49 protein-coding genes (2 of these 49 cut by a window edge) are annotated in these 57,671 nt (G+C 65.7%); 23 read left to right on the top strand and 26 right to left on the bottom strand.

The annotated features are described in order from the left end of the window. Positions 1 to 386 carry the 5' portion of an LLM class F420-dependent oxidoreductase gene (locus tag NZU74_09315; protein ID MCS6881520.1) on the bottom strand. The gene continues 382 nt to the left of window position 1, outside the view, so 386 of the gene's 768 nt are visible here — the first part of the coding sequence; it begins with the start codon at positions 384 to 386; its stop codon lies beyond the left edge, outside the window. Between the two features lie 124 nt (positions 387 to 510). On the opposite strand from NZU74_09315, the gene NZU74_09310 reads away from it, so the two are divergent. Together NZU74_09310 and NZU74_09305 are read left to right on the top strand one after the other, a co-directional pair. Continuing rightward, entirely contained in the window at positions 511 to 1,425 is a 915-nt protein-coding gene (locus NZU74_09310; protein ID MCS6881519.1) for an MBL fold metallo-hydrolase, read from the top strand. Further along, entirely contained in the window at positions 1,422 to 2,264 is an 843-nt protein-coding gene (locus NZU74_09305) for an MBL fold metallo-hydrolase (GenBank protein MCS6881518.1), read from the top strand. The genes NZU74_09310 and NZU74_09305 overlap by 4 nt, the downstream gene beginning before the upstream one ends. 112 nt (positions 2,265 to 2,376) lie before the next feature. Here the strand turns inward: NZU74_09305 and rsgA are convergent, their stop codons facing one another. Beyond that, positions 2,377 to 3,558 (bottom strand): ribosome small subunit-dependent GTPase A, encoded by a 1,182-nt coding sequence (gene rsgA / locus NZU74_09300; GenBank protein ID MCS6881517.1) that lies wholly within the window; start codon positions 3,556 to 3,558, stop codon positions 2,377 to 2,379. A gap of 752 nt (positions 3,559 to 4,310) precedes the next feature. On the opposite strand from rsgA, the gene NZU74_09295 reads away from it, so the two are divergent. From NZU74_09295 to NZU74_09255, 9 genes are all read left to right on the top strand, one after another. Next, positions 4,311 to 7,454 carry a TAT-variant-translocated molybdopterin oxidoreductase gene (locus NZU74_09295; GenBank protein MCS6881516.1) on the top strand — a complete coding sequence of 1,048 codons (3,144 nt, stop codon included), beginning with the start codon at positions 4,311 to 4,313 and terminating at the stop codon, positions 7,452 to 7,454. A 105-nt stretch (positions 7,455 to 7,559) separates the two neighbouring features. Then, positions 7,560 to 8,156: a cytochrome c gene (locus NZU74_09290; protein ID MCS6881515.1), complete on the top strand. Its 597-nt coding sequence runs from the start codon at positions 7,560 to 7,562 to the stop codon at positions 8,154 to 8,156. 97 nt (positions 8,157 to 8,253) lie between these two features. Then, a complete protein-coding gene (locus NZU74_09285; GenBank protein MCS6881514.1) occupies positions 8,254 to 8,916 on the top strand; it encodes a cytochrome c family protein in 663 nt (220 codons plus the stop codon). A gap of 133 nt (positions 8,917 to 9,049) precedes the next feature. Further along, positions 9,050 to 9,454, top strand: coding sequence for a hypothetical protein (locus NZU74_09280; protein ID MCS6881513.1), 405 nt, complete (start codon positions 9,050 to 9,052; stop codon positions 9,452 to 9,454). Between the two features lie 101 nt (positions 9,455 to 9,555). After that, entirely contained in the window at positions 9,556 to 10,395 is an 840-nt protein-coding gene (locus tag NZU74_09275; GenBank protein MCS6881512.1) for an SCO family protein, read from the top strand. Between the two features lie 49 nt (positions 10,396 to 10,444). After that, positions 10,445 to 11,806: a cytochrome c oxidase subunit II gene (gene coxB, locus NZU74_09270; GenBank protein ID MCS6881511.1), complete on the top strand. Its 1,362-nt coding sequence runs from the start codon at positions 10,445 to 10,447 to the stop codon at positions 11,804 to 11,806. 4 nt (positions 11,807 to 11,810) lie between these two features. Next, on the top strand, positions 11,811 to 13,469 hold the full coding sequence (gene ctaD, locus NZU74_09265; protein MCS6881510.1) for a cytochrome c oxidase subunit I: 1,659 nt from the start codon (positions 11,811 to 11,813) through the stop codon (positions 13,467 to 13,469). A 35-nt stretch (positions 13,470 to 13,504) separates the two neighbouring features. Continuing rightward, positions 13,505 to 14,329, top strand: a complete 825-nt coding sequence (locus NZU74_09260; protein ID MCS6881509.1) for a cytochrome c oxidase subunit 3 — start codon at positions 13,505 to 13,507, stop codon at positions 14,327 to 14,329. Continuing rightward, positions 14,329 to 14,712: a cytochrome C oxidase subunit IV family protein gene (locus NZU74_09255; GenBank protein ID MCS6881508.1), complete on the top strand. Its 384-nt coding sequence runs from the start codon at positions 14,329 to 14,331 to the stop codon at positions 14,710 to 14,712. Before NZU74_09260 ends, NZU74_09255 begins: the two co-directional genes overlap by 1 nt. 55 nt (positions 14,713 to 14,767) lie before the next feature. On the opposite strand, the gene NZU74_09250 is transcribed toward NZU74_09255, so the two are convergent. The 3 genes from NZU74_09250 to NZU74_09240 all read right to left on the bottom strand — a co-directional run bounded on the left by NZU74_09250 (position 14,768) and on the right by NZU74_09240 (position 17,445). Then, on the bottom strand, positions 14,768 to 15,448 hold the full coding sequence (locus NZU74_09250; GenBank protein ID MCS6881507.1) for an HAD family hydrolase: 681 nt from the start codon (positions 15,446 to 15,448) through the stop codon (positions 14,768 to 14,770). Between the two features lie 145 nt (positions 15,449 to 15,593). Continuing rightward, entirely contained in the window at positions 15,594 to 16,298 is a 705-nt protein-coding gene (locus NZU74_09245) for an ABC transporter ATP-binding protein (protein MCS6881506.1), read from the bottom strand. A gap of 22 nt (positions 16,299 to 16,320) precedes the next feature. Further along, complete coding sequence (locus NZU74_09240) at positions 16,321 to 17,445, bottom strand: DUF4367 domain-containing protein (GenBank protein ID MCS6881505.1); 1,125 nt, start codon at positions 17,443 to 17,445, stop codon at positions 16,321 to 16,323. A gap of 304 nt (positions 17,446 to 17,749) precedes the next feature. Between NZU74_09240 and NZU74_09235 the strand changes: the two genes are divergently transcribed. The 3 genes from NZU74_09235 (at position 17,750) to pth (ending at position 20,710) form a co-directional block, all read left to right on the top strand. Further along, entirely contained in the window at positions 17,750 to 18,769 is a 1,020-nt protein-coding gene (locus NZU74_09235) for a GNAT family N-acetyltransferase (protein ID MCS6881504.1), read from the top strand. A gap of 68 nt (positions 18,770 to 18,837) precedes the next feature. Beyond that, positions 18,838 to 19,932: a C45 family peptidase gene (locus NZU74_09230; protein MCS6881503.1), complete on the top strand. Its 1,095-nt coding sequence runs from the start codon at positions 18,838 to 18,840 to the stop codon at positions 19,930 to 19,932. A gap of 211 nt (positions 19,933 to 20,143) precedes the next feature. Further along, a complete protein-coding gene (pth, locus tag NZU74_09225) occupies positions 20,144 to 20,710 on the top strand; it encodes an aminoacyl-tRNA hydrolase (GenBank protein ID MCS6881502.1) in 567 nt (188 codons plus the stop codon). 82 nt (positions 20,711 to 20,792) lie between these two features. Here pth and NZU74_09220 read toward each other — a convergent pair whose 3' ends face one another. Then, on the bottom strand, positions 20,793 to 21,899 hold the full coding sequence (locus tag NZU74_09220; protein MCS6881501.1) for an AI-2E family transporter: 1,107 nt from the start codon (positions 21,897 to 21,899) through the stop codon (positions 20,793 to 20,795). 442 nt (positions 21,900 to 22,341) lie between these two features. Between NZU74_09220 and NZU74_09215 the strand changes: the two genes are divergently transcribed. Both NZU74_09215 and NZU74_09210 read left to right on the top strand, forming a co-directional pair. Beyond that, on the top strand, positions 22,342 to 23,292 hold the full coding sequence (locus NZU74_09215; protein ID MCS6881500.1) for a hypothetical protein: 951 nt from the start codon (positions 22,342 to 22,344) through the stop codon (positions 23,290 to 23,292). 613 nt (positions 23,293 to 23,905) lie between these two features. Beyond that, complete coding sequence (locus tag NZU74_09210) at positions 23,906 to 24,859, top strand: hypothetical protein (GenBank protein MCS6881499.1); 954 nt, start codon at positions 23,906 to 23,908, stop codon at positions 24,857 to 24,859. Here the strand turns inward: NZU74_09210 and NZU74_09205 are convergent. Continuing rightward, on the bottom strand, positions 24,844 to 25,602 hold the full coding sequence (locus NZU74_09205; protein MCS6881498.1) for an SDR family oxidoreductase: 759 nt from the start codon (positions 25,600 to 25,602) through the stop codon (positions 24,844 to 24,846). The two genes, NZU74_09210 and NZU74_09205, sit on opposite strands and share 16 nt — an antisense overlap. A 101-nt stretch (positions 25,603 to 25,703) precedes the next feature. After that, positions 25,704 to 26,072: a YbgC/FadM family acyl-CoA thioesterase gene (locus NZU74_09200; GenBank protein MCS6881497.1), complete on the bottom strand. Its 369-nt coding sequence runs from the start codon at positions 26,070 to 26,072 to the stop codon at positions 25,704 to 25,706. 325 nt (positions 26,073 to 26,397) lie between these two features. On the opposite strand from NZU74_09200, the gene NZU74_09195 reads away from it, so the two are divergent. From NZU74_09195 to NZU74_09185, 3 genes are all read left to right on the top strand, one after another. Beyond that, the gene (locus tag NZU74_09195) at positions 26,398 to 26,745 is read left to right on the top strand and encodes a hypothetical protein (protein MCS6881496.1); all 348 of its coding nucleotides are present in this window, start codon (positions 26,398 to 26,400) and stop codon (positions 26,743 to 26,745) included. A 65-nt stretch (positions 26,746 to 26,810) separates the two neighbouring features. Beyond that, positions 26,811 to 27,284: a hypothetical protein gene (locus NZU74_09190; protein MCS6881495.1), complete on the top strand. Its 474-nt coding sequence runs from the start codon at positions 26,811 to 26,813 to the stop codon at positions 27,282 to 27,284. Further along, positions 27,281 to 29,386 (top strand): glycosyltransferase family 39 protein, encoded by a 2,106-nt coding sequence (locus NZU74_09185; protein MCS6881494.1) that lies wholly within the window; start codon positions 27,281 to 27,283, stop codon positions 29,384 to 29,386. The genes NZU74_09190 and NZU74_09185 overlap by 4 nt, the downstream gene beginning before the upstream one ends. Before the next feature lie 68 nt (positions 29,387 to 29,454). Here the strand turns inward: NZU74_09185 and NZU74_09180 are convergent, their stop codons facing one another. The 3 genes from NZU74_09180 to NZU74_09170 all read right to left on the bottom strand — a co-directional run bounded on the left by NZU74_09180 (position 29,455) and on the right by NZU74_09170 (position 33,084). Beyond that, positions 29,455 to 30,978 carry a long-chain fatty acid--CoA ligase gene (locus NZU74_09180; protein ID MCS6881493.1) on the bottom strand — a complete coding sequence of 508 codons (1,524 nt, stop codon included), beginning with the start codon at positions 30,976 to 30,978 and terminating at the stop codon, positions 29,455 to 29,457. A 175-nt stretch (positions 30,979 to 31,153) separates the two neighbouring features. Then, positions 31,154 to 32,248, bottom strand: coding sequence for a histidinol-phosphate transaminase (gene hisC / locus NZU74_09175; GenBank protein ID MCS6881492.1), 1,095 nt, complete (start codon positions 32,246 to 32,248; stop codon positions 31,154 to 31,156). A gap of 404 nt (positions 32,249 to 32,652) precedes the next feature. Next, positions 32,653 to 33,084 carry a hypothetical protein gene (locus NZU74_09170; GenBank protein MCS6881491.1) on the bottom strand — a complete coding sequence of 144 codons (432 nt, stop codon included), beginning with the start codon at positions 33,082 to 33,084 and terminating at the stop codon, positions 32,653 to 32,655. Positions 33,085 to 33,495: 411 nt separating this feature from the next. On the opposite strand from NZU74_09170, the gene NZU74_09165 reads away from it, so the two are divergent. Further along, positions 33,496 to 35,466, top strand: coding sequence for an amidohydrolase (locus NZU74_09165; GenBank protein MCS6881490.1), 1,971 nt, complete (start codon positions 33,496 to 33,498; stop codon positions 35,464 to 35,466). 639 nt (positions 35,467 to 36,105) lie between these two features. Here NZU74_09165 and coaE read toward each other — a convergent pair. From coaE to NZU74_09130, 7 genes are all read right to left on the bottom strand, one after another. After that, complete coding sequence (gene coaE, locus NZU74_09160; GenBank protein MCS6881489.1) at positions 36,106 to 36,744, bottom strand: dephospho-CoA kinase; 639 nt, start codon at positions 36,742 to 36,744, stop codon at positions 36,106 to 36,108. Positions 36,745 to 36,882: 138 nt separating this feature from the next. Further along, on the bottom strand, positions 36,883 to 37,662 hold the full coding sequence (locus NZU74_09155; GenBank protein ID MCS6881488.1) for an enoyl-CoA hydratase-related protein: 780 nt from the start codon (positions 37,660 to 37,662) through the stop codon (positions 36,883 to 36,885). Between the two features lie 90 nt (positions 37,663 to 37,752). Beyond that, positions 37,753 to 38,751, bottom strand: coding sequence for a dipeptide ABC transporter ATP-binding protein (locus NZU74_09150; GenBank protein MCS6881487.1), 999 nt, complete (start codon positions 38,749 to 38,751; stop codon positions 37,753 to 37,755). After that, on the bottom strand, positions 38,748 to 39,716 hold the full coding sequence (locus NZU74_09145) for an ABC transporter ATP-binding protein (GenBank protein ID MCS6881486.1): 969 nt from the start codon (positions 39,714 to 39,716) through the stop codon (positions 38,748 to 38,750). Before NZU74_09145 ends, NZU74_09150 begins: the two co-directional genes overlap by 4 nt. A gap of 356 nt (positions 39,717 to 40,072) precedes the next feature. Next, entirely contained in the window at positions 40,073 to 41,071 is a 999-nt protein-coding gene (locus tag NZU74_09140; GenBank protein MCS6881485.1) for an ABC transporter permease, read from the bottom strand. Positions 41,072 to 41,084: 13 nt separating this feature from the next. Then, a complete protein-coding gene (locus tag NZU74_09135) occupies positions 41,085 to 42,287 on the bottom strand; it encodes an ABC transporter permease (GenBank protein MCS6881484.1) in 1,203 nt (400 codons plus the stop codon). Between the two features lie 229 nt (positions 42,288 to 42,516). Then, positions 42,517 to 44,472, bottom strand: a complete 1,956-nt coding sequence (locus tag NZU74_09130; protein ID MCS6881483.1) for an ABC transporter substrate-binding protein — start codon at positions 44,470 to 44,472, stop codon at positions 42,517 to 42,519. A gap of 363 nt (positions 44,473 to 44,835) precedes the next feature. Here NZU74_09130 and NZU74_09125 point away from each other — a divergent pair, with 363 nt between their 5' ends. Further along, positions 44,836 to 46,170, top strand: a complete 1,335-nt coding sequence (locus tag NZU74_09125; GenBank protein ID MCS6881482.1) for a M20/M25/M40 family metallo-hydrolase — start codon at positions 44,836 to 44,838, stop codon at positions 46,168 to 46,170. A 280-nt stretch (positions 46,171 to 46,450) separates the two neighbouring features. Here the strand turns inward: NZU74_09125 and NZU74_09120 are convergent, their stop codons facing one another. From NZU74_09120 to NZU74_09110, 3 genes are all read right to left on the bottom strand, one after another. Further along, positions 46,451 to 47,023 (bottom strand): hypothetical protein, encoded by a 573-nt coding sequence (locus NZU74_09120; GenBank protein ID MCS6881481.1) that lies wholly within the window; start codon positions 47,021 to 47,023, stop codon positions 46,451 to 46,453. 37 nt (positions 47,024 to 47,060) lie between these two features. Then, positions 47,061 to 47,858: a Uma2 family endonuclease gene (locus NZU74_09115; protein MCS6881480.1), complete on the bottom strand. Its 798-nt coding sequence runs from the start codon at positions 47,856 to 47,858 to the stop codon at positions 47,061 to 47,063. A 71-nt stretch (positions 47,859 to 47,929) separates the two neighbouring features. Beyond that, complete coding sequence (locus tag NZU74_09110; GenBank protein MCS6881479.1) at positions 47,930 to 48,601, bottom strand: PH domain-containing protein; 672 nt, start codon at positions 48,599 to 48,601, stop codon at positions 47,930 to 47,932. 189 nt (positions 48,602 to 48,790) lie between these two features. Between NZU74_09110 and NZU74_09105 the strand changes: the two genes are divergently transcribed. Together NZU74_09105 and NZU74_09100 are read left to right on the top strand one after the other, a co-directional pair. Next, positions 48,791 to 49,651 carry an alpha/beta hydrolase gene (locus tag NZU74_09105; protein ID MCS6881478.1) on the top strand — a complete coding sequence of 287 codons (861 nt, stop codon included), beginning with the start codon at positions 48,791 to 48,793 and terminating at the stop codon, positions 49,649 to 49,651. A gap of 224 nt (positions 49,652 to 49,875) precedes the next feature. After that, positions 49,876 to 52,263, top strand: coding sequence for an ATP-binding protein (locus tag NZU74_09100; GenBank protein ID MCS6881477.1), 2,388 nt, complete (start codon positions 49,876 to 49,878; stop codon positions 52,261 to 52,263). A 92-nt stretch (positions 52,264 to 52,355) separates the two neighbouring features. Here NZU74_09100 and NZU74_09095 read toward each other — a convergent pair whose 3' ends face one another. The 5 genes from NZU74_09095 to NZU74_09075 form a co-directional block, all read right to left on the bottom strand. After that, positions 52,356 to 52,568, bottom strand: coding sequence for a hypothetical protein (locus NZU74_09095; GenBank protein MCS6881476.1), 213 nt, complete (start codon positions 52,566 to 52,568; stop codon positions 52,356 to 52,358). A gap of 246 nt (positions 52,569 to 52,814) precedes the next feature. Then, the gene (locus tag NZU74_09090) at positions 52,815 to 54,770 is read right to left on the bottom strand and encodes a DUF2079 domain-containing protein (GenBank protein MCS6881475.1); all 1,956 of its coding nucleotides are present in this window, start codon (positions 54,768 to 54,770) and stop codon (positions 52,815 to 52,817) included. 208 nt (positions 54,771 to 54,978) lie between these two features. Further along, a complete protein-coding gene (locus NZU74_09085) occupies positions 54,979 to 55,890 on the bottom strand; it encodes a class I SAM-dependent methyltransferase (protein MCS6881474.1) in 912 nt (303 codons plus the stop codon). After that, the gene (locus tag NZU74_09080; protein MCS6881473.1) at positions 55,859 to 56,863 is read right to left on the bottom strand and encodes a flippase-like domain-containing protein; all 1,005 of its coding nucleotides are present in this window, start codon (positions 56,861 to 56,863) and stop codon (positions 55,859 to 55,861) included. Before NZU74_09080 ends, NZU74_09085 begins: the two co-directional genes overlap by 32 nt. Before the next feature lie 3 nt (positions 56,864 to 56,866). Continuing rightward, a protein-coding gene (locus NZU74_09075) for a glycosyltransferase family 4 protein (GenBank protein MCS6881472.1) crosses the window boundary here: on the bottom strand, positions 56,867 to 57,671 show its 3' portion. It continues 443 nt past the right edge of the window; 805 of the gene's 1,248 nt are visible here — the last part of the coding sequence; its start codon lies off the right edge, out of view — the gene reads right to left on this strand; it ends in the stop codon at positions 56,867 to 56,869.

The raw sequence follows: 57,671 nt of genomic DNA, 5'->3' as shown, positions 1-57,671 counted from the left end.
CGCAGGCGCTCGGCGGCGGCGCCGAACGGGTAGCCGTACTCGCGGTAATCCCGTTCGAACCACCCCGCGCCCATCCCCAGGATGAGCCGCCCGCCGGAGATGTGATCCACTGTCTTGGCCATATTCGAGAGCAGGGCCGGATTGCGGTAACTGTTGCAGGTCACCAGGCAGCCGACCTCGACGCGCGAGGTGATCATCGCCATGGCCGTCAGCAAGGTCCAGGCCTCGAAGTGGTTGCCCTGGGGATTACCGTAGAGCGGAAAGAAGTGATCCCAGTTCCAGACGGTGTCAACCCCCAGCGCCTCGGCGTGGCGCACGGCGGCGGCAAACGACTCCCACGTAGTATGCTGCGGGTGGAATTGCACCCCGATGCGAATGCGCGGCATGCCGGTTCCTTTCCAGACTGTCATCTTGCGATGGTATCATACCAGATAGGCGTATGAGCAGCAGTGAGGTTGTGCGCCGTGCGCTTAACGAGGGTTGTATCGCGTTCACCGGAGCAGTCCAACCATGTTCGCGCGAATCTGGGGCACCCGCGGCTCGTATCCCGTGGCCCGGGCCGATGTGTTGCGCTACGGGGGCAACACCACCTGCGTGGAGGTGCGCGCCGAAAACCGCTGCATTATTCTCGACGCTGGCACGGGGATGCGCCTGCTGGGCGAGGCGCTAATGCGGGAACCAGACGCGCCACACCAACTGGACCTGTTGATTACCCACACCCACTGGGATCACATCATTGGCTTTCCGTTCTTCGCCCCCATCTACGCCGCGGGCTGGCAGTTGAACATCTACGGGCTGAACCGCACCCAGGTCACACTGCGGACCACCATCGCCAATGCCCTTGGCGATCCGCTCTTTCCGGTCGGTCTGGAGGATCTGCGCGCCGAGTTGCGCTTCCACGAGATCCACGTGGGCGGCGCGTTCGAGCTTGGCCCCGTGCAGGTGCGCACCGCCCAGGCCAATCACCCTTATCGCGCCCTGGCCTACCGTCTTGAGAGCGATGGGGAGGCGCTGGTGTTCGTTCCCGACACCGGCCCCTTCCACACCGTGCTGTTCGGCGACGAACGCATTGAGTGGACCGGCGCGCCCGGCGCGACCAGCAGGGCCGAGGCGCGCGTCCTGGCCGAGATGCGCGCGCGCGTGATCGAACTGGCGCAGGGGGCTGACTGGCTGCTCTACGACGCGCAGTTTACTGACCAGGAGTATGCCCGTTTTCCCCACTGGGGGCACGGCACCGCCGGCCAGGCTCGCGAGATCGCCGAGGCGGCGGGGGTGCGGGAGTTGCTGCTTTTCCACCACGACCCGTCTCGGAGCGACGCGGAACTTGACGCGATTGTCGCCGCGCAGCAGGCGGCGGCCCGGCCCGGCCTGGCCATAAGCGCGGCGGCGGAAGGGCGCCGGTTGTCGAAAGGGGGAGACCGGTGAAGGCGCAATTCTGGGGCGTGCGCGGCTATGTGCCCACGCCCGGCGCGGCCTTCCTGCGCTACGGCGGCAATACCTGCTGTGTGTCGGTGCGCGGCGCCGGCGGCGAGTTGCTGGCCCTCGACAGCGGCACCGGGTTTTGCCAGCTGGGCGCCGCGCTGCTGGACGCCGGCTTCCGCTACGGGCGCGGCGAGTTGACCGTACTCATCACCCACACCTACTGGGATCATTTCCTTGGACTGCCTTTTCCGGGGATCGTGCACATTCCTGGCAACCGCCTGCGGATCTACGGCCCCGACAGCGCCCGTGGATCGCTGGAAATGATCTATGACAACATGCTTGCCCCGGTCTACTCCCCGGTCTTCGGCCTGGCGCATATCGCCGCCACTCATACCTTCCATCCCGTCTCAGCCGAGCCGTTTCAGGTCGGCGAGTTGACGGTGCGGGCGATGCCGCTGTCGCAACGCGCCTGCTCGCCAATCTGGGCCTACCGGGTGGAGGAGAGCGGGCGGGCGCTGGTCTACATCACCGACGCCCGTTACGCCGACGATGCCATCTGGCGCGAGGCGGCGCACTTCGCGCGCGACGCCGAGGTGCTCATCCACAGCGCGCCCTACCTGCGCGGCGAGATCGCGTGCGATCCCGGTCACAGCCGGGTGGAAGACGCCATCGAACTGGCGCTGGAAGCGGGGGTCCGGCGGCTATATCTCTACCACCATGCGCCGACCCGCACCGACGATGAACTGGACGCGCTGGTGACGCGCTGCCGTGGCGAACTGGCCGTAGGGGGGCGACGACTCGAACTCGAAGCCGCCCGTGAGGGAGTAGTGGTGGAGGTGTAAGGTTATTTCGGATCTGGGATTTGGGATTTGGGATTGCCGTGCTCTCAATGCGACCTGGTGATGATGCGCATGCACTCCATTCAACCGGAACCGGTATAACTAAGGAACGGCGCTACGCTTCCTCGCGCAGGCGCACATAGCTCTCGTAGCGTTCCGGGCTGATGGCGCCTGCTGCAACGGCGGCGCGCACCGCGCAGTCAGGCTCGTGCACGTGGGTGCACCCGGCGAAGAAACAGTTCCCCAGGAAGGGCCGCATCTCGCGGAAGCACCAGTCCAGATCCTCCGGGGACAACTGCCACAGACCGATCTCGCGGATGCCGGGCGTGTCGGCGACGTAGCCGCCGCCGGGAGAGGCGAGGGGGATCAGTTCGGCGACGGTAGTGGTGTGGCGCCCCTTGTTCAACTGGGCGCTTACCGCCCCGGTCGCCAGGTTCAGGCCTGGCTGTACGGCATTCAACAGGCTCGATTTGCCCACTCCCGACTTGCCGGTGACGACGCTGATCTTTCCGTCGAGGAGCGCGCGCACTTCGTCAATGCCCACGCCGCTCACAATCGAGGCGTAGATCACCGGATAGCCAATACGGGCATAGGGGGCAAACAGCGCGCGCGCCCGCTCCAGGCCCACCAGATCGACTTTGGTGGCGACGATCACCGCCTCCAACCCGCTGTGCTCGCAGATCACCAGATAGCGGTCGAGCATGCGCGGGGTGAAAGGCGGCGCATCGCAGGCAAAGACGAGCAGCACCTGGTCCACATTGGCGACCAGCACATCTTCCTTGTAAGCGCCACGGGGGCCTGCAGCACGCCGGGCCAGGCGAGTGCGCCGCGGCAGGACCGCCTCGATGGCCCCCCGCCCCGGAGCAACCAGGCTGATCTCCACCTGATCGCCGATGACCACGATATCGGTCTGCTGGCGCTCCTTCTTCAAGCGGCCCCGCAGGGTGCACTCCACCAGGCCCGTCTCGGTCTGCACGCGGAAGAAGCCGCTCTGGGCGCGGAGCACGATGCCGACCAGGCGTCCGGGGCGGTCGGGCACGGGCGGAGCGCTAACATCCTGCGTTACCACATTCGCCTCGCCCGCGGCTATGCCGGAAATTATCGGACCGTCGCTCCGCCGCTTCGCCTGAGCGGCCTGTGGAGGCGTGGCGATGTGGAGGCGTGGCAACGTAGAGCCGACAGTCGAGCTGATCGGAAACATGGCTGAGAAACTGAAGCGGCTGTGGGCGCTGGTTAGCTGCCCACAGCCGTATGCTCGCGCATCTGGAGCGCTGATTGGCTCCTGAACATGCACCATGTGGGCAAGCCGACTCCTCGGGTGAGAGCGTGGGCGACGCTGCCGGATCGGGCTGCAAAGCGCCCGCCGGCAAGACCGACGCCGGTACTGTTCATAACGGCAAAGGATAGCACGCTGCCAGGGCATTGTCAACCGCAGGCCGCTTGGAGGGTGTAACGAAAAGCTCTGCACTTGCCGCAGCCCACCGGCCCGCCGGGAGCCTGGAAGGCTCCGGCTAGCCTTGCGAAGGCTGCCTCCGTAGCCTGCTGAAGCCGGCGCAGGCCGGCTTCGCAGGACGTTCGCCCGCGGCTTCAGCCGCCGGGCGAAGGGGAACGTGCAGAACTTTTCGTCACACCCCCGCTCAGACTTTCGCCCGAAGCAGTTGTTCAGGCTTACCCCGGCGCACGCAGCGGAGCGTGGGGGCCGGGCTTATTCCAACCCTCCGCGCTCTCTGTGGCGAGTACGGGTCTGGGTAGCTGTGAACCCTATCCGGCCATCCCGACTTGCAGCCTCCCGCGCCGGTGTGCTACAATCGCCTTGCAAAAGAAAGCATCCTGACGCAACCGCGCGCTCCCCTCGCTCCGCGTCCGCCCGACCACGCTGCTGTTGCACTTCTATTCCTCACAGGTAGATCAATCAGGCTTAACGGGTATCTTTTCCGCTGTCACCAGAGGTCACAGGGCTGGTATAATCCGGGAGAGCAAGCTCGTTCCAGAAATCACAAACTACCGCGCCGATGCCCGCTGTTGCCCTGTCTAGTCTGGCTGCCGTCGATGAGTGACAACACCCTTCACGCGACCGAGCAAGAGATCCGCGCCGTCCGTGCTCGTTTGCAAGCCGTCCGTGGCAAGCAGTTCTGGCGTTCGCTTGACGAACTGGCCGATACGCCCGCATTTCAGGAGTTGCTGCGCCGCGAGTTTCCCGCCGGGGCCGCCGAACTGTCAGCCGATCCCGTCACTCGGCGCACTTTCCTCAAGCTGATGGGCGCGTCGCTGGCGCTGGCGGGCCTCTCCGGGTGCACTTTCGCCATCAAACAGCCTCAGGAACTGGTGGCCCCCTTCGCCCGCGCGCCGCACAATCAGGAACCAGGCATTCCCCTCTACTATGCGACGGCCACCAGCTTCGAGGGCTTTGGCCTTGGCGTGGCGGTCAAGAATTACGACGGGCGCCCGATCAAGATCGAGGGCAATCCCAACCATCCCGCCAGTCTGGGCGCCACCGACCTGTTCGCCCAGGCCGAGATCCTCCAGCTCTACGACCCCGACCGGCCCGAGACGGTCCTCAACAGTGGGCGAATCAGCACCTGGGAACAGTTTCTCCTCGCCTTCGGCCAGGTGATGCAGTTGCAGCGGGGCTTGCAGGGTCAGGGCCTGCGCGTGTTGACCTCGACGGTCACCTCTCCGACCCTGGCGGCCCAGCTCGAGGAATTGCTTGCCACTTTCCCCGGCGCGAAGTGGGTGCAGTACGACCCCGTGGGGCGCTCGAACACCTACGAGGGCGCGCGGCTGGCCTTTGGCGAGGTGGTAGAGACGCGCTACCGCCTCGACCGGGCGCGGGTGATTGTCTCCCTCGACAGCGACGTGTTGCAGGACCCGGCGGCGCGGGCGCGGTACGCCCGCGACTGGATCAGCCGCCGGCGCGTGCTCAAGGATACTACCGAGATCAGCCGGCTCTACGCCATCGAGCCGGTATTCTCGAACACAGGCGTGGTCGCTGATCATCGCCTGCGGCTCAAGGCCGGCGCGGTCGGCGCGGCGGCGGCCTACATCGCCGCGTCCCTCGGCGTGCCCAACGCCCCCCGCGTCACGCTGCCTGAGGAGGTGCGCCCGTTCCTCGACGCGCTGATCGCCGACCTGCGGGCGGCCGGCTCCGCAGGGGTGGTGGTGGTCGGCGAGTGGCAGCCGCCGGTAGTGCATGCCCTGGCCCACGCCATCAACGCGGCCCTCGACGCGGTGGGCGTTACCGTGGAGTACACCGACGCAGTGGCGGCCCGCCCCGGCGACCAGATCGCCGCCCTGCGCGACCTGGTGAACGACCTGAATGCCGGCGCGGTCGAGGTGCTGGTAATCATCGACTCTAACCCCGTCTTTACCGCCCCGGCAGACCTGAACTTCGCCGACGCGATGAGCAAGGCGAAATTCAAGGCCGCGCTCAACTACTACAACGACGAAACCGCCGTCCTGGCCGACTGGTTCATTCCCCTGTGTCACACACTGGAGAACTGGAGCGACATTCGCGCCTATGACGGCACGGCGACGATTATTCAGCCGCTGATCCTGCCCCTCTACGGCGCGCGCACCGCCCACGAACTGCTGGCGGTGATGCTTGGCCAGAGCGGCCAGACGCCCTATGACCTGGTGCGCGCCTACTGGCAGCAGCAGAGCGGCCTGGAGGGGACGGAGTTCGACAACTTCTTCCGGGGCAGCCTGAACAACGGCGTGGTACCCGGCACCGCCCTGCCCGCCCGGACCGTCACCCCGCGCGCCGATGTCACCTACAGCCTGCCGCCCGCCAGCGAGGGCCTGGAACTGATCTTCCGCCCCGACCCGGCGATCTGGGATGGCCGCTACGCCAACAACGGCTGGCTCCAGGAACTGCCGCGCCCCATGACCAAGCTCACCTGGGATAACGCGGCCCTGGTCAGCCCCGGCACGGCCATCCGGCTGCTGAACCTGCCCTTCACCCTCGAGGACCTGGCCTCGCCCGACAATGAATCCAGCCAGTGGGCCCTGGAGCGGTTGAGCCGCGCCAACGGCACGTTGATCGAACTGCGCCACCAGGGCCGCGCCCTCACCATGCCGATCTGGATCGTGCCGGGGCACGCCGAGAACACCATCACCGTCACCCTGGGCTACGGCCGCGGCGAAGAGGCCGGTCGCGTGGCGGCCAACACGGGCTTCAACACCTACGCCCTGCGCACCAGCGAGGCGCCCTGGTTCAGTGGCCAGGTGGAGGTGAGCGTGCCCGGCGGGACCTACCCCCTGGTCAGCACGCAGGACCACTGGACGCTCCAGGGGCGCGACATCGTGCGCGCCGGGGAGTTTGAACGTTTCAAGGCCGATCCCAAACACATCTCCCGCGAGGTCTACCTGGAGGAGTACGGCAAGGAGACCCCCGGCCCGGGCACCGAGGGTTACATCAGCCTGCTGCCCGGCAACCTGCCCGGTTTTGATTACTCGGTAGGCAACCAGTGGGGCATGACCATTGACCTGACCGCCTGCATCGGCTGCAATGCCTGCGTGGTCGCCTGTCAGGCCGAAAACAACATTCCCATCGTGGGCAAGAGCGAAGTCGCCCGTGGCCGCGAGATGCACTGGATCCGCATTGACCGCTACTTCGCCGGGGCCAACTTCGACAATCCTGAGACCTACATGATGCCCATGACCTGTCAGCACTGCGAGCAGGCCCCGTGCGAACTGGTCTGCCCGGTGGCCGCCACTGTCCACGATGCCGAGGGCCTCAACAACATGGTCTACAACCGCTGCGTGGGCACCAAGTACTGCTCCAACAACTGCCCCTACAAGGTGCGCCGCTTCAACTTCTTCCAGTACCAGGATCTGGAGACGCCGAGCCTGAAGCTGATGCGCAACCCTGAGGTGACGGTGCGCAACCGGGGCGTGATGGAGAAGTGCAGCTACTGCATCCAGCGCATCGTCGAAGTGCGGACGAAGGCCAAGGTGCAGGGGAACCGCCTGATCGAGGATGGCGAGGTGGTCACCGCCTGCCAGCAGGTCTGCCCGACCCAGGCGATCATCTTCGGCGACATCAACAACCCGGAGAGCAAGGTGACGAAGCTCAAAGCGCAGCCGCACAACTACACGGTGCTCGGCCTGCTTAACACCCTGCCGCGCACGAGTTACCTGGCGCGGATATGGAACCCCAATCCGGCCCTGGCGCCCGAGCATGGCGAAGAGTAATGCCATTTCGGATCGCGGATTTTGGATTGCCGTACAACATAACACCGGGCGATGATGCGCGTGCACGGTATGCAACAGGAACTGGTATAACTGGAAAGCGCAGTCATGGCACAACCTTCTCGCATACGGATCGGCTCGCGTGTGGCGCGGATGGCCTGGTTGCCGCTGTGCCTGCTGCTGGTCGCCTGCCACGTTGACATGTACGACCAGCCTCGCTATCAGCCAAACCAGACCAGCACGTTCTTCAGGGATCAGCGAGCCATGCGCCCCCCGGTCGAGAACACGGTGCCGATGGGCAGCTTCGATCCTGACTCGCCGCTGCTGACCGGCAAGGTTAATGGCGAACTGGCCACCGAACTGCCGATGGAACTGACCGCCGAACTGCTCGAGCACGGGCGCACGCGCTACAACGCCTTCTGCGCGCCTTGCCATGGGCTGACTGGCGACGGCAATGGCGTCATCGCCTACCGCGGCGAGATGCAGGTGCCCAGTCTGCACCAGGAGCGGCTGCGCACAGTGGCAATCGGCTACTTTTTCGACGTGATCACCAACGGCATCAACCGGATGTACAGCTACGCCGCCCGTATCCCGCCCGAGGATCGCTGGGCAGTGGCGGCCTATGTGCGGGCGCTGCAGTTGAGCCAGTACGCCGATGTCAACGACCTGACCACCGAAGAACGGCAACAGTTGGGGGTGCGGTAGAGCAAGGGCCTTCAGAGTCGCTCGCATCCAGGTACGTCGCCGCCAATCGGCAATCCAGAATCGCAAATCCAACATCCGCAATCTAGAGAGTTAGCCCATGTCTGCACAGATCTTCCCGCGCAACGCCAACGCGGTCGTCTGGGTGAGCATCATCGGCCTGGTGGCGCTGATTGGCGCCACCGTGGCCGCTATGGTCGGGCTGTACCTCTCACCCTGGTACACGGACGTGGGCGTGCCCAAGGCTCAGCCGGTGCCGTTCAGCCACAAGCACCACGTGGACCAGTTGAAGATTGATTGTCGCTACTGCCACGCGACGGTCGAGCGCGCCGCTCACGCCGGATTCCCCTCGACGGACACCTGTATGTCCTGCCACTCGCAGGTGTGGACGAACAGCCCTCTGCTCCAGCCGGTACGCGACAGCTACCGCACGGGTGACCCTATTCTCTGGCGGCGGATCTACGACCTGCCCGATTTTGTCTACTTCAACCACAGCGTCCACGTCGCCAAGGGCATTGGCTGCGCCTCCTGTCACGGGCGTATTGATCAGCAGCACCTGGCCGCCAAGGCCCAGCCGCTGTACATGGGCTGGTGCCTGGGCTGCCACCGCAACCCCGAGGATAACGTGCGCCCGCGCGATGAGGTTTTCAACATGGCCTTCGATCCGCTCTCGCTGCCCCTGGCGGAGCGGTTGCAACTCGTGGAAGCGTACCAGATACCGACCGACGGACGCCTGACGAACTGTTATGTCTGTCATCGCTAATGCAGACCCGGGCAACTTCGTAGGGAAAGCTCGGAAAGGCCCGACCTCTGCGAAAGACTTTGTCCAAAATGTCGTAGACTAAATCCCAAGATCGAAAATCCGCAATCCAAAATCGCATTAGAGGGACACACCGATGGCTCATCACGGTCACGAAGCAACGCCGGGCGCCGCCGCCGAGAGCGTGGCGGCAGGCTATGAACTGGCGGACATTCGCTCCTTGCGCCCGATCTGGATCTTTGTCATTGGCGTCTTCGGGTTGCTTATCTTCGCGTACCTGGTGGGCGTGGTCCTGGTCACCATTCCGGGCGCGCAGGTGCGCGACACCAGCCAGGCAGTGGACGTAAATTCGCCGCAGGTTCCGCCGGGACCGCGGATCGAGGCCGATCCCACCGTGGACGGCGAGCGGATCGTGCGCGAGGCGACCGAGCGCCTGGAGTCCTACGGCTGGGTTAACCAGCGCCAGGGCATCGCCCACGTGCCGATCGAGCGGGCCATGGAACTGTTGCTGGAAAAGGGCGTGCGTCCCTTTGAGGAATAATACCAATCCCTGTTGGATCGACCACATACGGATCATCATCAGGTCTCATTGGGACGAACTGTATCGCAATTCAAAATCCAAAATCCGAAATGGTATACGCCATGTCATTCGCACGCTGGCTGGCCGGCATTCTGTTCATAGTCCTTATGACGGCGCCGGGAACGGCGGGCGCGCAGAGCGGACCGGATCCACTGGCGAACGTCTCCTTCGAGCAACGGCTCGGCGCGCAGATCCCGCTGGATCTGCCCTTCGTAGACGAAGAGGGCCGCGCAGTGCGCCTGGGCGACTACTTCGGCGCGCAACCGGTGGTGCTTACCCTGGGCTACTACGAATGCCCGATGCTCTGCTCGCTGGTGCGCAACGGTCTGGTCGAAGCCCTGAACAAGGTGCCGCTCACGGTGGGAAGCGACTTCCAGGTGGTTAACGTGAGCATTGACCCCCGCGAGACGCCGATGAACGCGGCCAACACTCGCGCGGCGGTGGTCTCGCGCTACAACCGGCCCGAAGGCAAGGCCGGCTGGCACTTCCTCACCGGCCCGCAGGACAGCATCACCGGCCTGGCCGAGGCGGTGGGCTTCACGTACTTCTACGACGAACGGATTGACCAGTATGCCCACGCTGCGGGCATCCTGGTGCTCACGCCCGAGGGGCGCCTGGCGCGCTACTTCTACGGTATCGAGTTCAATCCCAGCGATGTGCGCCTGGGGATCGTCGAGGCTTCGGGCAATAAGATCGGCACGCCGGTTGACCAGTTGCTCCTGCTGTGCTACCAGTTCGACCCGGCCACCGGCACGTATACCGGCCTGGTGCTGACCCTGGTGCGGGTGGGAGGCGTCCTTACGGTCATTATTCTGCTGGCGTCATTGTACCTGCTGAGTCGCGGTTCGGGCCGTCCTGGCGCGCCAGGAGCGCCCCCTGGGCCCGTGGCTGCTTCGGGGTAAGACCCATTGACGGGATGGCGGGCGCCTTGAGCCCCGGATAGGATGCTGTATGCGCAACTTTCCTCTGTTCCCCGATCAGGCATCAACCTTTGCCGGCCAGCTTGACACCCTCTACGTGGTGCTGATCGGCCTGAGCCTGATCTTCGGCGGCGTCCTGCCCTTCGTTATTCTTTTTCTCATGGTGCGCTACCATCGCAGCAATAAGGCAGTGGACCGCCTCAACCAGGTCCATTCCAACCTGATCCTCGAACTGACCTGGTCGGGCATACCGCTGCTGCTGGTGATGGGCGTGTTCTTCTGGGGCGCCTTCCTGTACGTGCACATGCGCACCCCGCCGAAACAGACGCTTGAGGTGTATGTGATCGGCAAGCAGTGGATGTGGCACGTACAGCATCCCAACGGCAAGCGAGAGAACAACGAGTTGCACGTGCCGATCAACCGTCCGGTGCGGCTGATCATGACTTCGCAGGACGTAATCCACAGCTTCTACATTCCCGCCTTTCGGGTGAAGCAGGACGTGCTGCCGGGGCGCTACACCTCGATGTGGTTCGAGGCCACCCAGCCGGGCGAGTATCACCTCTTTTGCGCCGAGTACTGCGGCACCGAGCATTCGCTAATGGTGGGCCGGGTAGTGGCCCTCACCCTTGCCGACTACGAGCGCTGGCTGGTGACGCCGGGCGAGGTCATCCTGCCCGACGGCAGCAGCGGCGCGGCGACCGCGCCGCCGGTGCTGGTTCCCGCCCAGGGTGACCCGATGGCGCTGGTCGGCGAGCAACTCTTCACCAACCTCGGCTGCGCCGGGTGCCACCGTATGGACGGGGCGGGGATTGGCCCCGGCCTCCAGGGATTGTACGGTTCCCAGCAGCGCATGAGCGATGGCACAGTGGTCACTGCCGACGAGAACTACCTGCGGACGGCGATCCTCAACCCCGGCGCGCAGATCGTTGCCAGCTACCAGAATGTGATGCCTTCGTATGCCGGCCAACTGAGCGAAGATCAGATCAACCAGTTGATCGCCTACATCAAGTCGTTGTCGAACGGCGGGACGGGCGCGATGAGCCGCGGCGCCGGCGATACAACTTCCGGCACGAGCGGCGCGGCGTCTCCACCCTTCGACGCGGCCCTGGCGGCGCAGGGAAAGCAGCTGTTTACCAACCTGGGCTGCGCCGGCTGCCATCGCAGCGACGGCGCGGGGATCGGCCCGGCGCTGGAAGGGTTGTACAATACCCAGCAGCGCATGGCCGACGGCAGCGTCGTCACCGCCGACGAGGCGTACCTGATCGAGTCGATCCGCAACGCGCCAGCGAAAGTGGTCGAAGGCTACCAGCCGGTGATGCCGGTCTACGGCAACCAGCTCAGCGACGACCAGGTGCGGCAACTGGTCGAATACATCAAATCACTAGGGGACTGAAGCCATGGCGACGACGGCCTTTCCGCAGCGCGGCTACCTGCACGACGACACCCCGGACCTGGGGGCGTGGATCAGGTCGTGGCTGTTTACGGTTGATCATAAACGCATTGCTATTCTGTACCTGCTCGCTATCAACTTCTTCTTTCTGCTGGGCGGGTTGGCGGCCACCTTTGTGCGCCTCGAGCTGATCACCCCCCAGGGCGACCTGATGTCGTCGGACGTGTACAACCGCATGTTCACGCTCCACGGCGTGATCATGATCTTCTTCTTTCTCATCCCGGCCATCCCGGCAGTGCTGGGGAACTTCCTCCTGCCGCTGATGCTCGGCGCGCGCGACCTGGCCTTTCCCCGGCTGAACCTGCTGAGCTGGTACCTGTACATGTTCGGCGGCATCTTCGCCCTCAGCGCGGCGGTGCTAGGCGGCGTGGATACCGGCTGGACGTTCTACACCCCCTTCAGTTCCACCTACTCGAACTCGAACGTCATCCTGACGATCACCGGCGCCTTCATTATGGGTTTTTCATCCATCGCCACAGCGGTGAACTTCATCGCTACCACCCACAAGATGCGCGCGCCGGGGTTGACCTGGTTCCGGCTGCCGTTGTTCGTCTGGGCGATGTACGCCACCAGTCTGGTGATCGTGCTGGCCACGCCGGTAGTGGGCATTGCCCTGCTGCTGGTGGCCATCGAGCGCCTGTGGGGAGTAGGGATCTTCGACCCGGCCCTGGGCGGAGATCCGCTGCTCTTCCAGCATCTCTTCTGGTTCTACTCCCACCCGGCGGTGTACATCATGATCCTGCCGGCCTTCGGGGTGATCTCCGAACTGATCTCGACCTTCTCGCGCAAGCGCATCTTCGGCTACGAGTTTATCGCCTTCTCTAGCATGGCCATCGCCATCCTGGGCTTCCTGGTCTGGGGGCACCACATGTTCGTGAGCAGCCAGTCGGTGTACTCCAGCCTGGTCTTCTCCTTCATTACCATGCTGATCGCCATTCCGTCGGCGATCAAGGTATTCAACTGGACGGCGACGCTCTACAAAGGCTCGATCAGCTACCGCACGCCGATGCTCTACGCTCTGGGCTTCATCGGCCTGTTCGTGCTCGGCGGGCTGACAGGGATCTTCCTCGGCGTGGTGGCGATTGACATTCACGTGACCGACACCTACTTCGTGGTGGCTCACTTCCATTACGTGATGGTCGGCGGCACGATCATGGCCTACCTGGGCGGCATCCATTACTGGTGGCCGAAGATGACCGGCAGGATGTACAATGAAATCTGGGGCGGCATCTCGGCGCTGATCATCTTCGTTGGCTTCAACATGACCTTCTTCCCCCAGTTCGTGCTGGGCTACCTGGGCATGCCGCGCCGGTACCATGTGTACCCTGAGGAGTTCCAGATCCTGCATGTGCTCTCGTCCGCCGGGGCCACGGTGCTGGCAGTAGGGTTCGTGATTCCGATCATCTATCTGCTGCTCTCATTGAAGACCGGGCGGATCGCCGGCAACAATCCCTGGGACGCGACGGGCCTGGAGTGGAAGACCACCTCGCCGCCGCCGACCCACAACTTCGAGGCCATTCCTATCGTAACGACCGAAGCCTACGCCTATCCGCCCGAGGCCGCCGCCCGCGACGCGGCTGAGTGGCGGCCGGGAAGCCCGTTGTAAACAGCGGTGCACAGCCACGAGTAGAGGAGCGCACCTTGGCGACGACACCAACCGCGAAACCGGCGCCGGTCCATGAGCATGGCCACGAGGCTCATGGGCGCGAACTTCTGCACCACTTCGAGAGCGCACAACAGCAGAAGGAGACGGCCACCCTGGGGATGTGGGTCTTCCTGGTGACCGAAATCATGCTGTTCGGCGGGATCTTTATGGCGTATATCGTCTACCGCTGGGCCTTTCCCGATGTGTGGGCCGAGGCGGCGCACCATCTCAACACCCCTCTCGGCGCGGTGAACACGGTGGTGCTGCTGGTCAGTTCGCTGACGGTGGCCCTGGCGGTAAACGCGGCCGAGGAGGGCGACCGGCGGCGCCTGCTGACGATGCTGGGGATCACCCTCCTGCTGGGAGCGACCTTCCTGGTGATCAAGGGCTACGAGTACGGCGAGAAGTTCGCCCACTGCGCCGGGGCGGCCAATCCGGTCGCCTGGGTGACCGGCGGCGCGCGGCTCGAAGAAAAGGAATGTCTGGTGCCCGGACGCAGCTTCATCTTCCCCGAGGCCCACGGCGCCGAGGGCGGCAAGGGCGCTGCAGCCACCCACGGGGCCGAGGCGGGCCACGGGCAGCCCCAGGCTGGCCCTGGCTCGCCCTATCAGTTGTTCTACTTCCTCTACTTCGTCGCCACCGGTCTGCACGCCGTACACATGGTCATCGGGCTGACGATTGTCTCGGTGCTGACTTTTATCTCCTGGCGCGGGGTGATTACGCCAACCTATTTTACTCCCATTGAGGTCGGGGGCCTCTACTGGCACCTGATTGACATTATCTGGGTGTTTCTCTTCCCATTGTTTTATCTGGTGCACTGATGGCAAAGACAAGCACAACTGCCAGCCACGGCCCCCAGGGCGACGGCGTCCACCCGGAGCATGTCCGGCATACCCACATCAGCCGCGGGACGTACTACAAGGTGTTCGGCGCGCTGATGGCGTTGATGGCGCTCACGGTAGGGGCCTGGTGGATCGAGGGGTTCATCGCCCTGCCGCGCCTGCTTGGCGTGGCGATCGCTATGGCCATCGCCATCGCCAAGACAACGCTGATTGTCCTCTACTTTATGCACGTAAAGGTCAGCGAGCGGGCCACGCAGGCCTATGCCGCGGCGGCGTTTATAGGCTTCGCGATTATGGTGATTATTACCATGGTGGATTATTTTGCGCGGGGTTGGCCCCCGCCCCCCGGACCGCTGCCGTGAGATGGGCGGCAAAGGAAGAATTGCGCCGCATCGCCCTGCACCAGGAGGAGCCGTTCTACTGAAACACTGCCAGGATGTCCGCCAGGCGCATGGCGGCGAGGGAGGGCAGGGTCAGATCGGCGGGCGGCAGGGGCAACTGGCGCGTTACCGCGCCCGGTACGGCCACCACCGGGCAACCCGCAGCGCGAGCGGCTAGAATGCCGTTGGCCGAGTCTTCGAGCACCAGACAGGCTTCCGGCGGCAACTTCAGCCCCGCGGCGGCGGAGAGAAACAGCTCCGGGTCGGGCTTGGTGCGCGTCACGTCGTCGGCGGTGCGGATGCAGGCGAAGCGCCGGGCGATCCCCAGCCGCTCCAGCCAGCCCCCGACCCAGCGATAGTCGCTGCTGGAAGCCACCGCACACGGCAATCCCAGCGCCTCGGCCTCGTCGAGCACCTCGATGACGCCGGGCAACAGGCCCTGAGCAGCCCCCATGGCGTCCTTGAGAGCCCGCCGGCGCGCGCGGATGGCGGCGCTCTCGGCGCGCAGCGCGGCGGCGCGGGCAGGGTCGGCGGCCCCGACCAGACCAATCAGGTGCTCGAGGGCGTCGAAACCGTGGCGCGTGCCCAGCGTCGCCGACCACTCCTGCAATCCCAGATCGAACCCGTATTCGGCATATATGCGCCGCCAGCTCTCCAGCGCCGGAGTTTCGGTGTCAACGATCAGTCCATCAAAATCGAAGATCAGGGCGCGTATCATACCAGTGCTGCCAGTTCACGTTGGCCAGGGGGAGGCGATCCTTCCCACAGTCGTCCAGGTCAGTAAGGCCGAAGCACCGGCTGCGCCAATACTTCGGCCCAACGAGCGTAACCCGGCCTCCCCGCGCCCCTCCCCGACCCGCAATCTACCATGATGTTGCTTCTACTGCCTCCACGAACTGCACCGCCCCGTCACGCAGATGGACGATGCGGTCGGCATAGCGAGCCACGCTCATATCGTGGGTGACGAGAAGCAGGGTCAGGCCCTCGTCGCGTACCAGGCTCCGTAGGAGGGCCATAATCTCGCCGCCGGTGCGGCTGTCGAGGTTGCCGGTGGGTTCATCGGCCAGGATCAGCCGCGGGTGGTTGGCCAGAGCGCGGGCGATGGCGACCCGTTGTTGCTCACCGCCGCTTAACTCGGCGGGCCGGTGGTTGGCGCGGTGGCCGAGGCCGAGTTGCTCCAGCAGGGCCATCGCCCGCGCCCGCCGGCGTTCGGGCGACACACCGGCAAGCATCAGCGGGACGGCAACGTTCTCCCAGGCGGTCTTGACGGGCAGCAGGTTGAAACTCTGGAACACGAAGCCGAGCGTATCGCGACGGTAGCGTACCAGTTCCTGATCGCTGCTGCGGCCCAGCTCGATCCCGTTGACCCAGATCTCGCCGCCAGTGGGGCGTACCAGACCGCCGATCAGGTGCAGCAGGGTGCTCTTGCCGCTGCCGCTGGGGCCAACCAGGGCCACGAACTCGCCGGGGGCCACCTGGAGATCCACGCCCCGCAGCGCGTCAACGTAGGTTTTGCCCATCTGGTAGCGGCGGGCAAGAGCAATGGCGCGGATGAGGGTCGCGGTCATAGGTCGGCGATGCTGGATTGCCCTAGCGCAGGCTCTCGGCAATCTTCAGCGCCTCATCGGGGCCGACGGCCCCGGCGACGACGTAGCGCAGACCACCTTCTTCCCAGCGCAGCAGGCTGCCCCGGCCGTCGGCGCCGACGATCAGGGCGCCGGACACGCCACGCACCGTCACGGCGCGCATCTGGCTACCGGCGGGCGGCGCCTGGTCGCGGCCGATCTCCTCGCTGCTCTGCACCACGCTCACACTGCCGCCAGCGCCGGCGTAGTTGAGGATCACGGCATCGGGGCCGACGAGACGCACCTCGACCAGCGCCATCCCGGCGGGCAGGTAGCCCGGCTCGCGCAGGGGGAAGCTGACCGCGGCGCGGGCCTCGTCGAGCGAAGCGACGCTGGACTTCGCCCGCGCGGCCAGATCCTCGGCGCGCACCACAGTAGCGCCGGGGGGCGGGGTGAAGCGGAACAGGTCGGCGCTCAGGCCGGTGTTGGTTTCGAGGCGCAGGGCCTCGATGCTGCCGCGCCCGAAGTCGCTGGCGTCGAAAGTGGCCTTGAGTGGCAGCGCCAGTTCCGCATCCACCCACATAAAGCCTTCAACCAGGCCATCGAGACCAAGCTGCTCGCGCGTGGCCGGCCGGGGAGTGACCTTGACCTTCCAGGTGTTCTTGCCGGCCACCACTTCGGCGCCGAGCACCTCAAGTTGCACCGCGTCAAGCCCCTGGGCGATCAGGTCCTGGAGCATCGTCGCAGGACCGGCGGGCGCGGCAGCGGCCTCGCGCATCTGGCTGGCAGCGCCGGTGATCACGGTGTTCTCGGCGGGGTTGTAGAGCCAGAAGGTCTCGCCGTCACTGACCATAAGCGAACCGACCAGTCCGGCCTCACTGGCCTCGCGCACCTCCGTCCGCGCGCGATAGACAGGCTTACCGGCAGCATCGTTCGCACCGGTCTTCTGCATCCAGCTATCCACCACCATCCGGCCGGAGCGGTCGGGGGTGGTGAGATCGAAGACCACCGTGGCGCGGGCATCGTCGGTAGCGGCGCGGGCCGCCTCCATGCGCTCAACAATCTCCTCCGCTGTGGGCAAACGTTGCCCGCAGGCGGCGAGCAGCAGCGCGCTGAGGAGCCCGATCAGCAGCAGTAGTGAACGTCGCATCGTGTTCCTGCCGTTCCAGGTTATGCGTGTAGAGTTGGCAAACAAGAAAGCCTGGCATCTTTATCATCACACAGTTTACTGTACCACGTTTCGGGCGACGAGATCCAGTCATTGGGTTGAGCGGGATGTCGCAAAGTCTCCGAGGCTTGCCTCACCCCCCCGCCGGAGGCGGACGGTGTGGGGCAACTCGGTTTCCCTATATCAACCAGACCAGGACCCGTGACCGATGGCGACCAGGGGCGAAAGCCTCTACAATACGGCGATGAAGCGACCGGTTAACTCCCGGACTGAACAGGCCATACTTATGTCACAGGCTTCTACAGAAAGCGCGGCGCAGACTCCTGCCGCGCCGCCAGGGTTGATCATCCGCGAGTTTAGCGGCAGCGAGGCAGACTACGCCGCCGCCGTGGCCGTGTGTAACGCGGCCTTTCCCGAATATCCCGAATCGGTCGAGGAGTGGAAGGAGCATGACCAGAGGCAACCGCCGCATCTCAAGTGCCGCCGCTGGCTCGCTGAAACTGAGGGTGAGGCGGTGGGCTTTGCCAGTTACGATCAGCCAGAGACGATGTACCACCCACGGCTGTTCACCTTCTTCGCGGCGGTGCGCCCGGAGCGGCAGGGCCAGGGCGTTGGCCGGGCGCTGTACGCGACGGTCACGGCGGCCCTGGCGCCCCTCGACCCGCTACGCATTCGCGCCCACTGCCGTAGCGACTATGCCCGCTCCATGCGCTTCCTGACCGAGCGGGGGTTCGTCGAAGATCGGCGCGAGTGGGAATCACGCCTCGCGGTGGCGGGATTTGATCCAGCCCCCTTCGCCGGTCACGTTGAGCGAGTGCTCGCCAGCGGGATCCGTATCGTCACCCTGCGCGAGTTAATCGAAGGCGATCCGGAGCATCGTCGCAAGCTCTACGACCTGGACGTGACCCTGGCCCGGGACGTTCCTTCGCCAGAACCGTTCACCGCGCCTTCTCCAGAGAGTTTTGAGCGCTATGTCTTCGAGAATCGCGATCTCCTGCCTGAGGGCTTTTTCGTGGCCATAGACGGGCAGCGCTACGTCGGGTTGAGTGCGCTGTGGAAGAGTGAAAAGGAACCTGATACGCTCTACACCGGCCTCACCGGGGTGCGCCGCGAGTACCGGCGGCGCGGCATCGCTCTGGCGCTGAAACTGTGCGCCATCGAGTACGCCCGCCGTCACGGAATCCAGACGCTCAAGACCTGGAACGAATCGAGTAACCAGGGAATGCTCAGCATCAACGAGGCTCTTGGCTTCGTGAAGCAGCCGGCCTGGGTGAGTTTTGTGAAACGCCTGCAATCCGAGGCATAGAAAGCCCTCCTGGGAGAACCGGGAGGGTTTCGCCGACCCAGACTCTCTAGAAGGGGAAAGGTGGCGCAATGGCATTGCCCCTGCTGCGCCTGGAAGGCTCTCCCTACCACCAGGGCCTGACCCACGGGAAGGCCCTGCGCAGGCGGATCGAGCACAATCTGCGCCTCTACTTCGCGCGCTTCGAGCGCGAGTTGAAGTTGACCCGCGCCGAGGCGTTGCGCCGTGCTGCGCGCTACGCCGCGGCCATCGCCGACCAGAGTCCGGACTACCACGCCGGGATGCGGGGCATCGCCGATGGCGCCAGGGTTGATCTCGCAGCTATCGCGGCGCTGAACGCGCGCTACGAACTGTTCTACGACGCATTCGTCGAACGGCCTCTGCCAGAGGGGTGTACGACCTTCGCCCTGGCGCCCGAGGCCACCGTAGAAGGGCATCTGCTGCTGGGTGAGAACTGGGACTGGATCGCCGGCGTGCAGGGCGCCCTGATCCACACGGTCGAGCCAGACCGTCCGCAGAGCCTGGCTTTCACCGAGGCGGGCATCTTTGGCGGTAAGATCGGTCTGAACGCGGCAGGGCTGGGGCTGGCGATTAACGGCCTGACCAGCCACGACGACGACTGGAGGCGCCTGCGCCGGCCTTTTCACGTGCGCTGGTACGAGGCGCTGCGCGCGCGGGACCTGGATGCCGCCGCGCGAGCCGTCGCCAGCGAGGAGCGCTCCTGCTCCGCGAACGTTCTACTGGCCCAGGTCCCCGACCGGGTGATGAACCTGGAACTGGGGCCGCGAGGCGTTCACGTGAGCGGTTGTACGCATGGCTGCCTGGTGCACGCCAACCACTTCCTGCACGCCGAGGCCGTTGGCGTTACCGAGCGCAATGTGGAAAAGAATCCCCACTCGTGGCGGCGCCAGGCGCGTCTGGAGCGCCTGCTCGCCGCGCGGCCCCTGGCCCTGGGTGATGTGCAGGCGGCGTTGCGCGACCACGAGGGTTACCCTTACTCGATCTGTTTTCATATTGACCCGAACGAACCTCCCGAAGAACATTATGAGAGCGTGGTTTCGGTAATTATGGATCTGCACGCTTGCGCGCTCTTCATGACCGATGGCCCGCCGTGCCAGGGAACGTATACGCGCTATGCGCTGGCGGTTGGCTCGGATGAGGTATGATAGGGTTGCAGGTGAATGTGCATTGTCTGGGTCCTCACCCTACCCCGCCTCGCTGCGCTCGGCGCCCCTTCTCTCTCCACCGGTAGTGGAGAGGGAGGGGGCCGGGGGGAGGGTGAGGAACAGCGCCCCGCGCTTATGAGAGAGGGACGGGGAACCCTGGTTTTCCTGCTTGCCTGCCAGATCGACAACCCGGTTATCGGATCAACACCCTATGTGGCTCATCGTCGGCCTGGGCAACCCGGGCGAACGCTATGCGCGAACGCGCCACAACATCGGCTTCGAGGCCCTCGACGTCCTCGCCCGGCGGCACGGTCTGGAGTTTCGGGGAAAACAGGCCAGAAGCCTGGTCGCCGAGGGGACCATCGCCGGGCAACGGGTGGCCCTGGCCAAGCCACAGACCTTCATGAACCTGAGCGGCCAGGCGGTGTCGGCGCTGCGCAACTGGTACAAAATTGACCCGGCGCGCGAACTGCTGGTGATCTACGACGATCTGGATCTGCCTTTTGCGAAGCTGCGTCTGCGCGAGCGCGGAAGCGCGGGCACCCACAACGGCATGCGCTCAATCGTGCAGCAACTGGGGAACGGCGAGTTCCCTCGCCTGCGCGTGGGCATTGGCCAGCCCCCGGGAAAGATGGACCCGGCGGCCTACGTGCTGTCACGCTTCTCGCGGGAAGAGGAGGAGGCCCTGCCGGCGCTGCTCGACACCGTCGCTGATGCAGTGGAAGTGGTGCTGCGCGAGGGGCTGGTCGCGGCGATGAACCGCTACAATCCGGGGTAGCGCGCGGCGCTCTAACGTGCAACATGATGAAGGTGGTGCAGGCAACCCTGAGGGTTGCCTGCACTGTTTTGTTGCCCGGAGATCATGTTTCCGGAACACCCTGCGAGGAGGATGAATCGGCCACTGTCGATCTGGGCGCCGCCTCGCTCAGGGCCTCGATCGACGCGGCGCCCATCAGACGCGCCAGCCAGCGTGTCTCCTCGTAGCTGTCGAGGATCACCGTGACCAACACCGTGATGGGCATGGAGAGGAAGGTGCCCGGCGGCCCGAGGAGCCAGGTCCAGAAGAAGAACGAAAGGAATACCACCGCTGGCGAGAGGCGCAACTGGTGGCCAATGAGCGCCGGGGCCACCAGGTTCTCGAAGGCGGTGTTGACCAGGGTAACCGCCAGGATCACCAGACCAGCGCGCAGGAAGCCATGCTCGGCAAGGGCGAGCAGCACTGCGGGCACCATAGCAATGGGGATGCCGATGTAGGGAATGAAGCCAAACACAAAGATCAGGATGCCCCAGAGGATGGCGAACGGCACTTCCAGGAATATCAACCCTATGGTCGATCCGATTCCAACCGCAAGATTAATGTAGGTGCGAATGACAAAGTAGCGCACCACGCTCCCGCCAAAAGACGTCAGGCTATGCAGCAGTTGACTATTCTCACCCAGGGCGTGTTGAAATCGGCGCCTGAAGAGGGGCAGTTCCACCAGGAAGAAGATCACCAGCACGACGACCAGCAGGGCGTTGCCGAGCACGTTTCCTATGCCGGTAAGAATGAAGCCCAACACACTTGTCAGGTTGGCGCTATTGAGCAAGCCGAAGAGTTGAAGGTCGCCTTCGATCAAACCGTGACCGGCGAGCCAGGCCCGCAGGGCGCGTTCCTGCTCGGCCAGCAACGACTGGTAGACCGACAGCCGGGCAGTGGCCCGGCTGACAGAGATGCCAATCAGCGATCCGAGGAAACCCGCGGTAGTCAGAAAGCCGCCGATCATGATCAGCAGGGCGACCCAGGCTGGCAGGCCGCGCCGTTGCAGCCAGAGGTAGATCGGGTTGCACAGGAGGGTGATCACCAGGGCCAGCAGCACCGGATTGAGGATCGGCGCCGCCAGACGCATCGCGCCAAGCAGCACCACCACCGCCGCTATGATCAGCAACGGTTTGAGGATCGTGGTTGATTCGCGGGAAGAATCGCCCATCGCTGTCTCTTCATCGCAGGGCCATCAGGCGGTTGCCGTGCGGCAATGGCCGCGCGGCGCCAGCGCGTCGCCCGCCGGGAGGCGCGCATGCATAGTATAGCACGGCGCCCCTGCCGGGGCGGGCCACGCTACAGGGCGGTTGCAACTTTCGCCTCCGGCGGGGGGCGGCTACGCCGCCTGGTACGATCATGTTTCGTTAGTTTTGGCGGCGACGCCGCCAAAACTAACGAAACATGAAGTAAGAAAACTGCTTCGGCAGGTATCGGTCAGAAGGTATGCGCGCTTTCAACCAAAAGACGGAGGGTTGGATCACGCGGATGAACTACAATGGACACATAATCGCAAGTTGACGCGGCGATCTACGCAGAGAAGTATTTCAACATCAATCGCGCAGCTATTATTTGTGATGGCGTCAACAATGTCTGCGAAAGGAACGTGAGCGATGGCTGCCGTATTCTCCCGCCCGTCCATCACTAACCCGACCATCCGCAGTGCGACCCGCGCCTCGGCGGCCCTGGTCTGGCTGGCGGCGCTCAGCGGCGTGCTGGCCCTGACGACTTCCCTCGCCGGTCTGCTCTGGCCGGGCGCCGGTGAACCCATTCCCTTCAAAACCGTGCGCGGCGAGACCGTGCTGCTCTACGGGCAGGGGCTCTACCGCTACGATACGCTCTTCAGCGCCGGGGCCTTTAAGGGGAGCGATCTCCTGGTGCTGTTCGGCGTGCTGCCGCTGCTGATCGTGGGCCTGGTTGGCTACCGCCGCGGCTCGTTGCGCGCAACCTTCCTGCTCGCCGGCGCCCTCAGCTACCTCCTCTACAACGGCGCCTCGATGGCCTTCAGCGCGGCGCTGAACCCCCTGTTTCTGGTTTATGTCGCGCTCTTCTCAAGCAGCATCTTTGCCTTCGTCCTCGCGCTGACCGTCATCGACCGCGCGGAGCTCCCGGCCCACATCGGGCCAGGCCTGCCGCACCGCGCCGCTGCCGCTATCCTCTTCCTGGCGGGGCCAGGCACGGCGCTGCTCTGGCTGAGCGACATAGTCGGCCCGCTGCTGGAGGGCAGGGCGCCGGTCGGCCTGGGGAGCTACACTACCCTCTTCACCTACGGCCTCGACATTGGGCTGATTGCCCCGGCGGCGACGCTGGCGGGCATCCTGCTGTTGCGCCGCGACCCGCTCGGCTACGTGCTCGGGGTCCCCATCCTCGTGCTCTGCGCCCTGATCGGCCCGATGGTCATCCTGCAAACGGTAATGCAACTACGGTTGGGCGTCGAGTTCATCATGATGCAATTCGTGGTGCTCATCATTGGCGGCTTCGTGGCGATGAGCCTGCTCGCCGCTGGCGTGACCGTCGCCGTCTTCCGGCAGATCAGTGATCGCCGTCAGAGCATAGCTCGTTGACGCAAAGTGACGCATCCGGCAAGTCATTTGTCATGCTGAGCGCAGCACCTGCCCTGAGCATAGCCGAAGGGGAAGCATCTCGACCGGGACCCTTCGCTGCGCTCAGGGTGACACGGAACGTGCCGGATGCGTCACAAAGGCGCCAGGAGGTGCATGATCAACGCTTATGGAGTTGACAGGCAGCTTCAGGTGAAGCGCCAGGCCCGGCCAGCGCCCGCCGAGGCTTGAGCATAGCTGTAGTTGTCCGGGGCCTGTCTCAGGCAACGGCGGATGCCCCGGAACGCTGCGCCCGACGGGCGCAGCAGCTCTAGAGCGTTTCACGAAAAGGTTGACCCGTAACGATGGCGGCGCAGGCGCAGCAACCTACACCGCTCAATGTCCTCAGCGGATCAAGCATTCCGGTCAGTGCTCTAGTTCATCACCAGGGCTTCGCCCCGGGGAGGCCGCGCCGCACAACACCTCGACAAAAACGGATATACTTGGGAGGATTTCGCCTCAAGACGAGACTTCGTCTCGCCTGGGAGGACGGGGCCTGCGGCCCCGCACGATCTCCCTTCCGGCGCGGCGCCGCGCGGCGGCGCCGGAACATGTCGAATCATCCAGGGGCGCATCTATGGATACCATCGCTTCCTTCCGCGACCGACTGGGTGATCCGCGGCGCTTTCTGCTTCTCTACGGGGCCACACCGCCCCGCGCCGACGCTTCACCCGAGCGGAGCGCCGAACTGGCCGAGCGGCTGGCGGCGCGCCTGGGGCATCTGCCGCTCGACGGGGTGGTTGTGTATGATGTGCAGGATGAAAGCGGCCGCACCAGCGAGCCGCGACCGTTCCCTTTTTTCCCTGCCAGCGACCCGCGGGCGCATGCCTGCCGGCTTCAGGCGCTGACCGGTCTGCCCGCCATCAGTTACAAGTGTGTGACGGCGTTCGATGAGGGCGGCTGGCTGGCCTGGCTCGATGAAACAGTACAACATTACCAGGTCGCCGCCCTCTCCCTGGTCGGCGCGGCGACTCCCACGCCCCCGCCCGGCGCTCTGGCGGTTGACCGGGCGCTGCGCCTGGCGAAGCGCTTGCCCGGCGCGCCGCCACTGGGCGGCGTGGTGATTGCCGAGCGCCACTCGCCGGCCTACGATGAGAGTCAGCGGCTGTTGCACAAAGCCGCCGCCGGGTGCGACTACTTCATCTCCCAGATCGTCTACCAGAGCGAGCCGACGATCCGGCTGTTGCGCGATTACCTCGCCGCCTGCGCCCGCGAGGGAGTGGCGCCAAAGCGCATTGTACTGACCTTCGCACCCTGTGGCCGCCCAAAAACGGCGGAGTTCCTCCGCTGGCTGGGGGTGGCGATGGCCCCCGAAACGGAACGCACCATTCTTGCCGACCCGGCCCCCTTCCGGCGTTCCATCCAGATCTGCTGCGACCACCTGCGGGCCATTCTGGAGCAGGACGTCACCCAATGCCTGCCCCTGGGGATCAACGTCGAAAGCGTCTCGAACCACCCCGATGAGATGGCAGCGGCGCTGGAGTTGCTCGCCGCGCTGCGCGAGGTGGCGACGCGTTACCGCGCCGTGTAGCCTCCATCCACCACCAGGGCATGGCCGGTGACAAACGAGGCGGCATCGGAGCACAGATAGAGCACCGCTCCGGCGATCTCCTCGGGGCGGCCCAGGCGATTGATCGGGTGCAGGCCCTCAATCAGTGCGCGCCGGTCGGGGTCGCCGGTTATGCCCACGCGGTCGAGCATGGGCGTCTCGACAAAACCCGGGCAGACGGCATTGACCCGAATGCCACGGGCGGCAAACTCGATCGCGGCGACCTTCGTCAATCCGATCACGCCGTGCTTGGCGGCCACATAGGCCGCGGCGCCGGCAAAACCGACCAGCCCCAGCACCGAGGCGATGTTGACGATGACGCCGCCGCTGGCGCGCATGGCCGCCAGCTCGGCGCGCATGCAGTAGAAAACGCCGCTCAGGTTAATGGCGATGGTGCGCTCCCAGGTCTCGACCGGCAGGCGCGCGGCGCTCTCCTGGGAAGCTTCGATGCCGGCATTGTTGACCGCGCAGTCGAGACGCCCCAGGCGCGCTACCGCCTCGCGCACCAGCGCCTCGGCCTCCTCGGAGCGCGAGACGTCGCAGCGCATGGCATAGGCCTCGCCTCCGATGGCGGCGACCTGCCGGGCCGACTCCTCTGCCGCGTCAAGATCGAGATCGCCGAGCATCAGGCGGGCGCCGGACCGGGCGAAGGCCAGGGCCGTCGCGCGCCCGATGCCGCCGCCGCCGCCGGTGATCAGGACAGCTTTGTCGCGTAGTTCTTCCATCAGTTGTCCTTGTAGCAATAATGAGGGGAACTGGATATCACCACGGGGCGCAACCCTCCGGGTTGCGCCCCGAGAAAAGCCGAAGCTGGCTTCCTGATGACTCAAAGCGGCGGGAACTCCCGCAGTTGCTGTTGCGGGTCCACACAGACCACATCCACCTCGGCTTCGACCAGCACTTCGCCCCGGCACTCGATGCGCTGCGAGAAGCGCCCGCGATAGGCGGAGGTGCGCTGAAAGGTGGAGACCACCTCCACAATGTCGCCCAGGGAGGCCGAGCGCCGGAAGCGCATCTGTACCTCGTAGACCACGAAGTAGTATCCGTCCCGGTTCCAATCCTGGATCGGCCGCCCGCGCGAGCCGACATACTCCGTTCTTCCCCGCTCCAGATACTTCAGGTAGTTGGCGTAATAGACGACCCCGAGGCTGTCCGTGTCTTCGTAGTAGACCTTGTAGCCTACGCGGTGCTCCATGGGGTTTCCCCTCTCATCTCAACTGGCGGGCCGGTGATCACGTGGTATGCTCCAGATCGGGCTGCATCATACGGTTACACGTTCCTGCCGTCAATGGCCGAGGCTGATGCAAGGTCCGCCTCCGAAAGCGAAGGTTGGAGCGGCTATGCCGCCCGAAAAGGTATTTTTTGCTGGTTCTGGCGGCTACGACGCCAGAACCAACAAACCCCGGAGGGTGGAGCCGGCCCCGGCGACTCTGGATCAGCCTTGCGTCAAAGAGCCTGATATTGCCGCATCGGGCTTGCGGTACAATATAAATAGAATACTTGAACCAGGAGAACCGCTAATGGCCCTGAAACGCCAGCGTCCTCGGCGACGACCAGTTATTCCACCGCAGGGGTATGGCGAGCCGCAGTCAACCAATCCTGCCCTGCGGGCCGCCGTGCTTCAGCTCGTGGAGAAGCAACTTACCACCGGCAACCCGCCCGAGACCCGGCGAACCCTGGAGCGTCTGGTCTCGATGGGATACAGTCCCGAAGGGGCGATCAATCTGATTGCCACGGCAGTGACGAGCGAGATCTTCGAGGTCATGGCGCGGGGCGAAGCCTACGACGCCGAGCGCTACCGGGCGGCCCTGGCCCGCCTGCCCCGCCTCCCCGGCAGCGACGAGGACGATAGTGACAGTGCAGATTGAGGTGGGATACAGCGCCCGCCCGGCGACCCGGAATGGTCGCTGTTGAAAACCTTTCTGACGCTACTATGGCTAATCCTCTGGTCCCCGCCATTCGCAACCTGTTCCTGGAACGTCCAGCCCGCAAGCGGGACTACGCTTACTTCGCCGGCAGGCTCGAAGCCAGCGGCAAGGAGCTTGAGGCGCGTTTTGCCGCCGCCGCCGACAGCCCCGAAAACCGCCGCCAGTTGCGCCATATCGTCGGTCTGGAACGCTGGGGCCAGCGTCGCCTGCGCACGGCCCTCGGCGAACCGCCGGTGCAGGATGAGATGGACCGGTACGCGCCGCCTGGCGGCCAGAGCCTCCTTGACTTGCGAGCGGCCTTCGCCGCCACTCGCCGCGAGACGGTGGTGCTGATACGGCAGCTTGAGACCCGTGGCGTGCCCCCCGACTGGGTCATCCCCCACAACGAGTACGGCCCGCTGACCCTGCGAGCCTGGCTGCACTACCTCGATCTGCACGCTCGTCTTGAGGGCAAGCGGATCAAGCCCGCACGCCGATGAGCGCTCGCATCCTCCAGCGGCGCGCCACGGCGCTGATCATGGCCGCGCTGTTCGCCCTGGCGCTGGCGTTGCGCTGCTGGGCATCGGGGTGGGGCCTGCCGTATGTCGAGCACCCCGACGAACCCGCCGTACTCGAACCGGCGGTGCGCATGGTCCAGGAGGGCAGCGCCAATCCGGGCAAGTTCCTCTACCCTTCCCTGCACTATTACATGCTCGCAGCGGTAGTGCGCGCCCACGCCGCCTGGGGCGTCGCCCGGGGCCTGTACTCTTCGCTTGCTGACCTGCCGGCCAGGACCTACCTGTACACCACTGCGCCGGAGCTGTACGTCTGGGGGCGGGCATTGACGGCCGCGCTTGGCGCGCTCACCGTTCCGCTGCTCTACCTGCTTGGCCGGCGCATGTTCAACTGGCGCGCGGGGTTGCTCGCAGCGCTGGCCCTGGCGCTGAGCGCCTACCATGTGGAGCATAGTCACTTCATTACCACTGATGTGCCCACGGGCGTCTGGGTGACGCTGGCGTTGCTCGGGGCATGGGGCGTGGCGACAGGCGGCCGCTGGCGCGCCTACCTGCTGGCGGGGGCGGCCACGGGCCTTGCCGCAGGCACGAAGTACAACGCCGGGGTGATCGGTCTGGCGCTGGGGGCGGCAGCGGCGATCTACGTGGTTGCCGCCTGGCGCGAGGGGAAACAGGGCGCTGTCTGGCGTCTGGCCGCCCTCCACGGCGCGCGCCTGCTGGCCGCAGGGGCGCTGGCCATCCTGGTCTTTCTGCTGACCACGCCCTTCGCCATCCTCGACTTCGCCGCCTTCCGGCGCGACATGCTGATCAACGCGCAGCACTACGCCAGCGGCAGCCACGGCGATTTCATCGGGCGCTGGCGCCTCGATGGCTACCTGGCCTTCTTCTGGCGCGACGGGCTAACCTGGCCCGCGGCCGTGCTGCTGCTCGCCGGCCTGCCGCTGCTGGCCCGTCGCGCGCCGCGGCAACTGGCCATTCTGGGTGTGGCCGTGCTGGCCGGGGGCGGCTTGCTGCTGACCCAGGCGGTCAACTTCAACCGCAACACCCTGCCGCTGTTTCCGCCGCTGTTCCTGCTGGCGGCGGCGGCGACCGTCGCCCTGGCCGAGGCGCTGGGCCGGCTGCTGGCGCGCGGCGCGGGCGTCAGCGGGCCGCAGGTGATTGACATCCGCCCCGATGGGGCGCCTTCAACCGCCGAGGTGCACCGGGAGCGGGTGGGCTGGCGGGCAGGCACGGTCATCGCCGTCGCGCTGGGAGCGCTGCTCCTCAGCCCGCATGCGCTTGAAACGCGCTGGCTGCTGAACTACTGGAGCAAACCCCACACCCTGGTGGCCGCCGCCGAGACCCTGCGCGCCCAACCCCGCGGCATGCTCGCCGCTGTCGAGGCCAACCCCGTGCAGTGGGCGGGCGATCCGGCGGTGACGCCGGTGCGCTGGCTGGGAACGTATGCGCCTGACTGGTACCGCGCCCGCGGCTACCGCTACCTGCTGGTGAACAGCGAACGCTACGACCTCGCTGATCGCCCGGCCTACGAGCGCCTGGTGCGGGGCGCCCCGGCCATCCTGGAGATGCCTGATCGCTCGCTGGGCCTGCAACCGGGACCGGGCGGCGCGCTGCTCGATCTGGGGGAGCATGCCGAGATGATCCCCTTCGTGCGGCGACCCGCCCGCTTTGGCGGCCTGATTGACCTGCTGGGCTACGAACTCGCCCCCGGCGAACCGCGCAGTCGCATCACGCCGCTAGAAGGGGCCGACGCGCGCGCCGTGCCCGCGGGCGCCCCCGTGCAGATCAACCTCTACTGGCGCGCCCTGGCCTCGCTCGACCGCGATTACACCCTCTTCGTGCACGTCTACGACGCGGGCGGGCGGCGGGTGGCTCAGCGCGACCTGCCCCTGCGCTACGAGGATTACCCGACCAGCCGCTGGCAACCCGGCGAACTGGTGATTGACCGGGCCGACATGCCCCTGCCGGCCCTGCCCCCCGGCCCCTACCGGCTGCTCGTGGGCCTCTACGACGCCGCAACGGGCGCGCCGCTCCCCACGGAAACCGGCGCGCCTGTCGAATTGACCACGCTCATGGTTGGTTCGTAGGAGCTCCGCCGCTGCAAAAACTCCTTGCCGTCTGGAGGGCGGCGCCCTCCAGACGGCAAGGAAGAACCTCACGCCTTCAACTCGCGCTTGAGGATCTTGCCGGTGGCGGTCTTGGGCAGGCTCTCGCGGATCTCGACGCTGCGCGGGTACTTGTAGGCGGCCAGGCGCTCCTTGCAGTAGTCAATCAACTCCTGCTCGGTGGCGCTGTGGCCGGGTTTGAAGGCCACCACCGCCTTGACCTCCTCGCCCAGGGCCGGGTCGGGCACGCCGATCACCGCCGCCTCGGCCACCGCCGGGTGGGCGTAGAGCACCTCTTCGATCTCGCGCGGGTAGACGTTGAAGCCGCCGCGGATGATCATATCCTTCACCCGGTCAACGATGTAGAAGTAGCCGTCCTCATCCTGGCGCGCCAGGTCGCCGGTGTGGAACCAGCCGTTGCGGATAGCCTCGGCAGTGGCCTCGGGGCGCTTGTAGTAGCCCTTCATCACGTTATGGCCGCGGATGACGATCTCGCCCAGCTCACCAGTGGGCACGGGCTGGCCCTCCGGGTTGACCACCGCCATCTGCACGCCCCAGATGGGCGTGCCGATGCTGCCGGGTTTGGTGGGCCGGTCGAGGTGGTTGAACGAGGCCACGGGCGAGGTTTCGGAGAGGCCGTAGCCCTCCAGGATGGTCACGTTGTACTTCTGATTGAAGGCGTGCAGCACCTCCACGGGCATCGCCGAACCACCCGACACGCAGCGCCGCAGCGAGGACATATCGAACTGCGCCGCCTCCGGGTGGTGCAGCAGGTAGAAGTACATCGTGGGCACACCAGCGAACACCGTCACCCGGTCGCGCTGGATGATCTCGGCGGCCTTGACCGGCTCGAAGCGCGGCAGCATGGTCATCGTCGCTCCGAGGAACAGGCTCACGTTCATCACACAGGTCTGGCCGAAGGAGTGGAAGAGCGGCAGCGTCGCGAGAAACACGTCTTCTTTGACCACGCCGAGCAGCTTCTCGGCGCAGATCATGGCGTTGAAAAACATGTTGAAGTGCGACAGTTCGGCGCCCTTGGGCCGGCCGGTGGTGCCCGAGGTGTAGAGGATCACCGCAGTGTCGTCGGAGCGGGTTTGCACCGTGTCGAAGACCGGCGCGTGCTCGGCCATGATCTGGTTGAAGCTGATCGCCCCTTCGGGCAGGGCCTCGCTGCTGCCAGGGGCCTGCACCACGATCAGATGGTGGCAGGTCTCGGTTTTGCGGAAGCCCGGGCCGGCCTCGGGCAGAAAGCCCTCCCAGGTGATCAGCGCCACCGAGTCGCTGTCCTCAAGGTGGTACTGCACTTCATTCTGTTTGAAGAGCACATTCAGCGGCACTACCGTGGCGCCGGCCTTGAGGATGCCGTAGTAACAGATGGGGAAATGGGGCGTGTTCGGCATCATCAGGGCGACCTTGTCGCCCGGTTGAACGCCCAGCTTCACCAGGGCATTGGCCACCTTGTTGGCGGCCCCGTTCACCTCCGCGTAGCGCAGCTTGTAATCGTCCAGGATCACCGCGAGCTTGCCGGGGTCCTGGCGTGCGCTTTGCTCCAGCAGCAGAGCGAGGTTCAGCATCGAACGCTCCTTTCTTACGCAGTGGTCTCGGATTACGGAGATACGGCACGCGAAGATAGTGTTCGGAGGGGCCTGCGGCCCCTCCGAACCTTGCCGCGCATACATACTATCATACCAGACGGCCCGGCGGCTATGTCGCGCGCCACTGGTGTGAAAACAGGGCTGATGCAAACCACTACGCCAGGGCGCGCAGGGCCTCCAGGAGGACGGCGCTCTGCTCCGGCGTGCCGATGCTGATACGGATGTAGTCGCGCAACAGGGATGTGTGGTAGTAGCGCACCAGGATGCCTTGCTGTTCCAGGGCCAGTTTCACCTCGCGGGCCGAGCGGCCCTCCACCCGGCAGAGGATGAAATTCGCCGCGCTGGACAGGGGCCGCAGGTAGGGAAGGTCGGCCAGCAGCGGCTGCAGCCGCTCGCGCTCGGCTACGATGCGAGCCACGTTTCCCATCAGGTAGGCGCGATCCTCCAGCGAGGCGATTGCAGCGACCTGGGCCGCCACGCTCACATTGTAGGGCTGCTTGATCTTCCAGAGTTGCTCGGCAAGCCACTCGGGCAGCAGCCCGTACCCCACGCGCAGGCCCGCCAGCCCCGCCCACTTGCTAAAGGTGCGCAGCACTGCCAGGTTTTCGTAGCGCCCCACCCAGGCGCCAAAGCCCTGCCCGACTCCGGCGAACTCGACGTAGGCTTCGTCCACCACTACCAGCAGCGGCAGGCGCAGCAGGCGCTCCAGGTGCTCGGGCGGCAGCAGGTTGCCGGTAGGGTTATTGGGCGAGGTCAGGAACAGGACGCGGGCCTCGCTGGCGCGGGCCGCTTGCTCGATGCCCTCCAGGTCGAGGCTGAAATCGGCGCGACGGGGCACGTCCACCACGCGCCCGCCGCAGACCCCCGTGTCGAAGCTGTACATGCCAAAGGTCGGCTGGCAGTCAATCACGGCGGCGCCGGGGGTCAGGCAGAGGCGCAGGATGAGGTCAATCAACTCGTCGGCGCCCGCCCCGCAGAGGATGCGCTCGACCGGCTGGCCGGCATACGCGCTGAGGGCCGCGCGCAGCCGGGTGTGGCCGGGATCGGGGTAGATGTGCAGGAAGGGCTCGCGCGCCAGGGCTTCCAGCGCCCGTGGCGAGGGGCCGTAGGGGTTCTCGTTGGCATCGAGCTTCACCAGACGCTCGACGGGCAGGTTCAGCCGCGCCGCCAGCACCTCCAGCGGCAGGATGGGGGTGTACGGCTCCAGATCGGCGATCTCGGCGCGGATCAGATTGGCGGGAAAGAACATGGGTTCAGGTTAGCTCTGGTTTCGCAGGTTTATAGTGACGCCGCATTCTGCCCTCCTCCCCGCCTCCCCCCGCCGGGGGGAGGGGCCCGGTTTTCTCTCACGGCGTGGGAGGGTCAGGGCTCTCAGGTGTAGGGTTTTTCGGGCGCATCCTCGCGTCGCGTTCGCCATCCGGGGCATTGGGGCGCCCAACGTCCCCCTCTCCACCTACGGTGGAGAGGGGGGCGGGGGGTGAGGATCACAAGCGCATTGGAATACCGAAAACCCCTGCTCGCCCAACAAAATTCCACCCCTGAGAGGGTGTCCATAGCGTTTCTCGAAAAGGTTGATCCGTAACAATGGTGACACGAGCGCCGCGAGCCACACGGCTCAGTGTTCTCAGTGGATCAAGCATTCCGGTCAGTGCTCTACACCCGCCCGTGCAACTCGGCGTCCCGACAGTCGCTGGTGATGCTGACCAGGCCCAGCACCAGCAGGCCGCCCAGGACGCAGGCCAGGGACAGCCAGGGAGCAGCCAGCGGCGGCAGTGCGGCCTGGAAGGCCGGGTCCTGCCCGTAGTGAAAGAGCAACGCGCCCAGAGCCTGAAGGGCCAGGCCGCTCACCTGCAACGGGCGCAGCCGCGGGCCGAGGGCGCATGACAGCCCCTGGCCGCGAATGCGGCGCAGCAGCGCCACCGCAGCGCCTCCGAGAGCCGCGGTCAGCGCCAGCCAGACCCAGCCCGCGCCCGGCGCCAGGGCTCGCTCCAGCCAGACAATGATCGCCACGGCCCCGACCAGCCCCGTCCCGCCCGCGACAAGCCAGGGGAGCGTCGAACCGTGTGTAACCTGCGGGACGCGCATCGAACTCCTCCTCTGCGGAGTATAGCACAGGGCAGGTGAAATGTGTGGGCGTGGGGAAACCGGGTTTCCCCGCGCCTCCGCCCCGACGGGGCGATCGGTCTCCCCCGCCGACCCGTCCTGCCAGGGAGGAGCCGGGAGGGCGACGCCCTCCTGAGAACTTCTTCCGTTCATCCTGATTAGTCCGTGAACGAAGTTTCCTTGCCTTTCCGCCCCCCTCCCGGCCTCCCCCGTTGGGGGGAGGAGGCGGGCGCCCTCCCCCAGCGGGGGAGGGTTGGGGAGGGGGTGGGGGTTTAGCGACAGATTCTGTTTACAGACTAAAAGGGTGGGGAAACCCCTGTCCAGCGGGGCCTCTGGTACAATGTCGGGAAACGTCCCCGATATCGTACCGGGGGAGGAAGAAGGAGTACGGACATGTCCGAACCAATAGACCTCCTACTTGCCGGCGGAACCGTGGTGACGATGGACGCGGCCTGGACGATCATCCCCGAAGGGGCCGTGGCGGTGCGCGGGCGCGAGATCGTCGCCGTGGGGCCGGCAAACGAACTGGCGCGGCGCTACGCTGCCCGTGAAACGATAGATTGCACTGGCTGCGCCGTCATCCCCGGCCTGATTAACGGCCACGCCCACGTGCCCATGAGCCTGCTGCGCGGTATGACCGCCGACCAGCAACTCGATGTCTGGCTCTTCGGTTATATGTTCCCGGTGGAGAGCAAGTTCGTGGACGAGGAGTTCTCCTACGTCGGCACGCTGCTCTCTTGCGCCGAGATGCTGCGCGGCGGCACGACGACCTTCGTGGATATGTACTACTTCGAGGACCAGGTGGCGCGAGCCGCCGACGAGGCCGGCATGCGCGCCATCTGCGGCCAGACGGTGATGCGCCTGCCCACCCCCGACGCCGCCTCGTTCGACGAGGGCCTCGAGCGCGCGCGGCGCTTCATCGAGGAGTGGTGCGGCCATGAGCGGATCGTGCCCACGGTCGCGCCCCACGCGCCCTACACCTGCACCGACCGGATCTACCAGGAGGCGGCGGCGCTGTGCCGCAAGTATGGCGTGCCGTTGATCACCCATCTCTCGGAGACCGCCCGCGAGGTTGAGGAGAGCATTCGCGAGCGCGAGGTGACGCCCATCCGCTACGCCCGGCGCGTTGGGGCCTTCGATGTGCCCTGTATCGCCGCCCATTGCACCCACGCCACCGACGATGACATCCGCCTGCTGCGCGAGGCCCGCGTCGGGGCCGTGCCCTGCCCCACCAGCAACCTCAAACTGGCCAGCGGCATTGCCCCCTACAAGCGGCTGATTGACGCTGGCGTGCGCACTGGTCTGGGCACCGATGGGCCGGCCTCCAACGACGATCAGGATATGTTCACCGAGATCCAGCTCGCGGCCCTGTTGCCTAAAGGCGTCAGCGGCGACCCGACCGCGGTGACCGCCCGCGAGGCTCTGGCGCTGGCGACGTGCTGGGGCGCGCGCGCTGTGCATCTGGAGCACCTCGTCGGGTCCCTGGAGCCGCACAAGCGAGCCGACATCACTGTGGTGGAGCTGGGCAAGCTCCACAGCGCGCCGCGCTACTTCTACAGCCCCGAAGCGATCTACTCGCACCTGGTCTACGGCGCCCGCGCCGCCGATGTGCGTCACGTGCTCGTTGATGGGCGGATGCTGGTGCGCGACCGCGCCCTGCTGACCCTCGACGAGGAGGCCATTCTGGCTCGCGCCCAGGCTATCTCGGCGCGCATTGATGAGTTCCTGGCCTCCCGCGAGCGCAACCTGATGGCGAAGATCCTGGCTCTCGGCGGGGTGCAGCAGGCCGAGATCTTCGAGATCCAGGTCAAGGCGCGTCTCGGCCCCGATGGCGAGGGCAAGGTGCGCCGCCTCCTCGAAGATCCGCGGGTTACGATCACCAAGAGCAGCATTCGCACGCAATATGATACGTACTTTCTGTTCAAAAATCGCGAGCGTATTCGCATCCGCGAGGATCATCGCACCGATCCCGGCGCGCGCCTCGAACCGAAGTACACCCTCACCCTGATGGCCGAGGCCATCCGCGGGGAGTACCCTCATGCCATCGTGCTCTCGCGCGCTCGCTACACCGCCCGCGCCGACCGTACCGTGCGCTTCTACCGCGAGTATTTTCAGCCCGACAGGGTGGTCGAGCTGGAGAAACGCCGGCGGCGCTGGCGGATCATGTACCGGGAGCATGATTTCGCCATCAATCTCGATACCCTCCTTGGCGGCAGCGACTCGGGCCCCTACCTGGAGATCAAGAGCCGCACCTGGAGCAGCCGCGACGCCGCCGAGCGCGCCGCGCTAATTGGCGAACTCCTCGCCATCGCCGGCGTGCATGAGCGCGATCTGGTGAAGCAAGAATACGTGGAGATGGTGTGAGGGGGTGTGGAGGTGTGGAGGTGTGGAGGTGTGGAGGTGTGGAGGTGTGAGGCGTTTTCAGATCCCTTAACAGGCTGTGGATGACGTTTCCTTGCACTTCCGCCCCCCTCCCAACCTCCCCCCGTTGGGGGAAGGCGCCGGGCTTCCTCCCGCAGCGGGGGAGGGTTGGGGAGTTCTCAGGTGTAGGGTTTTCCGGCACATCCTCGCGTCACATTCGCGATCTGGGGCATTGGGACGCCCAACTCCCCCTCTCCACCATAGGTGGAGAGGGGGGCAGGGGGGTGAGGATCGGAAGCGCATTGGAATGCCGAAAACCCCTTCTCGCTCGAAAAACCCTACACCTGAGAGGGGTTGGGGAGGGGGCGGGGTTACCGAAAAACCTAGTAGTCTGTGAATGTAGTTTTCCGGTATTTCGCTCGCCCGGTCATGCTGAGCGAAGAAGCCGAAGCCCTGAGCGAAGCGAAGGGGAAGCATCTTCCGCCTCCTGGTGCGGTAGACCCCTCGCGGAGTTTACCCTGAGCGCAGTCGAAGGGCTCGGGTGACAAACACCGGGAAACGTAGTGCACAGACTATTTAAATCCCCATTAAAAGTTTATATTTAAAAACACACCTCCACAGCTCTACATCTCCACAAGGCGCTCACCTCCGCGCCTCCTTCCGCCGCAGCATCGCCTGCCAGGCCGCCTCAACCTGCGCGCGGGTGGCGGCAAGCGAGTCGCCATTGTCAATCACCACCGTGGCGTGGGCCAGACGCTCCGCCTGAGACGTCTGAGCGCCGATGCGTTGCCGCGCCTCGGCCTCGCTCATGCCCCGCGTGGCCATGAGCCGGCTCACCTGCTGCTCCTCTGGGGCGGTCACCACCCACACCTCGTCACATACCTGCGCCCAGCCCGACTCAATCAGTTTGACAACGTCAATCACCACCACCGGGCGCTCGGCGGGTCCGGCGGCCCGGCCCACCGCTTCGATGAAGTTGCGTAGCTCAAGCCGCACCGCCGGATGCACAATCTGCTCCAACTGGCGCAGCCGCTGCGGATCGCTGAAGACCAGCGCCGCCAGCCGGCGCCGGTCGAGGGGGGCGCCGGGTTCCGGTGCGGCTTCGGGAAAGGCCGCAACGATCTGCTCGTATACGGGCATGCCTGGGGCCTGCAGGTCGTGGGTCACGCGATCGGCGTCAATGGTGCGCGCGCCGAGATCGGCGAGCATGGCCAGCACGGTGCTCTTGCCACAGGCGATGCCGCCGGTCAGGCCGATGAGGTAGACGTTGGGATGTTTCATATCTAGATTACTCTGTGAAAGCGCAGAGTTGTAGAGCTGTAGAGTTGTAAAACCATCCCATTACGCCTCCACACCTCCACACCTCCACACCTCCACACCTCCACACCTCCACACCTCCACACCTCCACACCTCCACACCTACCCTGCCCACCCCGGTCGGCGCTTCTCCAGGAACGCCCGCAGGCCCTCCTGGCCCTCAGAGCCGGTGCGGGCGGCGGCGATGGCGCTGATCGCATACTCGCGGGCCTCGGCGGGGGGCAGGGTGGTCACGGCGCTTACCAGGGCCTTGGAGGCGGCCACGGCCCCCGGCCCGCAGGCAAGCACGGCCTCAATCACCCGCTCGACCGCCGCGTCCAGTTCCTCGGCGGGGGTCACCTCGTGGACCAGGCCGATTGCCGCGGCCTGCTGCGCGCTGAAGCGGCGCGCGGTGACGAAAAGCGCCCGCGCGTGCCCCGGGCCGATCTTCGGCGTCACATAGCGGGCGATCACCGCCGGCAGCAGCCCCAGGCGCGCCTCGGTGAAGCCAAAACTGGCCTCCTCGGCGGCCACCACCACGTCGCAGCAGGCTGTCAGACCCACGCCCCCGCCAAGGGCGGCGCCGTGCACCCGCCCGATCACCGCCACGGGCAGCGTATTGAGGGCCTCCAACATCGCGTCAAGGCGCGCCGCGTCGGCCAGGTTCTCGGCGTGGGTGTAGTTCAGGCTCTCGCGCATCCAGTGCAGGTCGGCCCCGGCGCAGAACGACGGCCCGGCGCCCCGCAGCACCACGGCGCGCAGCCCGGTCTCGCTCCGCAGCGCCGTGCAGGCGGTGTGCAGCTCGGCGATCACCTGTGCGTTGAAGGCATTGTGCACTTCCGGGCGATTCAGAGTCACCGTGGCCAGAGGGCCGTTCCGTTCGATGAGTACCAGTTCACTCATGGTGTTCAGTCTCTTGAGGTGAAATAGGAGAAGCACAAGTCCTGTAGGGCAATCCTCAGGATTGCCCTACACAGCCGGATTGCCCCACAATCAGAACTGCCCGGCAAAATGGCAGGCCGCCCAGTGGCCCTTCCTCTTTTCCTCGAAGGCCGGTTCCTGCTCCTTGCAGATATCGCGGGCGATCCAGCAGCGCGGGTGGAAGCGGCAGCCCGCGGGGGGGTTGATCGGGCTGGGCACGTCGCCCTGGAGCACGATCCGCTCGCGGCGGCGCGTCGGATCGGGGTAGGGAATGGCCGAGATCAGCGCCTTCGTGTAGGGGTGCAGCGGTTCGCGGAACAGATCGTCGCGCCCCGCCAGTTCCACCAGCTTGCCCAGGTACATCACCCCCACCCGGTCGCTGATGTGTTCCACCACGGCCAGATTGTGGGCGATGAACAGGTAGGTCAACCCGAACTCCCGTTGCAGATTCTTGAGCAGGTTGAGCACCTGCGACTGGATCGAGACGTCCAGGGCGCTGACCGGCTCGTCGCAGACGATGAGCTTGGGTTCCATGATCAGGGCGCGGGCGATGCCGATGCGCTGCCGCTGCCCGCCGGAGAACTCGTGCGGGAAGCGGCTCATGTGGCTGGCGTGCAGGCCCACGCGGGCCAGCACCTCGCGCACGCGCTCGCGCCGCTCGGCGGGCGTGCCGATGCCGTGGATCACCAGTCCTTCGGCCACGCTCTCGCCGATCGTCAGGCGCGGGTCGAGCGAGGCGTAGGGGTCCTGAAAGACGATCTGCATATCCCGGCGCAGGGCCTTCAACTGCTTCCGGTTGGCCCTGAGCACGTCTTTGCCCTCGAAGAGCACCTCGCCGGAGGTGGCCCGTTCCAGACGCAGCACTGTGCGCCCGGTGGTGGTCTTGCCGCAGCCGCTCTCGCCGACCAGGCCCAGGGTCTCGCCGCGGCGAATAAAGAAGCTCACCCCGTCCACCGCTTTGACGTGCCCGACGGTGCGGCGCAATACCCCGCCCTTGATCGGAAAATGCTTGACCAGGTTGTTGACTTCCAGCAAAACCCCGGGATCGCCCGCAGGCGCCGAGACGCTCATACTTCCCCTCGCTCGTACAGCCAGCAGCGCACTTTGCGCCCATCTTGCAGTTCAAACATTGGCACAGGTTCGTCGCAACGCTCGAAGCGGCGGGAGCAACGCTCGGCAAAGCGGCAGCCGGCGGGCGGGTTGATCAGGTTCGGCACCGTGCCGGGGATGGTCGCCAGTTGATCCACTACCTCGCCCAGCACGGGGATCGACTCCAGCAGGCCCTGGGTATAGGGATGTTTGGGGTCGCCGAAGAGACTGCGCACGTCGGCGTACTCGACGATCTGGCCGGCATACATTACCGCCACGGTATCGGCCATTTCGGCCACCACGCCCATGTCGTGGGTGATGAGGATAATCGAGGTGTCGATCTGCTCGCGCAGAGCGCGCATCAGGTCGAGGATCTGGGCCTGAATGGTGACATCGAGAGCCGTAGTCGGCTCATCGGCGATCAGCAGTTCGGGGTTGCAGGCCAGGGCCATGGCGATCATCACGCGCTGGGCCTGCCCGCCCGATAGTTCATGGGGGTATTGCCTGATGCGGCGCTGGGGGTCGGGCAGGCCGACCATGGTCAGTAGCTCGATGCAGCGGCGCCTGGCCTTCTCGCCTTTCAAACCCTGGTGGATCTCCAGCGCCTCGATGATCTGGTCGCCGACGCGAAAGACCGGGTTGAGGCAGGTGGTGGGTTGCTGGAAGATCATGGAGATGCGGTTGCCGCGGATGCGGCGCATATCCTCCTCGCTTAGCGCGAGCACATTTATGCCGTCGAAGATGATCTCGCCTTCGACGATCTTGCCTGGAGGGTGCTGGATCAGGCGCATAATCGAGAGTGAGGTGACGCTCTTGCCCGAACCGCTCTCGCCGACGATGCTCAGCGTCTCGCCGCGCCGCAGGACCAGGTCAATCCCGTCCACGGCACGCACCACGCCGGCCTCGGTGAAAAAGTAGGTTTTCAAGCCGCGCACCCGCAGCAGCACTTCGCCGCGGCGCGGCGCGGCCCGTGGCGCGGTGGCGGGGGCGGAAAGCGGTGATGTGCTCAATGGTTTTTTCTCTTTCCTTATCAGACTGCACAGGGCTTCGCCGCGCGACGACGGGGTGAGAGGAGGTTTTCCGGGAGGGCTACGCCCTCCTGCGCCCTTCCCACACAGGCGTCAGGGTGTTCCTGGGAGGGCTACGCCCTCCCAGGCCCTCCTCACACGGGCGTCGGGGTTGCGAGGGCCTCCGGCCCCGGTGTTTTTCTTTTCTGGTACGGCGCGGCTTCGCCGCGCGACGACGGGGTGAGAGGAGGTTTTCCGGGAGGGATGCGCCCTTCCGGAACCCTCCTGCACTCGCCTCAAATCTTCAACCGCGGATCCAGCGCGTCTCGCAAGCCATCACCTACAAAATTAAAGGCCAGCGAACAGAGGAAGATCGGCAGGCCGGGGATGAGCGGCATCCAGGGATGGTTGAACATGTAGCTGGTGGCGAAGCCCATCATATTGCCCCAGGTGGGCGTTGGGTCCTGCACGCCGAAGCCAAGGAAGCTGATCGACACCTCGCTGACCAGGGCGGAGTTGAGACCCAGCGTGAAAGCCACGATCAACGGCGGGAAGGCGTTGGGAAAGACGTGCTTGCCCAGGATCCAGGCATTGGCGCCACCGAGCGCCCGCGCCGACTCGATGTACTGCATTTCGCGCACCTGGAGCACCATGCCGCGCATCAGGCGCGCTATGCCGACCCAGCCCAGCGACGCCAGCACCAGGATCAGCAGCGTCACCTGGGTGGCCTCGCGCAGCGGCACGGCCATGATCCAGGCCACCGGCCCGATGATCCATCCCGGCAGGGCGATCAGATCGTCGTTCTGGACCATAATCGCGCTGAGAATCAGCAAGATTGGAAGATCGGGAATAGTGGCGACAAACTCCGTCACCCGGCTAATCAGATTGTCGGTCCAGCCGCCGAAGTAGCCGGCCAGCAAGCCCAGGATGGTGCCGATGATTGCCACCAGCACGGTTACCGAAATGGCGACCATGAGCGAGACGCGGGCAGCGTAGATCACGCGGGTGAAGAAATCGCGCCCCAGGTGGTCGGTGCCAAGGATATGCAGCTTGCCGTTCTCCGGATCAACGCTCATCGGCGGCAGGGCCACGCGGTCCAGCCCGATGTCGTCGCGGGGGAAGGGGGCGATCCAGGGCGCCAGGAGCGACGCGCCGAAGATCGCTGCCAGGACGGCCAGGCTGATCATCGCCAGGCGGTGACGCCGAAAGCGTCGGAAGACCACCGCCCACTGGCCTTCGGAACGCGGCTGCGCGCGTTCGGCGGCTTCGGGAACCGCCGAGGTGGTTGTGGCCATCGAATGTTGCTCCTCACGAGAGCCGGATTCGGGGATCGACAATTGTATATAGAATATCTGAGATTAAATAGCCGATCAATACCAGCACGGTGCTGATAAACAGAATCGCCATAGCCACGGTGTAGTCGCTGCGCTCGAGGGCGTCAACCAGCAGCCGGCCCATGCCCGGCCAGTTAAAGACCGACTCGGTGATCGCCGCGCCGGCCACCAGCGTCGGCAGCACCCCGGCCAGCAGCGTGATGAAGGGGATCAGCGCGTTGCGCAGGGCGTGCTTGGTGATCACCAGCTGCTCGCGCACCCCCTTGGCCCGCGCGGTGCGCACGTAGTCCTGCCGCAGCACCTCGAGCATGCTGGCGCGCACGAAGCGGCTCCAGCCGGCGATGTTGAAGAACGTCAGCACACTGACGGGCATAATGAAGCGCAGGAGGCGATCCAGCAACGAGCGGGCCTCCACCCTGCCGATCCAGGGAACGGTGTAGCCCCGCTCCGCCTCCGCGCCGCCGGAGGGCAGGTAGGGTAATCCGGCCTCCTTGGCGAGCACGGAGAAGATCAGAATGGCCATCACCCCCATGAACAGAGTCGGCAGCGACGAGCCGATGAAGGTGATGGTGGTCATCGCGTAGTCAAAGCGCGAATACTGCCGCACCGCCGAATAGATCCCCAACGGCACGCCGATCAGGATCGCCAGCAGGGTGGACACGCCCATCAGCCACAGGGTGTAGGGCAGGCGGCTCATCAACAGGTCGCTCACCGGACGGTCGCGGGCGATCTGCTGGGAGAGGCCAAAATCGCCAAAGAGGATGCCGCGGCTGACGGGGCGGTTCTCCAGGTCGGCCAGGGTGACCACTCGGGCGCAGCCCTCTTCGCGAATTTCCACCCTGCCGTCGGGGTAGCGCAGGCGCACCTGCCCGGGGATGGCACAGCCCACCACCATGTCGGGCGGGAGCAGGTACCACCCGCCGATGCGTACCGGCCCGCTGGGGAAGCCGATCAGCCAGCGGGTGAAGCGCACCGGCAGATAGAGATCAAGCTCGTAGCGCGCCTTGAGGCGCGCAATATCTTCTTCGCTCACGCGGTTCTGACCGGTGTTCTGCATCTGCTGCAAAAACACCAGCGGCCCCCCCGGCGCCAGGTACAACAGAGTGTAGCCCAGCATCGCCGAGAGGACGGTGACGATCAGCATCTGGAACAGCCGGCGGATGAGGTAGGCGGTCATGGCTCTTTCTGGGGGGTAAGGCCACCCGATGACGAGATGAACACAGCTCCCACAGGAGGGTCCGGAAGGGCTCTGCCTTTCCAGGAACATCCTGACGTGAAGACAGGCGCCTGGAGGGGCACAGGGAAACCAGGTTTCCCCGATGCCTCTCCCAAAGGAAGGGTCTGGGAGGGGCACGCCCTCCCAGAAACATCCCTTCGTCCCAGTACGCGGCACAGCCGCCTGAATCTTACCGCACGAACAGATTCATATCCATATGCTCCCAGGTCGGGCTGGCGTCAGTTTTGGCTTCGATCTTGCCCTCGGCCGCGGCCTTGAGCACCGCCTCCACCTCGGGGCCGGCGCCGAGGGTGGCCTTCTCGAGGATGTCAACCTCGCCGGTCAACAGCGCTGCTACGGCAGCGTTGGTATCGCCGAAGAACTGAATGATCACATTCTTCACCTTCGGCGCGCCGAGCACGAAGTTCGGGTTGGCCTCAAAGACCATGCTCTGGCCCTTCTTCCACTCCTTGAGGATGTAGGGGCCGTAGCCCAGCGGCGTCTCGGCAACCTCCGGCAGGGTCGCCCACTCCTTGGCCGGCACATCGGCCAGCTTGCGCCCGTCCGAAATGGTCTGGTGGGAGGGATAGCCGCCGTAGGGGGCCAGGAAGTAGGTCGGCCACTGCACGCCCGGCAGGAAGGTGATCGTGTAGCTGGTGTCGCTGGTCACGTTCACCCCCTCGGCGCCCTGGTGCGAGTCGCAGAAGGTGAAGGAAGTGGCGCCCGACTCGCGGTCGCAGCTAATCTTCACGCTCAGTTCGATGTCGGCCTTCTTCAGCGGCTCGCCATCGGACCAGGTAATGCCCTTGACGAGGTCGTAGGTCACGGTGAGCCGGTTCATCTTCACCGTGCCGCTCTGGTAGGTGATGGTCTCGCCGTCGGAGTTGACGATCTCGACCCCCGGCTTGAGTTCGACGGCCTCGCCATCGGCGCTCCAGACCGTATCGCCTTCCTTGACCTCAACCACCTCATTCTTGGCCTTGCCGCTCTCGATCGTGGAGAGGCCGTCTTGCAGCACGGGTTGATAATCATAGCTATACTGCGTTTGCAGTACGCCGCCAACCAGTTGGGCCGCCTGGCGCTGTACGGCGGCGCTCTCAACCAGCGAGAACATCGAGGCCGGCTCCTGGGTGAAGCCGAGGATAATCGTATCCTCGTTGTCGCTGCGCGCCCACTCGTAGGCGTTGGCGGTGATGTACTCGGTGGGGTCGGGCTTCAGGTTCTGGAGGGCCTTGTTCCAGGCGTAGGCTTCCAGGCGCTGGAACAGCGGCAGGCTGACCATGTCCTTGGTGAACTCCACCTGGAAAGCCTTGTAGTTCTTGATGCGCTCCTCACGGTTCAAGGTGTTATTGGCCGCGATGATCGCCCGGCTGGCCGCCTCGTTGCACCAGCCCATGTAGTTCTGGCCTTCCCAGTTATTCTCGGGCAGAGGGATCTGGTCACAGGCGTAGAGCGAACGCCCGCCCGGATCGGCCTCGCCCACCCAGGCGAAGGCCCCAAGCTCAAAGTCGCGCCGGCGCAGGCCCGAGGCGCTGCCGAACCACCAGGAGCCCGGGGCATGCTTGCGGATGATCTGGATGCCGCAGTTGTCGAGCAGTTGCTTTTCCAGCACCGTGGCCCAGGTGATGCGGAACTGGGCATTGGTGGTGGTGAACTCCAGGCTCAACGGCACACCATCCTTGGTGCGCACCGTCTGGCCCTCCTCGAGTTTCCAGCCAGCTTCCTCAAGCAGAGCCTTGCCCTTCTCCGGGTCAAAGGGGTAGGTGACAATCCCATCAGCCTCGGTGGCCACCGCCCAGTGGGTCCTGGGCAGGTTGGTGTCCATGAGCAGTTGTTCCTGCTGCTCGGGAGTCAGGTAGTTATAGACCGACTGGATCAACTCGCGGCGGTTGGTGCAGTAGGCAATCGCCTGGCGCACCTTCGGATCGCCGAGGATCGGGTGGGGCGTGGTGAAGGCGCCAGCGCCGGCTTCAGGGGTGGCCACCACTACCACCGTTTCGCGCACCGGCTCGGCCGTCTGAACAACCACGACCGTCTCGCGGACGACTTGGGGCGCGGCGGGAGCGCCGCCGCATGCCGCCAGGATGGGGATGAGCAGCGCCACGAGCGCCACCATGGCAGCGGGACGTTTGAGGAACCTTGCCATTGCCGTGTGAACCTCCTTTTTGAGCATCTGTTGTGCGGCCCGCGCGCTGCGAGCCTTGCTACGGGGATGGAGAGAGTCTAGCCGAAAACCGGGGATGGCGTCAAACGCCCGTGACTGACATCCACGGGTGCGGCGCGGTAGAGACGGCCCGCCGGATCATCTTTCTGCCGAAAAATGTTCGGGTGATTATACGAACGGGCATAACGACTGTCAAATTGTCGCCGCCTCGACGCCTGATTGGGGGGGTGTGGGAAACCAGGTTTCCCCGCCTCCCCGCCCAGGGCGGCGGGCTTTGATCCTCAACCCGCCGTGCTATAATGGGCAAACCGCGATAGCCCCCGTGCGTTCAGTGCAGGAGCCTCTGTGTCAGCGTCAATGTCCATGCTGGCCGCTGCGATCGTGGATTGCCTGCGGACGCTCTGTGCGCAGCCTTCGAGCGTCGGGCGCCCCGACGAACTGGCGCGCAGCGCAAACCTGATTGCCACCCTGTTGCGACGCCTGGGCATGCAGGTGTATCGCGTGGATGGGCACGGGCCGCCGGTGGTGATCGGCCGCCGCGCGGGTCGCACACCTCGCACGTTGCTGCTCTATCACCGTTTCGATGCTCCTCCACCGGGGCCATGGCGCGCCTGGTCCCACGATCCCTTCCAACTGGCCGAGCGCGACGGAGCGGTGTATGGGCGGGGCGTGGCCGAGGGCAAGGGGCCGCTGGCGGCGCACCTGCAAGCCCTGGCGGCAATGATCGCCGACGAGGGCGACCTGCCCTGCGGCGTGACCGTGGTTGCCGACGGCGGCGGGCTGATCGGCTCGCCGGGCCTGGCGGCGGCCATCGCCGCCCACGGCCCCATCCTGCGCGCTGACGCCTGTCTCGGCAGCGTAGGAGACCGTGCCGCCAGCGGCGCGCCGCTGTGCTATAGCGGCAGCAAAGGGTTGTTGCAGGTGCGCCTGCGCGCCCAAGGACCGGCGCATCCCCTGCCTCCCGGGGCGGCCTCCACCCTGCCCAACCCCCTGTGGCGGCTCACCTGGGCCCTGGCGGCGATCAAGGGCGAAGACGAAGACATCCGCATCCCCGGTTTCTACGATAGTGTGGAGGGGCCGTCGCGCGAGGAAAACGCCCTGCTGCGCCAGCTCAAACTCGACGAAGCGGGGCGCCTGGCCGCCTGGGGCGCCGCCGGGTTCCTCTTCGGCATGCAGGGCGCGCCCCTGGTGCGCGCCGAGGTGACGTTGCCCACCTGCAACCTCAGCGCGATTCGCTCCTTTCCCGAAGGCGACCTGGCGGTGCTGCCCGCCGGCGCCGAGGCCGCGCTCGACTTTCATCTGGCGCCCAATCAGCACCCTGCCGAGATCGCCCGTCTGGTGCGCGCCCACCTCGATGAGAAGGGCTTCACCGACGTGACGCTGGAGGTGTTGCCCGGAGGCTACTCGCCCGCCCGCACCCCGCCCGACGCGCCGTTCATTCGCCAGCTTGCCGCGGCTGGAGCAGTGGTGCACGGGGTCATGCTACCTGTTGCTCCGGCGGGAGCCTTTGCTCTGCCGCTGCAACCCTTCGTTGAAGCCCATCCGATGCCCTGCGCCTCGGTCGGCGTAGCCCGCCCCGACAGCGCTCTCTTCGGTCCCGACGAGCACATCCCGCTGGAGGACCTGGCGCGCCACGGGCAGTTGCTCATCGAGGTATTGCTGGCCCTGGCGGGGGAGTAGGGAGAGATGGGGAACCGGGTTTCCCCGCGCCCCTGCCGAACAGAAGGGGCTGAGAGGGCGAAGCCCTCCCCGTCCCTTCTCAGGTGTAGGGTTTTCCGGCGCATGCTCGCGTCGCATGCGCCATCCAGGGCATTAGAACGCCCCCCGCTCCCCTCTCCCGCGCGCGGGAGAGGGGAGCGGGGGGTGAGGATCGTAAGCGCATTGAAATGCCAAAAACCCCTTTTCGCTTGAAAAACCCTACACCTGAGAGCTCCCCGCCCCTCCCGCGAGAAGTCCATGCTCATCCCGCATCCACGCCAGTCTCAGGCTCGAACCCCAGAATATCAATCCGCGAGCGGGCAAGTTCCACTGCGTCGCCCGGCTCTAAACGCGCCCTGCCGAAGGCGCTGGCCAGGTCATCGGCGGTTGCGCCGGTGCGCAGGCCCACCGTGCCCAGCCCGATGTCCAGCAAGAGTTCGGCGTAGAGGGTTTCATACGGCAACATGCCACGCCCGGTTTCCCAGGTAATAACCTCAAGCACATACCCGTAGAACGTCGGCGCCAGACTGGCCCGGGGCGGCGTCCAACTGCTTTCCGGACGCAGCCCGCGACGCGGGGGCCTCTCCTGGGGCCGCAGCACCCCCAGCGAGCACACCAGACGCGCGGCGCCGGCGCGACCCACGCCGCTCTCCTGGACCCGGTGATGGCGATCCACCACGCCGATGCGCACGGTCGAGGGAGTATCAACGGGGCCGCCCGTGGGCCGGAGCACCGCCAGCGGCAGATATCGGCGCCCATCGGGGTGCGGCTGCCCCGGCACAAGACGTTCCAGGACGCAAGGGAACTCAAGACGTTCCAGGAGCGGAAAGCGCATAGCTGTGACTGCCATTCATTCCGACGAAACAGGTCCGTCAAACGCCGCCATTCTCCGCATCCGGGTCAATCCCCAGGGCGCGCAGGCGCGCCGCCAGCCGCTCGGCCCGCTGCCGCTCTCGTTCGGCCCGCTGCCGCTCCTGCTCGGCCCGCTCGCGCTCCCGCTCGGCCCGCTCGCGCTCCTGTTCGACAAGTTCGGCGCCGCTCGGAATGACCGCTCCCTGGTCATCGCACCAGCGCAGCCAGGTCGCCCGCACCCCCTCGTACACCCCCTCCCACAGGGTGACGCCCAGACCCACGTCTGTCAGCCAGAGTCGCTCACAGGGCACATAGGTGCGTCCGCGCAACTCGAAGCACTGCACCGGCGTCTCGCCAAGCTGCCGCTGCGGGTCGAAGATCAGGTAGTAGCCAATACCGAGCTGCGCGTAGCGTTGCCGCTTGCGGTCAACCTCGCCGCCCTCGCGGTTCGAGACGATCTCGATCACCGCGTCTGGCGGTTTGGCAAAGCGCCAGATGAAGTAGGAGCGGTTGGGCTTGAGCCAGAGATCGTCAGGCAGATGCACGTCCAGGCTGACCAGCACATCCGGGACGATCGCCGGCTGCCCTTCGCCGAAAAAGATGCCCACGTTCGCTGCCACCAGAATGGGACGCCCCAGGCGCGCCGCCGCGTTGGCGCTGTAGATCGGCTCGGTCAGCAGGCGTTGCTGCTTCTCGGAGAAGAAGTTGTCCACGGGCGCGTCATCTTCGGTGATGAACTGCTCATAGTCCGGCAGATACTCGGGCGGCGGCGGTTTAGCCGGGTCGAGTTCCGGCAGAACGGGCGGCGGACCGGTCATCGTGGCATCTCCTTCTTTGAGGAGGGTGCTGACACCATATGTGGCGGCTCCTTCTTAAGGAGGGCGCTGGCTTAAGGAGAAGGAGAGCGCTGGCGCAACCCGGAGGGTTGCGCCAGCACCGATTCGACCGTAGGAGCCGGCGCCGGTTCAGGTGGCCGGGGCCGGCTGCGCTCCAGGGCTTCGAGGGCCTGTTGCAGGCGCCTCTCGTTCAGCGCCTCGACGAAGGCGCGCGGGCGAGCGGGGCTGAGAATAAGCGGCGGGCGCCCCTCGCGGCCCACTGCTGCCAGGCGTTCGAGATTGGTGGCGAGAAAGAACGCCTCGCCGAACGGAGCGAGCCGGAACGGCCCCTGATAGCCGAAGATCCCCGCATTGAAGGCGAAGCGCACCCCGCGCCGGGGCGCGTCGGCCAGATGCGACGCCAGCGAGGCGCCGGTGATGATCGTCAGCGGCACGCGCAGGGCCGGCAGCCAGCGCCGGCGAATCACCAGGTGCTGCGCGTCAATCTCGTAGCGGCGCGGCTGGGCGCCGTAGGTGAGCAGCAGGAATACCGCCACGGCCACCGCCAGGGCTACGGGCACGATCAGCCCTTCCCAGCGCAGGTTGGCCAGGTAGGCGAAGAGCAACGGCAGCATCAGCAGGCCCCCCAGATAGGCCAGCCCTGCCGTGAGCCGGCGGGCGTAGGCGTCCAGGGGCGCCGCCTCGAATACCAGGGTGGCTGGCGCTGGTTGTGTTTGACGTTCCACGCCACTATTATATACTGATCACGACGCGGCGGGCGCAGCGCGCCCCCGTACTGCGCAGGGCCGATGCGCCATGCTCGGAGCAAGCCCCGGATCAACCGCCGAAGGCGGCACGGCATCAGTCCCGGCGCAGCGCTTCCTGACACGCACACGATGGGCGTGGCATGCCGCGCCTGCACTCATATTTCATCTATGACAACTCAACCGCTGCGCCTGCTCCCCGTCGAGCCGGCCACCCTGAACTGGAACGGGCATCGTCTCGCCCTGTACTGTGCGGGCCGCGGACGGCCCGTGCTCCTCGTTCATAGCATCAACGCCGCTGCGTCAGTCTTCGAGATGCGCGCCCCTTTTGCGCAACTCCAGGACTCCTTCTCGGTGCACGCCGTTGACTTGCTGGGCTACGGCAATAGCGAGCGCCCGGCCCGCAGCTATAGCGCCGAGGACTACATCGCCCAGATTGGCGCGGTCCTGGAACACATCGGCGCGCCAGCGGCGCTGATCGCCAGCTCTCTCGGCGCAGCCTATGCCATCGTTGCTGCCGATCGCTGGCCCGAACGGGTCAGCGCCCTGGTGCTGGCATGTCCAACCGGTCTCCAGCAACTCGCCGACCCGGCCGGACCGGCGGGCTGGGCCGCCTACCGGGTGCTGCGCGGCCCTATCGGTCGTGGTTTGTATAACGGCCTGACCAGCCGCGCCAGCACCAGTCTCTTCCTGCGTTCACAGGCTTATTACGATCCCGCCTGCATAACGCCTGAGACCGTGGATGGCTTCTACCTGACTTGCCGCCGACCGGGGGCCTACTACGCGCCGATCTGTTTTCTGACCGGGTTGCTGAATTGCTCGGTGCGCGAGAGCTTTCCGCGGCTGCGCCAGCCGGTGCTGATCGTCTGGGGCAAACAGGCCACAACCACCCCTCTGCGCCAGGCCGACGCCTTTCTGGCGGCTAACCGCGGCGCGCGCCTGGAGGTAATCGACCGCGCTTCCATGCTGGTTCAGGACGAACGGCCCGAGCATTTCAATGCCATTGTGCGCGCGTTTCTTACAACCCCGTAATCGCGCGCCGTACAATCTTACGGTATAGTGTAGCTAACCTGGTGTGGCGGAGTTCGAAACCGTCTCCTGACTCCATGAGACCATACAAAAGCTGGTATAAACAAACAAGGCGTTTGCCCGGCAAGCAAGACCGTTCGCCCTGAAGCCTGCGCCGGGCCTGGAGGGCCGCGTCGGCGAGCTTTTCCAGACGGGCGTGGAGAAATCAGGTTGCTCATCAGGCGCTTATGCGAGTTCTGCCCCGCAGCGCACAATGGTATCTCGCCAGCCTCTGGGCGCTGGCGCTCGTCGTGGCCGGCGTCGGCCTGCGCCTGCTCTGGGCCCCGCCTTCGCTCGCCGAGTTCCTCGCGGCGTTAATTTTCACGGTCATGCTGACCGTCGCCGATCTGACCACGTTTGAGATGGACGACGGGCGGATCGTCTCCATCGCTGTGGCGGTGCTGATCGGCGCGCTGACTTCGCTCACATGGCCGGCGCTGCTGGCGGCGATCCTGCTCGGCACGCTCTGCGGAGCCCTGGCGCGCGACCAGGAATGGTGGAACGTGCTCTCGACCGTCGCCGTGCGCTGGCTCGCGGCTGCCGCTGGCGTGGCTGTAGCAACGCTCCACGTGGGCACTTGGACGGTGGACGCCGGCGGTGATGCGCTGCCATACACGTCGCTCGCCTCGCTGGGAGGTCTGCTGCTCACCGGCGCCGTCTTCTACCTCGTGGAACGCGGGGCCGTAGCGCTGCTCGCCCGGCTCAGCGCCGGCACGCCCCTCAGCGTCGGCTTGCGCCCCCGCCGCGATGAATTGACCTGGTACGTGTTCCTGCTGGCGCCCCTTGGCGGCCTGCTGGCTCTGCTCTGGCAAATCAGCGGCATCGCCATCGCCCTGGGCATCGTGCCCATGGTCCTCCTCCAGAACGCCCTGCGCAATCAGAGCGACGTGGCGCGCTATAGTAACGAGTTGCGAGCCATGGCCAGCAACTCGACCGCCCTCTCCGAGAAGCTGGAGCGCCTTCAGAACCTGATGGTCGCCCTGATTACCAGCCGTGACGTGCCCACCATGCTCCAGGTGCTGGTGGATCGCCTGGCCAGCCAGATGAACGCCACCAACGGCTGGGTCGTGCTGCTCGATGATCACCAGGCGCCGCAACTGGTGGCCTGGCATAACCTGCCCGTCGCCGCCAATGGGCCCGGACCCTTCACCGTGCCTCTGCCCAGGAGCTATGAAGCCGTGCTTAGCCGTGAGCGGGTGATGATGTTCACCGACCAGCATACCCAGACCCTGGCGCCCCTGCCCGAGCTGACCCAGGGCGTGTACTGGAACTCGCTGGTCTGCATCCCCCTGGTTGACGACAAGCGCGTGATGGGCGCGGTGTGTCTGACCTTCGCCGAAATCCGCGGGCTGCGGGAAGATGAGCAGCGCGTGTTGATGGCCTTCGCCCGCCAGGCCGCCACCGTGATCGCCAACGCGCGCCTCTTCCGTCGGCTCCAGGAGTCCCAGGCCGAGTTGATCCAGTCCTCGAAACTGGCCGCAGTGGGCACGTTCGCCGCGGGCATCGCTCACGAGTTCAATAACCTCCTGGCGGGCATGCTCGGCTACGCCCAGCTCGGTCTGGCTGCGGAAGACGAAGAGAGTAAGAACGAGGCGCTCAAGGTGGTGGTAGACACCTGCAGGCGCGGCAAGAGCATCACCGGCAGCCTGCTCACCTTTGCCCGCCGGCAGGAGCCGCGCCGCGAACTGGCCGACCTCTATGACGCCATTGAGGGCACGCTCACCCTGATGGAACTGGAACTGCGCAAGCACCACATCCAGGTGGTCCGCCAGCTCCAGCCGGTACCGCCCACGATCTGCGACGCCGGACAACTTGCCCAGGTCTTCCTCAATCTGCTTACCAACGCCCGCGACGCGATGAAACCTCAGGGCGGCGCGCTGACGGTGCGCCTCGAGGGCGACGAGCGCGAGATCGTTCTGGAAGTGAGCGATACGGGCAGCGGCATCCCCGAAAGCATTCGCGACAAGATCTTCGAGCCGTTCTTTACCACCAAGGGCGCGCTGGGCGGCAGCGCCACCCCCGGCACCGGCCTGGGTCTCTCGGTCTCCTATGGCATCGTGAAGAGCCACGGCGGCGCGTTCGAGGTGGAGAGCGAGCCGGGCAAGGGCACCACGATGCGCATACGCCTGCCGGTAGTCGCTACGCCCGAAGAGGCGGCGGCCTTGATCGAGAGCGAACGCGAACCGGCCGAGCTTCCCGCCCTGCGCCTGTTGCTGGCCGAGGACGACGTTCAGGTCGGACGCTCGCTGCGCAAGCTGCTGGAACAGATCGGCCATACGGTGACCCTCTGCTCCGATGGACGGACCGCCCTCGACGCCTACCGGGCCGGCGACTTCGATGTGGTGCTCACCGACCTGTCCATGCCGGGTATGAGCGGGTTGGAACTGCTCCGCGAACTGCGCGCCCTGGATCCGGACGCGCGCGTGGTGGCGCTCACCGGGCAGACCACCGGCAGTCAGATTGACGAGGCCCGCCGGCTGGGGGCCGTCGAGGTCCTGCGAAAGCCATTCGAACTCGAAGAGGTTCTGCGGGCCATTCGCAACGCCTATCTGCGCCGGCAGCCGGTGGCGCGTTAGGGTCTATCCGGATGCCGTGGCTGTCCGTTTCTGCGCGCAACTCTCCGAGTTGCGCTACATTTCTGTACGCGGGGGCGCAGCGCGTCCCGCCTTTACCGCAGTTCCGGCATATCTACAGGATCTTCGCGTGGCTCGCAGACTCCGCAGAACAAGGCCCGCGCGGTGACAATCGCCCGGCGCCTGCCCGTGTCGCTGCGATAGATCGCCACGATATGCGGCATCTCACAGGCATGCTCGCGGCATACCCCCCGCCCGCAGAAGACGCAGACCCCGTGGGCCGGTCGTTCGCAGTGCCAGCAGTTCATCGGTGACGCCTCTCTTGCATGCAACTACATCGCTGAGCGGCTCCTGGCGGCATTCCTCAGGAAGGTTGAGGCAAGGACGCGAAGGCGCGTGGCATTTGTGGTATTGATCTCGTCGCTTCGCGTCTTCGCGCCTTCGCGTCGAAATGGCCAGCGTAGCCAGGAGCGCTCAATTCATTTAAGCAAGGCTATAGCGCCGCAAGGCTTCTCCTGGCAGGCATTCGCCCCCCGTCCGCAGATCTGGCAATCTCATCGTTTTGTTATGGCTTCCGAGACCTCAATGACGCCAACCGTAGCCGGGGCCGCGCCCATGAACCGGCTGCGCTCATCGGTGGCGTAGGCCTCGGGATGAGCCGGGTCGTACCAGGCCACGCGCCAGATGTAGCTCCCCGCCGGCAGATCTGCGGGCAGTTCCAGGTCGAACTCCTCGCGGATAATGGCTCCCACGGGCCATGCGGCGGTGGGCAGCAGGGCATAGGTCGGCAGGTGCACGATCCGCCCCTCGACCCCCTCGAGAGTGCTAACGGGAATAAGGCTGCGGTCGGTTGGGAGCGGTCCGGTGGCCATCCAGGCAAAACTGGCCCGGTAGCGACGCCCCTCCAGCGGCGCAAGCCTGGCGCCAAGGAGTCGGACAGGGCCAAAGTAGGCCGTTTGTTCTGGAAGATCATTCGTTGGCGCCAGTGCCACCCTCTGGATCAGCGGCGCGCTGGCGTTCCGCTCAAAGCGCAGCAACCCATCCTCGGCCATAGTGAGGCCAAAGGCCGGGTCGCGCAGGAGCAGGGCGATCTCGGCGCGCTCGTAGGCAGGGCCTCCGAGGATCGTCTTGCCGTCAACGATGCGCCAGTCGAAGAGCGCGTCGGCCAGCACAAAGTCAACCCGGGGCAGCAGTGTGGGCAACCGCGCGCCGCCGGGATCGTCGGGGTAACGCACGGCGTAGAGCGTATCGCGGTCGGCCAGGCGGGGGGCCAGAAATATCGAGGCGGCAATGGGCGCCGCGGGGGGCGGCGCGTGGGTCGCCAGAAAGCGGTCCTTGAGCCGGTCGCGGCCGGTCACCCCATAGGCCGACGGGTCAAGCCCCTGCCCCGGCAGGCCCATCCAGAAGGCCGGGTTGAGGGGCTGATCCACCAGCAGGGTGCTGGTCAGGCCCACAACCACCGTCGTAAAGACCAGATCGGCGCGCCAGGAGCGCGTCTTCGCGCCAGGCGGGGCCGTTTCCGCCACGCCGCGGAGACGGGCGGCACCGTCAATCACGGCCATGACGATGAAGGGCACGGCCAGGGCATAGTGGTGATAGGCGTAATGGTAGCCCGCGCCCGGCCCGGTGCTGACCAGCACGGCCCCGATCAGGGGCGCGGCCATCAGCAACCAGCGCCAGCCGCGCCAGGCCAGGAACAGCGCGGGACCGACCACAACCAGGGCCGCGAGCGCCCGTTCGCCGCTTGTAGCGAGCAGCGTCTCGGGCGCGCCAAAGTAGTGGTTAATATAGTCATTCGCTACATGGACCCCGCCGGCGGCCTCGAAGCGGGGGCGGACGACCAGGAAGACCAGCGCCCCATAGAGACTGGCGACTCCGGCCGTGACCAGACCTGCCCGGCGCTGCCCGCCCCAGAGAAACATGTACGCCCCCAGCGCGGCCACAGCCACAGCCACATACACTTTGCACAGCAGGCTCACCCCCACCCACAGGGCAGCGGCGCGGGCGTCGCGGCGGTCGAAGGCGTCAATCGCCCAGAGCAGCAGGGGCATAGCCAGCGTATCGCCGTGAAAGTCGAAGAGGGCCGCAGTGAGGGCCACAGGGTAGAGCAGGTAGATCAGCGCGGCGCAGCGGGCCGCCGGCACGCGGTCGAGGCGGCGCAGGGCCAGGCGATAGACGGGGATGGCCCCCGTCGCTGCCAGCACCGTCTGACCGAGCAGCAATCCCCGCGGGTCGGGCCACAGGGCTACCAGAGGGGCAAAGGCATAGTAAATCAGTTCCACATGCCCGGCCAGGCGCGAGACGTTGCCTCTCGGCGAGGTGAGCATTAACGGCTCGCCACGCAGCACCGAGGCGATGGCCTGGTACATCGAGCCAAGGTCAAGCAGACCGGCATTATAGCCGGCGTAGCGCAGCAGGCTCAATCCCCCGATAACGACAACATACACGGTCATCGCCACCCAGAGGATCGGGTCACGGGGAACACAGTGCGCGCGAGTCAGTTGCTGCATCGAGATCTCTATTCAAATACCTGACACCCTGGCGGGAGTGGCGGGGGCCTGCGGCCCTGCCGGCTTTCCCGTTTCGGGGCGGCGCGATTACACCGCGCCACCCGGGAACGGGACTTTCGGAGGAACGAAGCCCTTCCGAGCCTCCCTTACGAGGAGAAGTCTCGTTTGAGTACGAAAATCCAAAATCCAAAATCCAAAATGCATTGATTCAGGCCGGGCGGCGCGTAATGACCCGGATGACGCCGCTGGAGCGCATGAGCGCCGAAACCAGCCCCAGCGGAGCGAACGCGGCCACCGCCAGGGGATTCTGGTAGCGCACGAAGCGCGCCAGGGCGGTATGCCCACGGGCGGCAAGCCAGAAGCGCGTACTGCCGATCCACACATTGGGCGCTGCCTGATGCACCACGCGCTCAACGCACAGACCGGCCAGGCTGAGCAGGGTGTGCAGCGTAGCTTGTGGGAAGAGAAAAAAGTGGCGGGGAAACTGGTACCCGTACCAGTCCCGGCCAAAGATCCGCGCCGTATGCGAGTCGATGTTGGGGATAGTAAAAATACAATAGCCGCCAGGCCGCAACAGACGAGCAATCCTGGTCAGCGTCTCCCGGGGGTCAGGCAGATGCTCAAGCACATGGCGCATCAGCACCAGGTCGAAGCTGCCGGGGGGCAAAGAGACGTCGTCGAGTTGCCCGGCGCGAACATCAAGACCGTGGCGCTCACGGGCGATGCGCGCCGCCTCCGGGCTCAATTCGAGCCCCAGGAGCCTGGTACGTCCCTGCCGCCGCAACTCCGCCAGAAACTCGCCCGTGGCCGAACCGAGTTCGAGGATAGGGCTGTCGGGCGTGGTGCGAGCGACGATTTCGCGCACTTCCGGGCGCCAGGCGATGCGGCGCATCCACATCAGGAAACGCTGGCGCTCGCCAATGTAACTATCATACGTTGGCGGGTAGATTTCAGCCAGTTCCTCAGGCGTGTCGGGGCGCGGACTCAAATAGACCAGGCCGCAGCGCAGACATTCTTGCAACGTGTAGACGCGCCGGTTCTGGGGGTTGTCGCGGTCGTAGCCGGTGCAGCGCAGGCGTTGCTCGGAGCTACCGCACAGGTTGCAGGTGATCGTTTTCACACGCTGTTCCTCCAACAGCGTCGGCGGAGAGGTGCGCCACGGGCCCACGACGACGCCCGATCGCGAACCACAGGCCCCCGGTCAGGCCAACAAACGTGCGCATGACGTGCAGAAAGATCGACAGGGAGAGCGCCTCCGCCGCGGCTACGCCCACGGTGGCCAGGAGCAGGACCATGGCGTGATCCTGCAAGCCCAGGCCACTGATGGTCACCGGCAGCACCGTAATCGCCAGCGCGATCGGAATGGTCGCAAAATAGGCCAGCGGTCCGGCGGCGATCCCGAACGCCTGACCGGCGCAAAAAACCGAGACGCAGATTACCACCTGGCGCAAGACAGAGATCGCTCCGGCTGCCAGCAGAACACCCGGTTGTCGGCGAAAGCCGAGGAGGCTCTGATGCGTCTTGAGGATCTGCTCGCCAACATGCCGCCACAGGAACCTGGGCGTCAGGCGCGTCATCCATCGAAACAAGGTGCGACTGAAGAGCGCTACGACGCCCAGGACGAAGATCAACGTCGCCGCGGCCAGCGTCCCTATCACCGCGCTATCGCTCCAAACCACCGGCAGAAACAGGACCGCGACAATGCCAACGATGATCGTCACCGCCATGCCCACCACCCGGTCAATCACCACCGACGAAATAGCGGCCTCGCGTCGCGCGGTATCGGGCGCCAGCAGCATCATTTTCACCACGTCGCCGCCAATCGAAGAGGGTAAAAACATGCTGAAAAAGGTGCTGATCAGCGTGACCCGGGTCAACTGGACGAACGGTTGTCTCACCCCCGCGCCGATGAGCAGCACCTGCCATCGCCAGATAAGCAGCGCGAAGGAGACCAGGTTCAGCACCGCCGCCAATGCCAGCCAGAGCGGTCTGGTCTTCGCGAACACCCCCCCGATGCCGGTCACGTCCACCTGGATGAAGAGCCAGCCAAGCAAGACGGCGGTCACCAGCGCCCGCACCACAACCTTACGCATGGGTTAATCTTTCACCGCAATGGTTTCGGCGCCCGGCGCCGCCGTAGATGGATCGGCCCCCATCGCCTTGCGAGCAAGAAGGGTATCGTAGACTGCGTTGATGGTTGCGCCGATCGCGCGCCACGAGTAGCGTTGTTCGGCGCGGAGGCGGGCGCGGCGCCCCAGGTCGGCCCGGCGGGCGGGATCGCGCAGCAGGGCGATGATCTGCGCCGCCAGCGCCGCGTCGTCGCCAGTCGGAGCGTAAACCCCGGCGTCGCCCAGGGTCGCAAGATTACCCGGCAGGTCAAAGGCGACGGTTGGCAGGCCACAGGCCATGTAGTTGAGCAACTTGCCGTTGCCTTCCATCGGTGTAAGCTTGGCCGAAACCGCCACATCGCCCAGCGAAAGGTAACGCGCCGCCTGAGCATAGTCAGTGCGCCCCGGCAGGGTCACATGATCCGCAATTCCCAGCGCCCTGGCGCGGGAGCGGTAACGCTCTTCATCAGGATAGCCCATGAGCAGAAAATGGGTCTCCGGGCAGGCGCGCAGGATGGCGGGGATGGCTTCGAGCAGGAGATCGACACCCTGGTAAGCGCTCAAGACGCCCAGGTACACCACCAGCAGGCGTTCACGGGGAATGCCCAGGCGGGTATAGAGGTCGGCAAGGCGCTCTCTGGGATAAGGCCTGAAGCGCTCGAGATCAACGCCATAGTCTACGGGAAACACCTTCGCCGGATCAAAGTCGAACATGCGCCGCAGGGCGTCGCTGAGGTAGCTCCACATGAGCATCCCATCCACGCGAGCGATGATCTGGCGCTCGATGGCCCGA

This window comes from Chloroflexaceae bacterium, from assembly GCA_025057155.1.
Taxonomy (GTDB): Bacteria; Chloroflexota; Chloroflexia; order Chloroflexales; family Chloroflexaceae; genus JACAEO01.
Note: the sequence above shows the minus strand (reverse complement) of the source record. Positions and strands in the feature narration are given on the sequence as shown.

Bases quoted from the DNA above. Each gene is read 5' to 3' on its own strand.
- NZU74_09215 (MCS6881500.1), top strand. From the start codon at position 22,342: ATGGCTGCCGTATTCTCCCGCCCGTCCATCACTAACCCGACCATCCGC.
- NZU74_09180 (MCS6881493.1), bottom strand. From the start codon at position 30,978: ATGCTGAACCTCGCTCTGCTGCTGGAGCAAAGCGCACGCCAGGACCCC.
- NZU74_09290 (MCS6881515.1), top strand. From the start codon at position 7,560: ATGGCACAACCTTCTCGCATACGGATCGGCTCGCGTGTGGCGCGGATG.
- coxB (MCS6881511.1), top strand. From the start codon at position 10,445: ATGCGCAACTTTCCTCTGTTCCCCGATCAGGCATCAACCTTTGCCGGC.
- NZU74_09090 (MCS6881475.1), bottom strand. From the start codon at position 54,770: ATGCAGCAACTGACTCGCGCGCACTGTGTTCCCCGTGACCCGATCCTC.
- NZU74_09280 (MCS6881513.1), top strand. From the start codon at position 9,050: ATGGCTCATCACGGTCACGAAGCAACGCCGGGCGCCGCCGCCGAGAGC.
- NZU74_09250 (MCS6881507.1), bottom strand. From the start codon at position 15,448: ATGATACGCGCCCTGATCTTCGATTTTGATGGACTGATCGTTGACACC.
- NZU74_09295 (MCS6881516.1), top strand. From the start codon at position 4,311: ATGAGTGACAACACCCTTCACGCGACCGAGCAAGAGATCCGCGCCGTC.
- NZU74_09155 (MCS6881488.1), bottom strand. From the start codon at position 37,662: ATGAGTGAACTGGTACTCATCGAACGGAACGGCCCTCTGGCCACGGTG.
- NZU74_09230 (MCS6881503.1), top strand. From the start codon at position 18,838: ATGGCATTGCCCCTGCTGCGCCTGGAAGGCTCTCCCTACCACCAGGGC.
- NZU74_09150 (MCS6881487.1), bottom strand. From the start codon at position 38,751: ATGAGCGTCTCGGCGCCTGCGGGCGATCCCGGGGTTTTGCTGGAAGTC.
- NZU74_09205 (MCS6881498.1), bottom strand. From the start codon at position 25,602: ATGGAAGAACTACGCGACAAAGCTGTCCTGATCACCGGCGGCGGCGGC.
- NZU74_09220 (MCS6881501.1), bottom strand. From the start codon at position 21,899: ATGGGCGATTCTTCCCGCGAATCAACCACGATCCTCAAACCGTTGCTG.
- NZU74_09165 (MCS6881490.1), top strand. From the start codon at position 33,496: ATGTCCGAACCAATAGACCTCCTACTTGCCGGCGGAACCGTGGTGACG.
- coaE (MCS6881489.1), bottom strand. From the start codon at position 36,744: ATGAAACATCCCAACGTCTACCTCATCGGCCTGACCGGCGGCATCGCC.
- NZU74_09200 (MCS6881497.1), bottom strand. From the start codon at position 26,072: ATGGAGCACCGCGTAGGCTACAAGGTCTACTACGAAGACACGGACAGC.
- rsgA (MCS6881517.1), bottom strand. From the start codon at position 3,558: ATGGTGCATGTTCAGGAGCCAATCAGCGCTCCAGATGCGCGAGCATAC.
- NZU74_09195 (MCS6881496.1), top strand. From the start codon at position 26,398: ATGGCCCTGAAACGCCAGCGTCCTCGGCGACGACCAGTTATTCCACCG.
- NZU74_09245 (MCS6881506.1), bottom strand. From the start codon at position 16,298: ATGACCGCGACCCTCATCCGCGCCATTGCTCTTGCCCGCCGCTACCAG.
- NZU74_09135 (MCS6881484.1), bottom strand. From the start codon at position 42,287: ATGACCGCCTACCTCATCCGCCGGCTGTTCCAGATGCTGATCGTCACC.
- ctaD (MCS6881510.1), top strand. From the start codon at position 11,811: ATGGCGACGACGGCCTTTCCGCAGCGCGGCTACCTGCACGACGACACC.
- NZU74_09210 (MCS6881499.1), top strand. From the start codon at position 23,906: ATGGATACCATCGCTTCCTTCCGCGACCGACTGGGTGATCCGCGGCGC.
- NZU74_09255 (MCS6881508.1), top strand. From the start codon at position 14,329: ATGGCAAAGACAAGCACAACTGCCAGCCACGGCCCCCAGGGCGACGGC.
- pth (MCS6881502.1), top strand. From the start codon at position 20,144: ATGTGGCTCATCGTCGGCCTGGGCAACCCGGGCGAACGCTATGCGCGA.
- NZU74_09310 (MCS6881519.1), top strand. From the start codon at position 511: ATGTTCGCGCGAATCTGGGGCACCCGCGGCTCGTATCCCGTGGCCCGG.
- NZU74_09130 (MCS6881483.1), bottom strand. From the start codon at position 44,472: ATGGCAAGGTTCCTCAAACGTCCCGCTGCCATGGTGGCGCTCGTGGCG.
- NZU74_09095 (MCS6881476.1), bottom strand. From the start codon at position 52,568: ATGAACTGCTGGCACTGCGAACGACCGGCCCACGGGGTCTGCGTCTTC.
- NZU74_09140 (MCS6881485.1), bottom strand. From the start codon at position 41,071: ATGGCCACAACCACCTCGGCGGTTCCCGAAGCCGCCGAACGCGCGCAG.
- NZU74_09080 (MCS6881473.1), bottom strand. From the start codon at position 56,863: ATGCGTAAGGTTGTGGTGCGGGCGCTGGTGACCGCCGTCTTGCTTGGC.
- NZU74_09170 (MCS6881491.1), bottom strand. From the start codon at position 33,084: ATGCGCGTCCCGCAGGTTACACACGGTTCGACGCTCCCCTGGCTTGTC.
- NZU74_09120 (MCS6881481.1), bottom strand. From the start codon at position 47,023: ATGCGCTTTCCGCTCCTGGAACGTCTTGAGTTCCCTTGCGTCCTGGAA.
- NZU74_09285 (MCS6881514.1), top strand. From the start codon at position 8,254: ATGTCTGCACAGATCTTCCCGCGCAACGCCAACGCGGTCGTCTGGGTG.
- NZU74_09190 (MCS6881495.1), top strand. From the start codon at position 26,811: ATGGCTAATCCTCTGGTCCCCGCCATTCGCAACCTGTTCCTGGAACGT.
- NZU74_09105 (MCS6881478.1), top strand. From the start codon at position 48,791: ATGACAACTCAACCGCTGCGCCTGCTCCCCGTCGAGCCGGCCACCCTG.
- NZU74_09115 (MCS6881480.1), bottom strand. From the start codon at position 47,858: ATGACCGGTCCGCCGCCCGTTCTGCCGGAACTCGACCCGGCTAAACCG.
- NZU74_09100 (MCS6881477.1), top strand. From the start codon at position 49,876: ATGCGAGTTCTGCCCCGCAGCGCACAATGGTATCTCGCCAGCCTCTGG.
- NZU74_09185 (MCS6881494.1), top strand. From the start codon at position 27,281: ATGAGCGCTCGCATCCTCCAGCGGCGCGCCACGGCGCTGATCATGGCC.
- NZU74_09235 (MCS6881504.1), top strand. From the start codon at position 17,750: ATGTCACAGGCTTCTACAGAAAGCGCGGCGCAGACTCCTGCCGCGCCG.
- NZU74_09275 (MCS6881512.1), top strand. From the start codon at position 9,556: ATGTCATTCGCACGCTGGCTGGCCGGCATTCTGTTCATAGTCCTTATG.
- hisC (MCS6881492.1), bottom strand. From the start codon at position 32,248: ATGTTCTTTCCCGCCAATCTGATCCGCGCCGAGATCGCCGATCTGGAG.
- NZU74_09240 (MCS6881505.1), bottom strand. From the start codon at position 17,445: ATGCGACGTTCACTACTGCTGCTGATCGGGCTCCTCAGCGCGCTGCTG.